This is a genomic window from Massilia sp. Se16.2.3, from assembly GCF_014171595.1.
Taxonomy (GTDB): Bacteria; Pseudomonadota; Gammaproteobacteria; order Burkholderiales; family Burkholderiaceae_D; genus Telluria.
On sequence record NZ_CP050451.1, the window covers coordinates 4,382,091 to 4,438,290 of the forward strand.

The following is a 56,200-nucleotide window of genomic DNA, read 5'->3' on the forward strand; positions in this document are numbered from 1 at the left end:
AGGTCGGGCAGGCTCAGTTTCCAGATCCCGAGGATGGGATGGCTGGCCGCCGGCGCGGGCGGGGCGGCCAGCGCGGGCTGGAGGACGGCAATCAGGGACAGCAGCAATCCGGCAAGCACACGCATGGCGACTCCTTTGTCGACGACGGTTGAACGACCTTCCCTGTACTGCCCGGCCAAACCAGGGCCAGGGCCGCGCCTTGACGCGCGGCCGGGAGCGGTCAGGAATTACCCGACGATCCCTTCGGCTTGGCGGGACGACGGCTGCGCACAGCCGGCTTGCGTGCCGGACGCGCGGGTGCGCCGCGGCCGGCTTTCGCACGCGTGGCGTTCTCGCCGGGCGCCACGTTGCCGTTGACGTCGTCCGGCAAGGCGTGTTCGTCTTCCTCGTCCGCATCATCCATCGCCATCGCCGCCACCGGCGCTGCGACCTCGGCCACGGGCACCTCGGCCGCCGGGGCCTCGTCCGCAGGGGCATCGGCCGGAGCAAGGTCGGCCGGCGCGGCATCCGCCGCCGGTGCTTTTCCTGCCCGCCGCCTTGCGTGGCGCACGGCGCTTTTCCTTCTTGGCCGGCTCGGCAGAAGCCGTCTCCGGCAGCGGTGCTGCCTCTTCGGCAACCGGCACCTCCGCCTCGTCGGCCACTGGTGTGGGCCACGACTGGGCAATGTCGAACGCGGCCTCTTCGACGATGGGCTCGAGCACTTCCTGATCGTCCGACGCCTGGACGGCCTCGTCCGGCGTCACCGCCACGAAGGGCACCTCGCCGCGCGTGTTCTTGCGGCCACGGCCGCCACGGCTGCGGCCCTTGGCCTTGTTCTCTTCCCTGGCTTCGACCGGTGGCGCGGCATCCTCGCCAGGAGCTCCCGGCAAGTCGGCCACGCTATCGGCGCTGGCCATCCCTTCCAGCGCCGGCATGGCCGGCGCACTGCTGCTGCGGAACACATAGGTGCCCGACTTCTCGTCGCGGCCGAATTCGAACAGGCCGCGCGCCTGCGCTTCCTCCAGCAGGTTGCCGAAGGTGCGGAAGCCGAAGTACACCTCGGAGAATTCCGGACGGCGGCGCTTGAGGGTGTCCTTCAGCAGCGAAGCCCAGATCTTGCCGGTGTCGCCACGCTCGGAGACCAGCGCGTCGAAGGTCTCGGCGACCATTTCCAGGGCTTGCGTCTTGCGCGCGTCGAGTTCTTCCTTGCGGCGGTCGTCGCCCGGACGCTTGCTTGGCTGCGCCTTGCGTTCATCGCGTTTCGCAGCCGCGCGGCGCACTTCGCGCACCAGGTCGTCGTAGAAGATGAATTCGTCGCAGTTCGCCACCAGCAGGTCGGAGGTTGACTGCTTGACGCCCACGCCGATCACCTGCTTGTTGTTTTCGCGCAGCTTGGAGACCAGCGGCGAAAAGTCGGAATCACCGCTGATGATGACGAAGGTGTTGACGTGCGACTTCGTGTAGCAGAGGTCGAGCGCGTCGACCACGAGGCGGATGTCGGCCGAGTTCTTGCCGGACTGGCGCACATGCGGGATTTCGATCAGCTCGAAGTTCGCTTCGTGCATGGTCGACTTGAAGCCCTTGTAGCGATCCCAGTCGCAATAGGCTTTCTTGACCGTGATGCTGCCCTTGAGCAGGAGCCGCTCGAGCACGGGTTTGATGTCGAACTTTTCGTAATTCGCATCGCGCACGCCCAGTGCGACGTTTTCGAAGTCGCAGAAGACCGCCATGCTGATGTTTTCGGATGAAGCCATGTTTGTTATTTTCTAATTAAGAAGGACGGTTACCCGCCGGATTATACGCACAACGTGAAGCGCTCCCGCGCATGTCCCATCAAGCGTGCCGCCGCGTGCGCCGTGCGCTACGCCCGGCGTGCTGTAAAACTTGCCATGCCCAAAAAAATTTTCCAATCGTAACGTGCATACGTCGCTCGACGGTATACACTTGACCCGCACCGGGTAATCTTTCCGCACCGCAATCAAGATTACCACCGGGTGCGAAATCAGTACCGCAACCTTCACCTGCGAGCCTGCATGACCCCATCGAAGCGCCTTGTCGTCCGTTTACGCCACACCTGCCCACGCTGCCCGCCGCGTGCCGGCGCGGTGGCCTGATCCGTTTCCCCAGCATCCCGGACCCATGCAATCCTGCCTCGACGAGCTCGCCGCTCCCGTCACATCGCCCACGCGCCTGCCTGGCGCAGTGCAGCGCGCGCTGCCGCTGCTGCTGACGGCCCTGCCCCAGGCCGCCGCCATCCTCTCGCAAACCACCGGGGCACGCGCGCCTGGCAGATGCTGGTGCTGGCGCTGCCTGCCTGGTTCTGGCTGTGGTGGCCGCTGGGCACCCCGCGCCGGCGCAGCGTGCAGGGCCTGCTCTGCTTCGCCCGGGGCTGGGCTTCGTGCTCGACGGCGCCGTGCGCGGCTTCCTGCTCGCCGCCTACGACGCCCTGCCGAACAGTTCGATGGTCCTCTCCGCCGTCGCCAACACCACAGGCGAGGAATCGCGCGAATTCGTCAATATGTACTGGCGCGACCTGCTGGCCTGGGGCGCGTTCGGGCTGTTGTGGAGCGCAGCGCTGGGGCTGGGACAGGTGCTCTGGTGGCGCTCGCCGCCGAAGTTGCCCGGGCCGCGCGGCTGGACCATCGTGCTCGCCATCCTGCTGTTCGCGCTGGTGGTGGGCAGCCTGGTCAGCAAACCCCGGCGCCGCCACCATCCGCTGCTGTTCTGGCCGCAATGGGCCCGGGACGTGGGCGACCTGCGCCAGCAATGGGCCAGCCTCGGCCGCCAGCGCAGCGAACTGCTGGCCGGCGCCGCCGCGATCAAGCCCGTGCTGTCGGCCGACGGTCCCGACACGCTGGTGCTCGTCATCAGCGAGAGCATGAACCGCAGTAACCTCAGCAGCTATGGCTACCCGCGCCCGACCTCGCCCGCCCTGTTCGAGCGCCAGCGCGTGCTGGGCGGGCAGATGCAGGTGTTCCGCCATGCCTGGTCGGTCAACGCCTCGACGGTGCCGGCCCTGCGCAACCTGTTCTATTTCGGCGCGCCGGAAGCGCAGGAGCGCGTGCACCTGCTGGCGCTGGCACGGGCCGCCGGCTACCGCACCTTCTGGATCAGCAACCACAACGACCTCGCCATCGAGCAGGAGCATGCGCGCCTGGCCGACCAGGTGAGCATCCTGAACAACATGCCGGGCCGCGGCTCGCGCCCTCGACGAACAGGTGCTGCCGGTGGCACGCGCGGCGCTGGCCGATCCGGCGCCGCGCAAGTTGATCGTGCTGCACATGCTGGGCTTGCATCCGCACTACCGCATGCGCCACCCGGCCGGCCTCGAGCCCTTCGCGGGTGCCAGCGACGGCGTCGACGCGCGCCTGCGCGCAGCCGGGCGTCCGGCCTGGCTGCGCGAACTGCGCAACGACTACGATTCGGCGGTGCGCTACCACGACAGCACCGTGGCGGCCACGCTCGACCTGTCGCGCCAGGCTTCCGGCAAGCAGGTCTGGGTCTACCTGTCCGACCACGGCCAGGAAGTGGGCCATACGATCGACCGCGCCGGCCACAGCGCGACCACGCCGGACGGCTACCGCATCCCGCTGATGCTGTGGAGTTCGTTCGACCGGGCGGCGCCGGCGCAAGGGCTGAGCGCCCCGGTACGCGGCGACTGGCTCGGCTACAGCCTGACCCGCCTGCTCGGCATCGACTGGCGCGGCGCCGAACCGAAACGCGACGTGCTCGACCGCCGCTACCGCTGGCAGGCGCCGAGTTTGCCCCTGAAAATCGACTTCAAGAATTCCTGACACCGCGGCTTCAAAGGCGTTCCAGCGTGGCGGCATCTGGCTCGCCATCGAAGAAGGTGTCGAGGCAGCCCTGGAACACGGCTTCGTCGGGCGCGACGTCGGCGAACAGGGTCATCGAGGAATGGAATTTGCGGTCGTCCGGGCTGTCGAAGATCTCGCCGATGGCGCGGTCGTCGTGGATGGCGACCAGCCTGGCGCACTCGCGCAGGCGCGGCCCCAGCACGGGATGCGCCAGGTAGGCGGCGGCTTCGTCGCTCGAGGCGATCGCATAGCGGCGCGCCATCTCGCTGCTGCCCAGGCCCTGGATCTGCGGGAACACGAACCACATCCAGTGGCTGCGCTTCCTGCCCGTGCGCAGCTCGGCGAGGACGGTGGAATACACGGGGTCCTGGGCGGCGACGAAGCGGTCCAGGTCGAAATCTTGGTTCATGACGATTCTCCCAGTCGAGCGTTCGTAGCGTCCATGCTACGCCTTTCGCACTCTTTGCTAAAGTGGCACCACGATGACACCCGAACACCTGCTCCTGCTTCTCACGCGCGAGATGCCGTACGGTAAATACGAGGGCCGCAAGATCGCCGACCTGCCCGGCCACTACCTCGGCTGGTTCGCGCGCGAAGGCTTTCCGCGCGGCGAACTGGGCGAACTGCTGTCGCTCATGTACGAGCTCGACCACAACGACCTGCGCGGCCTGCTCGACCCGCTGCGTGGACGCTAGCCGCGGCACCCAGCCCTGCGTTGCCAGTCAGCAACGGAAATGACGAATTTGAGTATATTTCCAAGAGGCTGCCCGGCTGGCGCGCCCGGCACCATGCGGGTTGGCTATAATGTTGCCGCAGTCAACCATTGCACTATTCCCGAATCCGTCAGCGCATGCACACAACAGCGGGCCCGGCGCCCACCGTCCTCATCGTCGAGGACGACGAACACATCTCGCAAGTCCTGCGCTTCATGCTCGAGCGCCAGGGCTACCAGGTCGTGCACATGGCCGACGGCCGGGCCGCGTCTGCCCATATTGCGCAGGCCGAGCCGCCGGCGCTGGTGCTGCTCGACGTGATGCTGCCGTATGTCGACGGGTTCGAAATCGTGGCCCTGATCCGCGCCCAGCCGCTCTGGCGCGATATCCCCGTGCTGATGCTCACCGCAAAGAACACCGAGCGCGACACCGTGCGCGCGCTCGACGCCGGCGCCAGCGACTTCGTCATCAAGCCGTTCCAGCCCCGGGGAGCTGCTGGCGCGCGTGCGCCGCTACCTGCGGCCGGGGGCCTAGCCCGCCTGGACCGGCATTGACGCCGTCCTCCGATGCCTTCATCGCTGCCGCCATCTGGACCGGCCTGGGGGCGCTGCTGCTCACGATCCTGCTTGCCCTGCAGATCGTCGGCATGCGCATCGTGCTGCGCCGCAGCGAACGCAACGAGGCGCGCGTGCTGGCGCGCTGGCGCCCGCTGCTCAACGCCGCCATCGTCGGCGAGGCACCCCTCTCCCTGCCGCCGCTGCACCCCGCCGAGCGCCTGCCTTTCCTGCGCCTCTGGGCGCACCTGCAGGGGTTCGCTGCGCGGCGAGGCCAGCGATGCGCTCAACGAGGTCGCGCGCCGCCTCGGCATCGACGCCCACGCGCGGGTGCTGCTCGAACGCGGCACGCGCACGGCGCGCCTGCTGGCCGCGCTCGTGCTCGGCCACATGCGCGACAAGGACGCCTGGCCGGCGCTGCTGCGCATGGCCGGCCAGGCCGACAACACCGTCGCCCTGACCGCGCTATGGGCGCTGGTGCGCATCGATCCGCGCGCCGCCGCCGACTACATGGTGCCCTTGTTCATCCAGCGCGAGGACTGGGCGCTGTCGCTGGCGGCCGGCATCCTGCAGCAGGCCATCGCCCCGGCCACCGTCGCGCTGGCGCGCATCCTTCCCGACCTCGAACCGGCGCGCCTGCCGCGCGCGCTGCGCATCGCCGAGGCCCTGCACGTGACCCTGCCGGCCGGCGTGCTGCGTACCGCGCTCCTGAGCGAAGCGATGCCGGTGGTGATCGCCGGCCTGCGCAGCGTGCGTACGCCGGAGACGATCGCGGAAGTGCGCGCGCTGCTGGCGCATGCCGACTGGCAGGTGCGCGTCCAGGCTGCGCGCGCGCTGGGCCGGGTTGGCGGGCGCGCCGATGCCGACCGCCTGCTGGCCCTGCTCGCCGACCGCGAATGGTGGGTACGCTACCGCGCGGCCCAGGCGCTGCTGGAGCTGCCCGCCCTGTCGCGCGCCGAACTCGAAAGCCTGCGCGCTTCCCTGACCGACCGCTTCGCCGCCGACATGCTGTCGCAGGCGATGGCAGAAAGCGGGATGACATGAACACGGGCAACCTCCTCGTCGCTTTCATCACCTGGTTCGTGCTGTGCTTTTTCATCGCACTGAACGGGGGCTATCTGCTGCTGAACCTGTTCTCGCTGCGCACCTTGCGCCGGCGCGGCCAGGAGCAGTTCCTCGACAACCTGCCGCGCGCCTATTCCGGCCTGGAGCCGCCGGTCAGCATCCTGGTGCCCGCGTACAACGAGGAAGCGACGATCGCCGCCTCGATCCGCTCGATGCTGCAGCTGACCTATGCCGAGTTCGAGATCGTCGTCATCAACGACGGCTCGAAAGACGCCACCCTCGACGTATTGAAGCGCGAATTCGCGCTGCTACCCTTCCCCGAGGCCTACCGGCGCCAGATCGCCACCAAGGAAGTGCGCCAGATCTACCGCTCGACGCGCTACCCGAACGTGCGCGTCATCGACAAGTTCAACGGCGGCAAGGCCGACTCGCTCAACGCCGGCATCAACGCCTCGCGCTACCCGCTGTTCTGCGGCGTCGACGCCGATTCGATCCTGCAGCGCGACAGCCTCTCGAAGGTCACCGAGCCTTTCCTGCGCGACCCGACCATGGTCGCCACCGGCGGCACCGTGCGCGTGGCGAACGGCTGCGAAGTATCGGGCGGCTTCCTCACCCGCGTGGGCCTGCCGACGAACGCCTTAGCCCTGTTCCAGGTCGTCGAATACCTGCGCGCCTTCCTGTTCGGCCGGCTCGGCTGGTCGTCGCTGAACGGCATGCTGATCATTTCCGGCGCCTTCGGCGTCTTCCGCAAGGACGCGGTGGTGCTGGCCGGCGGCTACCGCCCCGACACCATCGGCGAAGACATGGAGCTCGTCGTGCGCATGCACCGCACGCTGCGCGAGAAGCGCCAGCCCTACCGCATCGAATTCGTGCCCGACCCGGTGTGCTGGACCGAGGCCCCGGAGGACATGGCGACGCTGAAGAACCAGCGCGTGCGCTGGCAGCGCGGCCTGGCCGAAAGCCTGAACGCCAACTGGGGGCTGATGTTCTCGCGTAACGGCGGCGTGGCCGGCTGGCTCGCCTTTCCCTTCATGCTCTTCTTCGAGTGGCTGGGACCGGTGATCGAACTGGGCGGCTACATCTTCATGACTTACGCCTTCCTCACCGGCCTGGTCTCCTGGGTGGCTTTCGGGGCGTTCCTGTTCGTCGCCCTGGGACTGGGCATCCTGCTGTCGGCCTCGGGCCTGCTGCTGGAAGAGATGTCCTTCCACCTCTACCCGCGCGGCAAGCAGCTGCTGATGCTGGGCCTGATCGTGATCCTCGAGAACTTCGGCTACCGTCAGCTCAATACCTGGTGGCGCCTGATCGGCCTGTGGCGCTGGCTGCGCGGGAAAGAGTCGACCTGGGGCGCGATGAAACGCAAGGGCAACTGGGCGGCAGAGAACGCGCCGGCGCCGGCCACCGCTGCGCCGCCGGCCCCATCCGATGACCCCCTGCCGGCCGACAAAGGGCGCGACGCGCCATGAAACGGCTGCTGCCCGCGCTGCTCTTCCTGATGTCTTCCTGCGCCCACGCCGCCCACCTCTACCGGTGCCCGCCCGATGCCGCGCCGGCCGAAGGCGTGCGCGCCAGGCTGCCTGGCGGCGACGTCCGGTGGTGGCCACCGCCTCCCCCGCTTGCCGCGGCCTTGCGCTCGGCGTCGAGGCTGCCCAGGTTGCCGCGCTCTACCCGCTGCCGCCGCAGGAGCGCCCGGCGCGCACCATCCTGCTGTATGGCCCACATGGCAAGCTGCCCTTCGCGCCGTCCAGCCACGAACTGCCCCAGCCCGACCCGCCGGGCGCGACGCCGCCGCGGCGGCCGCAGCCGATGGGCGCCAACCTGCTGGCCGACGCCCGCATCCGTCCCTTCGGCGTCGAGGAACGCGTCCGCGTGGAGCAGGCCGATGGCCGCCTGCGCCTGCAGTGCGCGGCCGGCACGCGCGCCGCCGGGGTGCTGGTCGATGGCCCCTGGACCCTGTCGCGCGCGAACGTGCTTCTGGTGGCCAGCTATGCCGCAACGGGCGTCTTTTTCCGTCCAGGCGGCGGACGCCGCGTCGGCCGCGCGCGAAGCCTCGCATCCCCCGGGCGAACTGGCCCCCTCCAAGGCATCGCGGCGCGCACAGCTGGCCTTGCCGGCGGCGCTCGACCGCGCCAGCTGGCGCCAGTTCGTGATTCTCTGCCCGCAGGAGGAAGCAACCCCGGTGCTCGACACGCTGGCGCTCGAAGCCCAGCCGGCCGCGGCGGTCGCGTCGCGTTCGTCCCGGATCTGGGAGCGCGCCGCCTGGCGCGACGATGCCGAGGGCCTGCTGGCCTGGGCCGGGCGCGAAAAGATCAAGGAATTGTTCATCGTCGTTACCCTCGACGGCGCGCAGGTACGCGAGCCTGCGCGCCTGGCCGCATTCGTCCGCCGCGCCGGGCGCGCAGGCATCGCGGTGACGGCCGTCGAAGGCGACCCGCACATGGTGCTGCCCAACCATCGCGCCGCCACCGTCGACCGCGCCCGCGCTTACGCCGCCTACAACCGCGCCGTCGCGCCGGACGAACGGCTGCGCGCGATGCAGTTCGATATCGAACCCTACCTGCTCGACGACGACGTGCTGGCACCGCGGGACCGCGACCACGTCTACCTCGACACGGCACGCGCGCTGCATGAGGCCGCGGCGGGCACGCCGCTCGAATTCGTGGTGCCCTTCTGGTGGTCGGACAAGACCGAGCTGCTGGACGGCCTGGCCAGCGCGGCGGACGCGATCGCGGTGATGGACTACCGTACCGATCCGGAACAGATTGTCCGCTTCGCCGTCCCCTTCCTCGACTGGGGTGCCCGGTACGGCAAGCGCGTGCGCATTGCGCTGGAAGCGGGCAAGGTGGGGGCCGAAGTGCAGCGCCGCTACGTGCGCGCCGATGATGGCGAAGCGGGCGAACTGCTGCTGGCCGAGCTGGACGGAGCGCGCGCGCTGGTGCTGCTGCGCGCGCCGGTGAAGGAGGCCACCCTGCCCCGGTATCGCCTGAGCGGCGAGCGCACGCTCGATGGCAGCGCAACGAGCTTTTACGGCCAGCGCGACGCCCTGCGCAAGCTGCTGCCTGGCCTCGAGCGCGATTTTTCGGCCTGGCCCGGCTTTGCCGGAATCGCCCTGCACGGCTGGCGCTAATCCGGCTTCGGCGCTTGCGGGCAAATAGCAGCGCAACGCGAGCGCTAAAGAGGATATATTCCAGGAATGTACGCAATAATGACGCTCGCGGCGGCCGCTTGCCCGTCGCCCTGGCTCATTTTCTTCATTCGACGTCCTGTATCCGGGGGATTGATGCGGCACGGCATTCACCCTCGGATATCTGGCTCGCGATAATCCGGTATCGTTGCAGAATAAAAAAACCGCGGCAATATGCCGCGGTTTTTTATTCGGCGATATGGCTATCAGCCGCCGCTACCACCAGTGGTTCCGCCGGTGCCACCAGTCAAGATGTTTTCACTAGCGTCCTTGCGCACGCTTTCGAGCAGGGTCGCGATCGGGGCGCCATTGGCACCGACCACCTTGGCCGTCTTCAGGGCTTCCAGCACCGCATCCTGGGCATTGCCAGGATTGGTGGCGCTCTTCGGCACCAGCGTGGCCGACAGGAAGTCATTCGGTACGGACACGCCGCCGGCAGCCGTCGAGACGAGCTGGACCACGCGGTTGGCGGTGGCGGTCATCATGGTGGCGTTACCGACGATGACGCGCACATTGGCGTTCTGCGCCAGCTGGGTTGGCGTGGCAGCAACGCCGGCGCCCGACGAGGTGGAAATATAGGCAACGAACATCTCGGTCAGCGGAGTGATGTTGGCCTTGGCGCCATCGCCGGCGGCGATCGAGCGCAGGGTCACGCCGTTTTGGGTGAGCGACAGGATGCACGGACCTTCACCCGGTACCGCCACCTTGACGGTATAGGAGCCGTCGGTGCCGGTGACGGCGGTGGCAGTACCGGTCTTGCAGGTCGCGGTCACAGTGGCACCCGCGATGGCGGCGCCGGTAGCGGCGGTCCCGCTCATCGTGATCGCATAGCTGACCGTCGGCGGCGGCACGACCACAACCGGAGGAGGTGGCACAACCACCACCGGTGGCGGCGCGCTATCGCCACCGCCGCCACCACAGGCTGCCAGGGCAGAGACCATGCCGGCCATCAGCACCAGTTTGCAAGCGGCGCTCAATTGAAAGCTCTTGTTCATCCAATACATCCTTTTTGTGTTGTTATACTTAATTAACGAAGTCGTGCGCGCTGCACTCCGGCAAAAACCGGCTTTCGAACAAATGCGTGGTACCGCCCAGCCAGCCAATCAGCGACAACACTATATAGCAGTGCATTTCTGACAGCAACTTTCCAATTGCCTGGCAATAGACAAGCGATCAATTCTCACCCAAATGTCACCTGCCTCTTTGCCGGCCCAAATGCGCGGAACCGGCGAGGCTATTATTTAAAACTCCTGATTCATCAAGTCCGTATATTCCAGGAATGCATTTCGCATCCGCGGCATCTGGCGCACGATATATTCGCGCCCGATTCGGCCCTGATTGAAATAGTTCGCCCGCGTGCCATATACCATCGGTAATTCTTCCACCACACCCATGTTGATGCAGTTGCACTCCCCGCGGCGTGCGTATTTGGTTTCCACCCGGGCCATGTAACTGCCCGTGCCTTCCACGTGGGTCCAGCCCGGCTTCATGCCCTTGCGCGGCGTCAGCGGCATGGCCAGGCCGAAGCCGATGCGCATTTCGACGTCGCTCTTCTTGAGATAGGCCTGGGCCTGGACATCGCCGAACCAGCGGCTCACCTGCAGGAAGGGCCCTTTGTCCTCCCCACGGTAGCGCTGGTAGCCGGCCTCGACCGACGCATTCAAGGGGGCGTAGTTCCACATGTATGAGACCAGACCCGCTTCGATGTGGTCCGAGCGGTAGCGGAATTGTTCGCGCAGGTGGCTGTATTGCACGCGCACCTGATCGCCAGTACCCGGCACGAACCAGGTCGACTCATTCTGCACGCCGTCGAGGTCGTACATGTACTTGCCGGCCGAGGTGACGTTGACGATGCTGTCGGTCAGCCAGATCGCCTGGCTCAGCACGGCGGTGCGCAGGCCGTTGCGTTGCTGGGCCCACCCCAGGAAACCATGCGCCACGTCGTCGGACTCGGCCACCGTCTGCACATAGTTGGTGTAGACCTCGGCGCCCGTCCATGCCGGCACGATGGTCTGGACACTCGCGGCAAGGCTGTAGTCGAGCAGGCCCTTCTCGGTGCCGACGAAATGCACGGTGCGCGGTTCGACCCGGATGCGGGAATAGCCGCGTGGCCCTTCTTCCACGTCGAGCCACTGGACGCCCCTGCCCGCCTTCGGGCGGAACTGGAAGGACAGCGCCGATTGCGCTTCACGCCACTGGCCGTTCCCCAGGAAACGCAGGTAGCTCGCCCTCTCCACGGACGTCCCGTACAAGGCCAGTCCCGCCCTTTTGGTCACGACGGACACCGTGCGAATGTCGGCCGGCGCCAGCCTGACAGCCGCGCCCAGGGCGACGCCGATGGCATCGACTTCATTCTGGTTATAGCGATGGTTCTCGTATTCGACCACCATCTCGGCGCCACGCTTGCCGATGCGCACGCGCTCCAGGCCAGCCGCCACGAGTGCGTCACGGATACGCGCCATGGCATCGCCGGCAAGCGCGGGCGGCGCCACCGGTGGCAAGACTGGCTGCTTCGATGCGTACGCCGCGTTCGCGTCCATGCCGGCACGGCGCGGCGGCGCGGCCAGCACCGGCCCGGGCGCGGCGGCCGCCGCCGCGGGCGCAGGCTCGGGCGCTGCGCCGGCCTGGGGATAGGCCTGGGCTACGGCAACCGCCGACGGCGCCGGGCGTGCCGGGACATCCCATATCCTGCCGTTCTCGCCGACGGGAATCACCAGGTTGATACCGAAGGCCGAGCGTGCGTAAGGCTTGCCCGCCGGTGTGGAGGTGGCGAAAGCGCGCTGGGCGGTGGCGACGAAGCGCGCATTCGCCAGCACGGGAACAGCCGGACTTTCGTAACGCAGTCCGACATTGTTGGCCGCGCCGTTACGCTCGAGGATCACCGATGCGCCGCTGCGCCACAGCGGCACTTCGGCACTGGCAAAATAATTGCCCAGGTAATCCTCGCCTCGGGCCACGCCGGCAATCCAGCGCACAGGACCGAGGCGGTCGCTCGCCACCAGGTAGGTCGACTTGAAATAGGCCGCACCGCCACTGACGTCGTTGACGCCGAGGGCAATGTCCGGCTGCCAGCGGAAGAAGCGCGGCAGCATGAACTTGACGTTAGCGGACAGGTCGCGTGCGCCGCGCTTGCCGGACTCGACTGGGCTCATTTCCGCAAGGCGGGCTGAAATCTCGAGGTGCGGCAGCAGGCCCAGTGCGAACTGATAGTTTTCCGCGTCGCCGAACTGGGCGAAATTGGGGCCCAGGTAATTGTTCACGCCGAACACCATGGCGCCGTCAGGCAGCGTGCGCCCGTCGGGAAGGTTCAGGGTGCCTGACGAGCCGGATGTCGCCAGCGAGGTCCCTCCCGTGGACAGCCATGCTTGAGGCGGGGTCGCAGGCTGGGCGGCCGCAGTGGCGGTGATGAGCGGCGAAGCAAGTACCGCACAGTAGAGATTACGTCGGGATGTTTTCAATTCGATCAACTTGGCAAAGTATCTAACTAACGAAACCGTAGTGGGCACGCGGACAGCCGAACCGGACGTGATGTTTCCGTACAACAACTGTCAAATTCGAACGGTGCGTGCGACATCAAACGGCTGAGTTCATGTAATATCGAAACTGTGTGCACGCGTGAGAATGTGTGTACATGTTGCAATATTATTTCTAACAGTAACTATCAATTCACAGCAGGAAATCATGGACAAGATCGGACGGCTGCGCTGCATGGCACAGGAAGCCCTTCAGGAATACCAGGCCGCGGTCAGCGCGGGTGGGGAGCCTTCCTTTCCGCAATGGGCCGACGACTTGATGGCCGTCTGTGAAATGGCCGAGTCTGCTACCAGCCCGACGCCGCGCCTGACCCGAGCTGCTGAACACTACAGCCTGCGCCTGAGTTGACACGCCTGCCAGGGCGTCTTGCCGCCACCGCGTCCCTATCCGCTTCTCCTGCACCATCCTGCATTCAGCTGTTGGCAACCAGGTCCGCCTCCTCGCCCTGCCGCAGCTGTTCCAGGTGCACCCAGTCGACAATCTCGTCCGCAGGCCGGTAGCCCGCGACCAGCCCGTGCAGGATCAGCCTGATCTGGGCGACGTTGTTCGCCGCCAGCGCCGCTTCCAGCGTCGCCATCTTCGTCATCAACTGGTCCCAGGCAATTGCATCTTCACGCGCACGCATCACGCGCGGGTGGGCGGTGCCGGTCGGGTTATCGCCAATGAGCAGCTCTTCATAGAGTTTTTCGCCTGGCCGCAGCGCCGTAATGACGATCTCGATATCGCCCTCGGGCTGGTCTTCGTTCCTGAGCGACAGTCCCGACAACTCGACCATGCGCCGCGCCAGGTCGATGATGCGCACCGGCGTTCCCATGTCGAGCACGAAGACGTCCCCGCCCTCGGCCATCGCACCAGCCTGGATGACCAGCTGTGCCGCTTCAGGAATGGTCATGAAGTAGCGCGTGATGTCGGCATGGGTCAGCGTGATTGGCCCGCCGCAGCGGATCTGCTCGCGAAACAGCGGCACCACCGAGCCGCTCGAGCCGAGCACGTTACCGAAGCGCACCATCGAAAAGCGTGTCGCGCTGCCACGCAGCGCCATTCCCTGCAGCACCAGCTCGGCAAGCCGCTTGCTCGCTCCCATGACGTTGGTCGGCCGCACCGCCTTGTCGGTACTGATCAGCACGAAATCACGCACGCCGTATTCCGCCGCGGCCTTGACCGTGACGAGGGTGCCGAGCACGTTGTTGCGCACGCCTTCGGCGGGGTTGTGTTCCACCAGCGGCACGTGCTTGTACGCGGCCGCGTGATAGATCGTGTCGGGCCGCCAGGTGCGCATGATCTCGCGCATGCGCGCGTCGTCGCGCACCGACGCCAGCATCGGCAACACGCGCACGCCGCTGCCAGCCGCGATTGCCTGCAGTTCCTGATGGATGGTGTACAAGGCGAATTCGCTCAGTTCGACGAGGATCAGCGTGAGCGGCTCGAGCTTCAGGATCTGGCGGCACAACTCGCTGCCGATGGAGCCGCCCGCGCCCGTGACCAGCACGATCTTGTTGCGGATATTCCGGTGCAGCAGGTCGTCGTCGGGCGGCACCGGATCGCGGCCCAGCAAGTCTTCGATATCGAGCTCGTGCAGATCGCGCACGCGCACCTTCCCCTGCGCCAGGTCAGCCAGGCCAGGCAGGGTACGCACGTGCAGCGGCAGCTTCATGTCCTGGATGACGCGCATGATCTCGGCGCGCCGGGAGCGGCCCACTGCCGGCAGTGCCAGCAGCAGATCGGTGACGCCTCGTTGCTTCACCAGCGCCGGCAAACCCGCCACCGCGTGCACGCGCAGGCCGTCGATCGTCCCGCCCTGCAGGTTGCGTGCGTCGTCGATGAAGCCACGCACCACCATTTCCTGGCCGCTCGCAAGCGAATTGGCAAGCTGACGCCCCGCCGAGCCGGCGCCATAGATCATCACCTGGGGTAGCGCGCGCCGTCCGGGATTGCGCACGTAGCGCGCACCCAGCAGGTAGCGTACCGACAGGCGGCTGGCGCCGACCGTCACGAACAGCATCAGGGGAATGGCCAGTCCAATGCTGCGAGGCACCCCTGGAATGCCGATAAAAGTGAACAACAGCAGGAAGAACAAGCAGATCGCCGTGCTGGCCTTCACAAGCGCCATCAGTGCGTCGGCACCCGAAAACCGGAAGATCGCACGGTACATGCCCGAGATAACGTAGATCGGCACGGACAGGCCCACGGCAGCGATCAGGACACGCACCTGCGGCTCGGTAGGGAAGGTCCACTCCTCCAACCTGAGGCCGAAGGCAATCCAGACACACCCGACGCACAAACTTACATCCACCAGCAGTGCAAGCCCTCGCTTGACCGAGCGTGGCAGCGCAAGCAATCGATCTACAAACTTACTCATCATCACTTTCAGGGAGGCTTGCGCCTCTTCTATTTATTGCACCTGCCAGCCAGCACAGGTGTTTACCGGTATGTCGGCTGGGTTCGCACGCAGCCGGGTTTTGCTAGAGCGGAGCCGCCTTGCCGGCAGCGGCCGTGAACACCTCGTGGATCGCCGTGCAGGTGCGGTCGATCTCCTGGCCGGTGAGCGTCGGGTGGACCAGGAACATCAGGCTGGTTTCGCCCAATTCCTTTGCCACCGGCAAGCGCTCGACAGGACGGAAACCGGTATCGTCAAAGGCTTTTTCGAGATAGACCTCGGAGCACGAGCCTTGGTAACAAGGCACGCCCAGCTTATTGATGGCCTCGACGATGCGGTCGCGGCTCCAGCCGGGGGCCAGCTTCTCGGGACGCACGTACACGTAGCACTTGTAGTGCGCGTGCGTGAGGTCGTCCGGCAGCTGCGGCACGCGCACGACCTGGTGCATGCGGCAGGTGTTCCAGACCGTGCGGGCGTGCGTCGTGCGCGCCACAGTCCAGGCGGACATTCGCTGCAATTGAATGCGGCCAATCACAGCCTGCATTTCGAGCATGCGCCAGTTGGTCCCGAAGCTTTCGTGCAGCCAGCGGAAACCGGGCGCATGTTCGCGCTCGTACACCGCTTCATAGCTCTTGCCATGGTCCTTGAAGGCCCACATCTGGCGCCAGAGCGCTTCGCTATTGGTCGTGACCATGCCGCCCTCGCCGCCGGTGGTCATGATCTTGTCCTGGCAAAAACTCCAGGCGCCGACATGACCAATGGAACCGAGCATGCGGCCTTTGTACATCGCACCATGGGCCTGCGCGCAATCCTCGATGACCTGGAAGCCGTGCTCCGCGGCCAGGGCCATGATCGGATCCATGTCGCAGGGCCAGCCCGCCAGGTGGACGCAAATGACCGCCTTGGTATTGGGCGTGATGACCTTGGCGATCGTGGCGGCCGACAGGTTGCCGCTGTCGGCTTCCACATCGGCGAACACCGGTGTCGCGCCCGCGTTGGCGACGCAGGAAATGCTGGCGATGAAGGTGCGCGGGGTGACCACGACTTCGTCGCCCGGACCGATGTTCATCGCTGTCAGGGCGACGTCCAGCGCCAGCGTTCCATTGGCGACCGCAACGGCGTGCGCCGTGCCGCACCAAGCGGCGAATTCCTTTTCGAACTGGCGGGTTTCAAGGCCGGTCCAGTAGTTGACTTTGTTCGACAGCAGGACTTGATGGACTGCGGAAGCTTCCTCGTCCGTGAAGCTGGGCCAAGGGGAAAACTGAGTATTGAGCATGTGAACCTGATCTATCTTTTCTGAGCTGTACTGCGTCAATCAAAACGCCATGGCACCAATCGGCCTGGCTGGATTACCAACTACGGTTACCCCATCAGGCACGGGATTCACCACGACCGCCCCGGCCCCGACCATTGCACCTGCGCCGATACGGATGCCCTGGCGCACTGCCGCGCCCACGCCGATCCAGCTGGCGGCGCCCACGTGGACATTTCCGGACAAATGCGCGCCCGGGCTGATATGCACCGCCGTGCCGAGCATGCAGTCGTGGTCGACCGTTGCGCCTGTGTTGACGATTCCGGCGTCGCCAATGCGGGAATCGATGTTCACCACCGCCCCAGCCATGACGACACACCCTGCACCAAGAACCGCATGTGGGCTGACCCAGGCGCGCGGATGAATGATGGTCGCGCACCGTCCTCCCGCGGACAGCAGAACGTCATGCTTTTCCATCCTGACCGTGCAGTTTCCGATCGCGACGATCGCGCCATCGAATTCGCCAATGCGCGCGAGCAGCTGTGCTGTATCGCCGGCCACCTCCCACGGGCCGATCCGCGTCAAGCCAGGCCAGGCATCGTCGAAGAAAACAATTCTTTCCCAGCCGGCCGCAACGGCCGTGTCGGCCACGACCTTGCCGTGACCGCTTGCTCCAAGTATCGCCAGTTGCATGGTCGTTCTTCCCCTAGTCCGCGCCGCCGGTGAAGCGCGGCATGCTGGCATCGCCTGCCGCACTGATTCCTTCGCGGATCAGCACCTTCTTCACGGTGAGCCAGAGGATTTTCATGTCGAGCCAGATCGAGCGGTTATCCACGTACCAGACGTCAAGCCTGAACTTTTCATTCCAGCTCAGGGCGTTGCGACCGTTGACTTGCGCCCAGCCGGTGATGCCTGGCCTTACCTCGTGGCGACGGGCCTGGTCCTGCGTGTACAGATCGAGGTACTCGACCAGCAAGGGCCGCGGCCCGACCAGGCTCATCTCGCCTTTGAGCACGTTCCACAATTCGGGAAGTTCGTCGATGCTGCTCGAGCGGAGAAAGCGCCCGAATCGCGTCAGCCGCACGGAATCGGGCAGAAGCTCGCCTGCTTCGTCACGCGCATCGGTCATCGTGCGGAATTTCACCATCTCGAATACCTTGCCATCGATGCCCGGGCGCTTCTGCCGGAACAGCACCGGCGAGCCCAATTTCCGGCGCAGAACCAGCGCAAACAGCGCCAGCGGCACCGCCAGGACGAGCAAGGCAGTCGCGGCAACCAGTAAGTCAAACAGCCGTTTCAATTCATTTCTCCGTCACGCAATCAGTATAAAAAGACCTCATCCGCTCCCAGTGAGCCGTCCTTTCGAAACGCTCCTGTACGACGCTGCGCGCCCGCTGCCCCATCTGCGACAGGACCTGAGGTTCGACACCCATCGCCTCCTTCATGCAGCTTGCCAGGGCGTCGGCAGAGCGAGGCGGCACAAGCCATCCGTTACTTTCAGGCGAAATCACTTCATTGCAGCCGCTGATATCCGACGCGATCGAAGGAACACCCATCGCACCGGCCTGCAGGACCACATTCGGAAAGCCTTCCCGATAACTCGGCAGGACCAGGACGTCGGCAGCGGCCAAGGCCGGACGCACATCGTTCTGGTATCCGAGGCGATGGATACGCCGGTGCGTCGATATCGCCGCAAGCGCACCCGTTTCTGCAGGCGCCGACAGGTCGACCGCACCGACGATGAGCAGGTGCGCGGACTCCGGCAGCGTACCGAATGCCTCGACGAGCTCCGCAATACCCTTGTCCCGATTGAGGCGCCCAATGAAGCAGAATACGAAGGCGCCGTCGCCGATGCCCAGGTCGCGTCGTAACACGTGCGCCTGGCCCGTGACCGCGCCGGCCTCGGGGGAAAAGAACTGCGTGTCGACCCCCGCAATGTTGCCGTGTCCGATCACCTCCAGCCGCTTGCCGGTGATGCGCGATCCCGTGAGATCCCTGCGCACGCCCTCCCCTTCAGGCACCACGCGCGTGGCACACATGCAGATCAATTTGTCGAGTGCGATGTACAACAATCGCTGCATGCCAACCGCGGTCGGGAAAAGCAGTCCGGTAAAGGTGTGCACGCGCACCGGAACGCGGCAAACCCAGGCGGCAAGCATCGTGATCAAGCCGGCTTTGGGCGTGTACGAGTGAATGACGTCCGGCCGCAGCTTGCGGATATGCGCGATCATCGCCAGCAAGGCCTTCATATCGGCCACCGGATCGATACGCCGCACCATGGGCACTTCGGCGACCGGCACGCATTCGCGCTCGCGAATCGCGTCGACCGTATCGCCAGCGCTCGTCGCCAGCGACACGTCGAAATACGCCGACAGGAAACGGGGCTGGAGACCGAGGATCGAATGCAGGGTTTCGGGGACGGTGGTCGTGATCAGCAGTTTTTTTACATTGCTGCTTGTTTTTTCGACTCGCGAAGTGTCACCTGAGGCACGTTTAACCACAAACAGGTCGCGAAAAACCCTGAGCAATATGGCCGTACGTGCATGAGTTATATGTTTCACTCACCCTACCTTTAAGCAATTGCCGGCAGCAGGAAGGACCCCATTGCAAGCGTAAGAAAGATAGGCAGAATTACCTTGGAGAAGCGGCGAAAGCGTCCTGAGGAAAACAAGATCAATCCGAGTATGACAGACATAAAAATCCAGGCCGGGTACAAGTAGCGATCCGAATAGCCGACGTAGCCGAAAGCGACAAACGGAACCATCAATACCAGATAAACTTTCAAGTTTTCTCGAATGAATATCCGCAAATTGGATTCACTAACCAACCGTGACAGTGCATACATGACTCCAAAAGCACACCAAGTAAAAAGAAGAAAGTCCAGTCGAATCCCCCCTTGGTATTCAGATTCCGCGCCATATGTCAGCATGGCGTTTAGAAACGACAGACCCAACTGTTCGGCCAAAAATACCACTATTATTTGAGTTACGCCCGAGATATACAACACGGAACCCGCGAACACGAATATTACCAAACGCCGGAAACTCAACGCCAGCAAAAAGCATGGCAGCACATACAAGCCGCTGCTGAAGTGAAAGGCGCACGCCAATGCCGAGCTAATCGCAAACCAAGTCCATTGTTTTCGCAAAAATCCTAGCGTCGCCATATATAGAAGAACCGACGCAATACCTTGGCGCAAAATATTGATATGTGAAGAAAGAAAGAAAGGCGAACATAAAAGCGCGCTAGCAATCGAATAGAAAAGGACGCTTCGATCCTGCTTCGATAATGTACTACCTTGTGTGAGTTGGGTGACATACGCCATGTAAAGAGCCCACAAGGTCAACGATATCGCCGAAAAATAGAACTCCGTCCCGAAGCCAAGGCCGGCGATCATAAGCGTGAGATATTGGAAGCCGGGCTCAAATCCTTCGTGAAGACACATGCAACCGCCGATGACACGGTATAGCTCAGCATAATTCTCAGTATCAGTACCCACATCTAAACTGCGCGCACCAATTATTTTTGCGGCCAGTACCAAAATTGACAGAAGAAGTAATGGCATCCGGATTGGCCATAGTATGCTACGCATAGAATTTCCGGAAACGATTACGGATACCAGAGACAGCTATCCGTCTTAACAACTTCAAGCACGAAAATGTAACTGCGAGCGACAATTCGATTGCCGATATATATTTCTGCTTGCGCAAACGCTTCAGCGTCTCTAACTCAGCAGCCTGCATGCTCAACAAGTTACCGCTCAAGCCTGCTTCTCCGAAAGGGGCAGCGAATCTGCTTCCTAACGGTTGGTGGATCAGGGCTGCCTCGAATCCAGAAAACAGCAGCGTCAACCAGAGCAAGTAGTCTTCCGAACGACGCTTCTCAGCATCGAAGCGCACGGGCAAGTCCTTCTTCAACATAACTGAAGACGTTGCAAAACAGTTTCGCAATAAGAGTTTTCTTGCACCGATTAATTCGATACCCTTTTTTTCAGATAATTCTGAAGCTGTTCGCTGAACCTGCGTCATCACGGACACGAGATGGCCCGAAAAGGCGACGTTCGGAATCTGCTCCATCAAGTTAAATTGAACTTCGATCTTCTTCGGATGCCAACAATCATCTGCGTCAAGAAATGCCACATATTTTGTTGCGACCTCGCTCCAGCCGTAATTTCTGGCAACTGAAGCACCACCGTTGACCGGGTTCTGTAAAACTTTTACCGACGAATGAGCGAGCGAAATTGCCGTTATCACATCGTAGGTCTGATCAGTACTTCGGTCATCGATCAAGATGATTTGCTCAGGCAATACCGTCTGTTCTAACACAGAGGTGACTGCGCGACCAATTGTGTCTACGCAGTTATAGCATGGGATCACGACCGTTATCGAAACTGTATTTTTCATCATTTGTTCGTCGCAATCCACGGAGCAGCTGTAAAGTTCCGTTGTGCCTGCAACCGGTATTCTGAGACAGCCATACTCGGTAGATTTCCTGTTGAGCTGAGATGCTCCAATGCGTTACAAATGTCTGTAGCGTTACTTTCAGCATTGAGCCTTAAGCTCACGGACTGCCCGATGTCATCGAGAAAGTCGCTGCATTTCCGGTGATACTCAAGCAGAACAAAAGGCACGCCGCTTAGATAGGCGGCTATTGCACCATGAAGCCGCACACTCACGAACCATGCACACGCTGCAATTTCCCGAAGCGATGCCTCAACACCTTGTCTATTGTTGTAACTGATAACACAATCAACCTTGGCCTCAACCAGGCGCATCTTTAACATTGATGCCAGCTTATCGTCGCCGTCGTTTGCATGGTTATTCAGACTAAAAATCTTAACGGAACAACCTATCTTCTTAGCAGTTCTAACTATCTCACTGATGAGCCGGTCGTTTACTTGAGATCGCACCGATCCAGGAAATTCACACAGCGAAACTCCCAAGACCTTGCATTCACTTCTAGCGAGAAAAATACTTCTTTCAAATCGATCAGCAGCAACGGCGCCAGCGAGATCGGCGGCAAGGACAGTGGTACTCAGCCCCATTTCGATTCCTGCCTCGTAAGACACACGGTCGCGCACGCTCAGAAATTCAAAGGCGGACAGGAAGGTCTTCATTCGGCGCTCTGCGATGAGAGAATCGAACGGTCCGATCGACACCCCCACTGCAGCAAGTCGGATCCCACCAATTTTCAACGCATGCTTGTAGAGGCGAAAGACTCCAGAGTCAGAGTTAACAAAAAGCGATCCTCCTCCGAAGACAACCATCTGGTTATGAATGATCTCTTTCAACACAACCGCAGCGCGTACCAGGCCGCCGGTTTTGGTCTTTGCACAATATAGCTCTGGCGGAAGGATCCGGGGTAATGCTGAGGGAGCGTCGAAGTCGAGCTGCGGTCCAATTACACGGGCACTAGTTCCTGGCCAATACCGCCTTGCACCGTCAACGCAGGCGTATGCGAACAAGTCGTCCCCGAAATTCTGCATGCCATAATAGCCAGCAAACGCTACCGAAAGTGGTTTGGTCATGTTACTTCTCCACATCGTATTTCGTTTATTTGTTTGCCCGTCGTTGGACCTTTACTCAGCAACTGGGATTTCAGCGCGCGGTGGATAAACGCAATCAGTATCACGTACTCGCCAAGAATAGTTGCGGCGACGCCTGCAACTGCTCCGTACTTACTAGCGAACGCTGCCGTGGTTATGGCCACAACAACGGCGGCAGCTGTGAAACAGGCCGCTCGATCTCTCATCTGACCCCTGTCCAGAAATGCCGCGCCAAAAGCGGTCGACAGGTACCTTGCGGGGACACACAGTGCAAGAAGAAGCATTAAAGACGCGGACTCGAGATAAGAATTACCAAATAACAAGGGCATGATCAATGGGCAAATAAAACCCACAAGAGCGCCCACTACGATTCCAAAGATCAACATCAGCTTGATCCCGTTTCGATAAAGGGTCACCAATGTTTGCATATCAAAATGGCGGAGCCGGTGAAATTTTGGTATCAAAAACTTTTGGTAGATTACGGTTGGAAGAAGATATGCAGCCGAGAGTACAGTAACGGACGCGGCAAACACACCCGCCTGGTGCGAACCCGATAATTGAGAAATTATGACGATCGCCGCTTGGAAATAAACCATGTAGATAAAGGGCTCGACACCATAAGGCCACGCAACATGCGCAACGGATAAAATCCTTCGCCAGATGGGCATGGCACTTCCGGCATAGTCTTTTTCGACATTCGAACGCACGGAGGCTGCAAGCTTCGAGATCGGCTTGCAACTCATAGCAACCAGCATTACCGCCACCAAAGAGTAGGCAATAGCAAAATGCATTGCGTTGACTGATGGTGCTAGCAGAATAACTACCCCAACTGCGACGAGCCTCGCGAGATGAGGGAGCGAATTCCAAACCGAAAGTTCAGTATGACGCTCAGCCAATATCAATCTCAAACTAACCAGGTCGTTTGTAGCAGACGCAACAACGATCGACCCCAACACGAGAGAAACAACCAATGAGTAGCCGCCGGCCGACAACGCCGTTGCAGCCAACACAAGAATCGTGCAGCTCACTGCTGTACTTGCGATGACGAAACTGAGGCTATCCGCTAACTTATTCGCTAAGTAACTCGGACCTTGACCAGAGACTTTAACGAGGTAGGTATGCTGGCCGAATCCAGCAAGCGGCGATATCGCAGTGACCAAGGCGAGAGCAGATGCAAACACTCCAAACTCAGCAGGCGTCAGCGCACGCGCTATCATCACTTGCGAGGAAAAGCTCGCCAATGCGCCCAGAATGGCGCCTAGCCACAAGATGACCACGGCCGCTATTGCTCTACGATTCAACAGCAGGGCAGAAAACGGCCGAGCAAAATATTTCATCACTTCTTAATACTTATAGTTGGCGTATCGATATTTACCATGGCGCATCCTGGTACCGAACCGTCGCTCAGAATGGCGCAAGTCATTGAATATCCAGCTCGATACCTTTGCGCCGACAAGCGCGACGCGTTTTTGCGTTTCTTCGATTTCCCCTACCGAGGTCACTTTGCTGCGGACAATATTGATGACCGTGCCCGCGTAAGGCGCAATGATTAAAGCATCAGTTACGGCCAATATTGGGGCAGTATCAACAACAATGAAATCATAACTATCCTCGACCGCAGCAAATACGGATGCAAGATTCGCGTGCTCAAGCAGTTCTGCAGGACGCAAGGGTAAGATTCCTGTCGAGATAAAGTCAAGATTACCCAGAACTTCGCGATGCACGGCACTTTCCAATGGGATCCTGTTAGAAAGAACGTCGGAAAGACCATTCTGACGCTCCAGACCAAAATACCTTTGCAAATATCCTCGTCGAATGTCAGCGTCAATAAGTAATACTCGTTTTCCGGTAGAGGCCAGGACCGCCGCTAAATTGACGGAGACAAAAGATTTGCCAACCCCTGGTGTGGGACCGGAAATCATCACCACCTTATTGTGAGCAGACAACATCAAAAACTGAAGAGACGTTCTGAAGCTTCGTAAACTTTCAATCGCGAGTTCAGTCGCGTCCTCTTCAGCGAGTACCGGTAGTTTGCGCGCGCTAGCCTTGATTTGTAGGCTCGTGGAGCTTTGCTGCGCGCTATGAGGGATCGCGGCGCTAACGGTCAAACCAAGATGCTGTTCGAGCTCGTGCGGATCCTCAATGCCACCGAATAGGAGTTTCCTCGCCAGAGCATACATAACGCCAAGCATCACTCCCGCGATCGCAGCGCCAGCAATAATATACGACTTCCTAGGTCGGATCGGTTCGCGGGGAATTACTGCCTCGTCCAGTACCCGCGCATTTCCAACCTTACTCGCTTTAACCAACTTCAGCTGTTGGGCGCTGTTCAGCAGAGCAGTATACAGATCCGTATTGACCTTGATGTCTCTCGTTAGCCGAACGACATCCTGCTCAATCGCTGGCATTTTTCGAATCTTCGAATTGACGGCCTCGATTTCACGGCTCAACGAGCCAATCTGCTCCTCCACTCCTCGAACAATTGGATTTGCTGGCTGATAGTGCACAAGCAATTCTTCCCGCTTCTGCCTCAATTCGCTTAGTTTGACTTGATTCGCGACTGACTGCTGAAGGATGGATTTCGCTTCTTCCGATAGGTCCACCGTACCACGGCTGTTTCTTAGCTCGTTATATTTCGTTTCTGCCGACTCTAAACTCTCCTTCATACGAGGGAGTTGAGCCTCTAGAAAAGTCAGCGATTTTTGCGCCTCCTCGGACTTGCGATCAATATTTTGGCTTGTATACTCCATACCGATCTCATTCAACGTCCGCACAATAAGCTTTTGATCGACACCGTCCAAGGCGATCCCGATGATTCCGGACTGCTTTCCGCGCTCTGCGATCGAAAGTGAACGCTGCAGAGTCTCCACGGTTTCTAGCATTGGGGCACGCGATATGACGAACTGAGCGCCTGGCTGCGCAACTAGTGACGCCACAGTCAATTCGATTTGGCCAAATTCGGTCTTTGCGGACAAGGGCGCGCCAACGACGCCGATGATGGCGAGACCTCGCTTGCTCGATTCCAGCTTGTATCGGTTCACAGTCATCGCTGTGATCAGGAAGTCTTCCCCTTCCAGCGATTCAGGGACCTTGAATGCCGTTACTGTTGCGGACTCTCCGCCCCATGTATAGCCATCCAGACCTAAAAATCCAGGCTTACTAGGTGTTTCACTTCCGCGTGCAATCCAGTCACCCAACAGCGGTACGCGCTTCGGCTGCAGCGAGAGGTAGAGCTGAGCGTTTTCGACCGCGCGGCCAACAACCGTGCGTGATCGAAGGATTTCGATCTCCGCTGTTGCAGCTGACTTCATATCAAAAGCCCCAGCCAGATCCCCGAACATATTAGCTGGCGATCCTGCACTATCCTCGACCTGAATCAGCATATTCGCCTGGTATATTGGCGTCGCTACGAAGGTATAAAAGATAGCGAGTGCAACTACCAATGCGGCAACGACGATTATGCGCCCACGGTTGTCGATGATTGCATCAATATACGAAGCAATATCCAGTGCAGCATCATCACGTGTGCTCTCTGGATTTTTCAAGATAGTTGTTGAGGCTGATTGATTCATAGAGTTTTTCACCAGTGAGTAAGCAGAGCCGTCAGATCAACTCATTTTCTTAATATTTTTCGCCCATACGTCCGCGCCGATTTTGATCAGCTGCAGTGCGTGCCTGAAGCTTTCAATCCCTTCACGATATGGGTCGGGCACATCGATCTCCTGCTGCTCGCAAATCCGGAAAACCTTACCTCTCGCAGACGTGAATCGAGATTCGATCCAACGTTTCTGCTCTTTATCCATCACAAGAATTAAATCCGCTTGGGACACGTCCAGGACGCTAATTTGCCTAGCGACATGACCGCGTATGTCAATCAGCTCCTCACTCATCAACTGCACCGCATTTGGATCTGCAGATCGCCCTTCGAGAGCACCTACACCTGATGACGTGACGCGGGAACCGGGCAACTTTGCTTGTAGATAAGCCTCCGCCATCGGACTCCGGCAAATATTGCCAATACAAACCACCAGAATATTGTTCATCGGTTGATCTGCCCCACGGAGCTCGCCGCCGTCGCCGCGGTTGGCAGGATCAGGTTGACGATGCGGTTGTAGCGCGCCAGGCCGGCGGCGTCGACATACACCACGTCGCGCGGGTCGAGCTCGAAGCCTTCTGCCATGGCCAGCGCCACCGGCGAACTGGCGTCGAGGTTGTAGACCACTGGTTCGGACAGGTTGGCGCCACGGATCACGTACACCTGGCGTGCGGCGCTGCTCAGCTGGTTCAGGCCGCCGGCCTCACCCAGGGCTGCCGCCAGCGTCAGCTTGCCGTTATGCATGGTCAATGCGGCCGGGCGGTTCACTTCCCCCAGCACATACACCTTGTTCTCGTCGCGGCTGGGCACGCGTACCACGTCGCCCGAGGCCAGCATCAGACGTGTCATGTCCGCGCCCTGGCGCACGAGTTCCGGCACATTGACCGGATAGGACACGCCCTTGCGTGCCACGATCACCTGGCTCTGGTCGGCGGTCGGCAGGAAGCCACCGGCACGGCTCACGCCTTCGAACAGGGTCATCGGCACGTCGTCGATTGCCTGGCTGCCCGGGATCTTGACGTCGCCGTCGATATAGACCCGCTTGCTGCGGTAGGACAGCACGCGCAGCGTCAGGTCGGGGTTCTTGATCGACTCGATCAGGCGCTTCGACAGCAGGCTGCGTGCTTCCAGCTCGGTCATGCCGGCCACCTTGATCGGGCCGACGAAGGGAAACTGGATGATGCCCTGGCTATCGACGACAAAGGCTGCCGGCGACTGGGCGCCAGAGCTCGACAGCGCTTGGGCGCCCGTTGCGGCGATATTGAGTTCAGGGTGGTTCCACACCAGGACCGATAGCAGGTCGCCCGGCCCGATCACGTAGGGGCGGGCATCGGCGAACAGGGCTTGCACGCGCTGGTCGGCATTCTGCTGCCTGGCCGCGCGCTCGCTCTGGATCAGCTCTGGGGTGATCAGCTTGATGACGGGATCGGGCATCGGTGCGGAATGCGTGCTCGGCACGCGGTCCACGTCGATGCGCATGCCTGGCTCCATATTGGCGCAGGCAGAGACGAAAATGGGAAGTACGGCGGCGAAGCCAAGCAGCTTCATCGCCCGAAACAGGGTGACAGACATTGTTTTTCCGGTGACGCTAGGGCTAACAGAATGGAAGATATGCTGGTCTTTTTCTATGTACTACTTTCACCAGCGAACCATTGCAGAGCAAGCGACAGGAAAAGATGACTGAACCAACAAGCCGGTTATTGTACACATGCAAATTTCCACAGTCCAAGCTTTGTTGGCTATGGTTCATTCATTGCATTTCGAAAAATGGCATGCCGAGATGCTTCTGACAGGGCGCCGTGTCACATTTCAACGAATAGTGTGAAATTCCACTTTCGCGGCCGGATAGCCCTGTGATTCGTGAAAAGGCCGGTTCAATACGCTCTCCCGGCATGCAATTTGTGAAATCAGAGATATTAACGCACGGAAACAATCACACAATGTAACGGCCAGATAATTCAAAAACAATTCAATGTGTCGCATTTTTTCCAAAAACTTGGGGCGTATTCCCTCATATTAAGGAGGGAATGCGCCCCAATATTGCGGGTCCGATGGTTCCACACCGGCAGTCCCGTGTACGAGGTTGTAACGGGCGCCGCCCTCCCGCTCTTAATTAGTCCGTTTCGGCAGCCGCGTCCTTGTAGTTCTTCTCGAAGTTGAGCGCGAGCTTGTCCAGCAGCTTGGCGTTCAGTGCGTTGCCAAAATAGGTGTCGCGCGCATCGCGCACCTGTTGCGCGTGGCGGTCGAAGGACGGTCTGTCCTTTTCCAGAAAGGCGATGGTGGCCAATACGAAGGCGTTCCAGCGCAAGGACTTCTGCTGAAGTCCTCGGTATCGAGCAGCGACAGTTTCGCGTACCTGATCGCCTGCGGCCTGTCGTCCTGTAGCGCCCGTTGCTGGGCCACGTGCCAGACCAGGGAATTGCGATTGTCCTTGTTCTTTTCCATATAAGCGAGGATCAGGTCGGCCGCCTCCTTGGCGCAACCGGCGTTCGCCAGCGGCCGCATGCCCTTGCCGAGGGTCTGGTCGAACTCTTCGTAGGACAAGCTGAGCTCAGTTGCGAGGTGACGCTGGTATTCGGCCTCGCAGTCGACCGCGTGCGACGGCATATGAAACAGCGCGAGCAAGACCGCGAACAGGCAGGTGACGATCCTGGTTTTCATGACATCCTTGTTGATTGAATGGCGTGCGGCACACGGCGGCACATTCGCCCATCGCTCCTGCCGATCGCTTGTGAGCCTCACGCTTGCGCGCGCGGAAGGTCGACCAGGAAGGTCGTGCCTGCGCCTGGCGCGGTCTCGAAGCTGATCGTGCCGCCATGTTCTTCCACCAGGCTCTTGCTGATCGACAGGCCGAGCCCGGTCCCGCCCTTCTGGCGCGTATCGGCACCATCGGCCTGGGCGAAGCGCTGGAAGACGCGCGGCCGGAAGGCCTCGGGAATGCCCGGCCCCTGGTCGCGCACGGCCAGCCGCGCGCAGTTGCCGTGCGGCGCCAGCGACAGCGTGACGGTGGCGCCGCGCGGCGTGAACTTGATCGCGTTCGACAGCAGGTTGGTCAGCACCTGCACCAGGCGGTCGCGGTCGATCGCGGCGGCGAGCGTGCGCGCGCCGTCGTCGCCTTCGAGCCGCAGGGCCACGCCCATCTGGTCGGCATAGGCGCGCATGCTGTCGAGCGCCTGGCGCGCCACCGGCAACAGCGGCTGGGCGTGGCGTTCGAAGTGCATGCCGCCCGCTTCGATCTTCTGCAGGTCGAGCACGTCGTTCACCAGGCGCACCAGGCGTTCGCAGCTCTCGTTGGCGATCTGCACCAGGCTGGCAATATCCGGCGGCAGCTCGCCGGCGATGCCGTCGGAGAGCATCGACAGCGAGGCCCGGATCGAGGTCAGCGGCGTGCGCAGTTCGTGAGAGACGGTGGCCACGAACTCGCTTTTCATGCGCTCGACCTTCTTGCGTTCGGAGATATCGCGCAGGAAGACAGCGAGGAAGGCGCCCTCGCCGCTGCTGACCAGGCCGGCCGTCATCTCGATCGGAAACTCGACGCCATAGCGGTTGATGACGATGCGTTCGACGTGCTGGTCGAACAGCGGGCTGGAACCGGTGCTGCGCACGGCGTCGATGGCCTTGTGGGCGCTGGGGCGGAAACGCTCGGGGATGAGCAGCTCGGCCATCGGCCAGCCGAGCACCTCGCTGCGCTCCCAGCCGAACATCTGCTCGGCCGCGCTGTTCCAGTCGGTGACGAGGCCGCGCAGGTCGACGCCGACGAAGGCGTCCTGGGCGGCTTCGACGATGGCGTTGATGCGCTGTTCGCTTGCGCGCACCGAGGCCAGCGCACGCTCGAGTTCGCGGGTGCGCGCCTCGACGCGCGCCTCCAGCGTCGCATTCACGTTCTTCAGTTCATGGCGGCGCTGGGCCAGGTCGGTCAGCAGGGCGTTCAGGGTGTCCGACAGCGTCGCCACCTCGACATAGCTGCCGCGGCCCGAGGCCATGCGCAGGCTTTCGCCGCTGCGGATGCGCTCGGCCTCGCCCACCAGGCGCCCGAGTGGACGGGTGATGTAGCGCGCCAGCACCACGCCGACGATCGAGAACAGGACCGCGAGCAGGATGCCGCTGACCAGGGCACGCTGGCGCAGCGCGCGTGCCGGCGTATAGGCTTCTTGCTGGGTCTGGCGCACCAGCACCGTCCAGCCCAGGCCGGGATAGGAATCGAAACCCTTGCTGCGCCCGAAACCGACGAGGTAGGAGGTACCGTCCGGCCAGCGCTCGACCAGGTGCCCGGTTTCCGGTGCTGCGCCAGGCGCAGGCTGGGCAGGTCAAGGTCTTGCCCTGCAGCCCTGGCGGGCCCAGCAGCACGGTGCCGTTGCTGCCGATGATCAGGGCATCGACGTGGCCACGCTTGGCCAGCGGCGCGATCACCGAGCGCTCGACGGCGCGCGCCCATTGCCGGGACAGGTGCACGCCGAGCACGCCGGCGGTGCGGCCGTCGGCATCCTGGTAGGGAAAGGCGACATCGACGAAGCGACGCGGCTCGTTGCCCGGCGCGGCAGCAGCTTGGCCAGCAGCACCGCCTCGTGCACGTCGCCGACATTCACGCCCTGCAGCGCATTGCGGTACCGGGGACGCTGCGCGACGTTGGCGCCCTCCAGCAACCCGCGGCCGGCAACCTGCACCCGCCCGTCGAGCCCGGCCATGCCGATCCAGTCGTAGAAACCGTAGGATTGCTGGATGCTGTCGAGCACGGCGCGGCGCGAGGCCAGATCGGCATTCCCGGGCGCCAGGTCGCGCCGCTGCGCCAGCAGGCGCACCTCGCGGTAGCGTTCGTACATGCCGCGGTCGAGCTTATCGGCGGCCTGCACGGCCAGGTCGCGCAGGCCGTTGCCGATGCTGGCCTCGACTTCGCGGGTGGCCGCCACGTCGATCACCTCGACCAGCAGCACGGTCAGGAAGATCGACAGCAGCGAAAACGCCAGGGCCAGCCAGGTACCGAGACTGTGGCGGGGCTTGCCCTGCGGCGCCGTCTCGGGGGCGGTGCGCCCATCCTGCGGCGGAGCGACTTCGTGCGGTATGTGGTTCATGGAAGCTGGCTGGTGGCAATGCGACAAGCGTAGCACGGGGCGCTCGCCTCCTCAATTGCCGAGGTGAATCAGTCCTCTGCAGCACCTGGCGCGGCAGGCGCGCTCCCGCGATCAAGGCGCGTTCCTGCGCGGCGCATGGCCGGCCGGTTTTCCCGACGCACACGGCCAAGGCCGATTTCCCGTATACTTACGCGTTACAACCATCCGCACGCCACCACAGCATGTCCGACACCACGCCCGCCACCGCTCCCCTGCTCGACTACGTCACTTCCTGCGCGCTGCCCACGCCCTGGGCCCAGTTCACGCTGCACGCCTTCGTCGAGCATGGGCCGGGCTATGGCCCGGCCGGCAAGGAGCACCTGGCGATGGCGCTGGGCGACATCGGCAACGGCGAGCCGGTATTGGCACGCGTGCATTCGGAATGCCTGACCGGCGACGTGCTGTTCTCGCAGCGCTGCGATTGCGGCGCCCAGCTCGAGGGCGCGCTCAAGCGCATCGCCGCCGAGGGCCGCGGCGTCCTGCTTTACCTGCGCCAGGAGGGCCGCGGCATCGGCCTGGTGAACAAGATCCGCGCCTACCGCCTGCAGGAAGCCGGCGCCGACACGGTCGAAGCCAACCTGCAGCTGGGCTTCCACGCCGATGCCCGCAACTACGAGCTGTGCCGCCCGATGCTGGAACAGTTCGGCATCAGGCAGGTCAAGCTGATGACCAACAACCCGCGCAAGATCGACGCCCTCACCCGCCTGGGCATTGCCGTGACCGAGCGCGTGCCGCTGCTGGTGAACCGCAACGCCTTCAACAACGGCTACCTGAACACCAAGCAGGCCAAGCTGGGCCACATGATGACGGCGCAGCTGGATGCCGTTGCCGAAGATGGCGAACTGTAACGTTCTGCAGACAAACTAGGGTGGTGGCAAGATGGTAGTCATCTACTGCCATCCGCTGACGATCAACGTGGGCATGGCGGCCCGGGCAAGGACGGGCCGCGTGCTCCTTCGCCGCCATGAAACGAGCCGTTCCGTCCCTGCCGCCTGAGCTTCCCTTCTGCCTGCGGCTGTCCTGGCCGCGTTGCCTGGCGCATGCCGCGCTGTGGCGCCTGGCGCGATTCTTCCTGCGGTGCTTGCCGTTCCGCCCCAGGCGGTTCCCGGCCCCCTGCCTCGCGCTTTGCCTGTCGCTCCCTCTTGTTGCAGCGGCCGCCGCGCCGCCCGCCGGCAAACCGGCCGCGGGGCTGGAGCGCACTTCGGCACCGTCGCCGGGCAGGACAAGGCGGCCACGCCGCCCGTCCCGCCGCTGGTGACGCCGCCCGCGGCGCCGCCGGCCACCACCCCGTCGGCGCCCGGCCCCGGCGAAACCGACGAGACCACCACCCTGCCGCCGCCCTCATCGAGCGCCCAGCAGCTGTATTCGTCGGCCCAGGCCGACCTGCTGCAAATCCGCATGCTGCTGAGAAACGGGCGTACCCAGTCGACAGTGGGTTCGGGGTTTCTGGTCGGCACCAGCAATCTCGTCATCACCAACTACCACGTGGTGTCGCAGATGGCGCTCGATCCGGGCGTGTATGTCGGCGAATACGTCGACACCGACGGCAGGCATGGTCCGGTCGAACTGATGGCGGTCGACGTGCTGCACGACCTGGCGGTGCTGCGCGTGAACCGCAACGGCAGCGGCTTTTTCATCGTGCCCGACAAACCCGTCAAGCTCACCCAGGGCCAGGATTTGTATTCGCTCGGCAACCCGCTCGACCTCGGCTTCGCGATATCCGAAGGGGCCTATAACGGCGTGGTCAGCCGCAGCTTCTACGACCAGCTCATCTTCAGCGGCCCGATCAATTCCGGCATGAGCGGCGGGCCCAGCGTGACCGCCGGCGGCACGGTGGCCGGCATCAACGTCTCGAAGCGGCGCGACGGCGAGGCGGTCAGCTTCCTGGTGCCGGTCAAGTATGCGCAGGAACTGCTGCGCCGGGTCGTCGGGGGAGGCCCGCCGCCGAAGGACTTCAATCCCCTGATTGCCCAGCAACTGCTGGCGCACCAGCGCGCCATGGTGGGGAGGCTGCTCGATACCCCGCTCTCGATCAAGAACATGGGGCCGTACCGGGTGCCCGTGCGCGAGTCGGGCCAGGTACGCTGCTGGGGCCGTTCGAACGTGAAGGCCGAGGCCAGCTATAGCTCGGACACGATGAGCTGCGCGATGGAATCGGCGATCTATGTATCGGACACCCAACAGACGGGGCACGTGTCGATGACGCACCAGTACCTGCGCTCGGCCACCCTGCATCCACTGCGCTTCGCCGCGCTGGCCAGCAGCGAATTCGGCCTCGACCGCCTGGGCAGCACGCGCGACACCCGGCTCACCGGACCACTGTGCCGGGAGCGTTTCGTGCGCACGAACACGCTGCCCCTGCGCGCCGTGACCTGCGTGCGCGCCTACCGCAAGTTCCCGGCCTGTACAACTTCACGCTGCTGACCGCCAGCACCGACAACCCCCAGGCCAGCCTGCAGAGCCGCCTGGACGTGGCCGGCGTGTCCTTCGACAACGGCATGCGCGTCACGCGTGCTTTCCTCAGCGCGCTCGGGCGCAGCGGGAAACTATGACGGGCCCCTGGTTCATCGAAACCCTTGCGCGCAACGGCGACGTGCTGCACCGTCACCGGGTCGACCGCCTGCCGATCCGGATCGGCCGCGGCTACGACAACGACTACATCCTCGACGATGCCTACGCGGCACCGCGCCACGCGATGGTGGAACTGGGCGAGGATGGCGGCCTGGTGCTGCGCGACCTCGGCACCCGCAACGGCGTCGTGCATGGGAGGACGCGGCGCACATCGCTGCCGGTCGACGGCAACACCGTGGTCCGGCTCGGCCATACCAGCCTGCGCATCCGCGCCGCCGATTTTCCCGTGCCTGCCGAACTGCTCGACCGTACCATGCACGGCTGGGAGGGCGCCCTGCCCGGCCTGGCCGGCACGGTGCTGGTGGCGCTGGTGGCCTTGTTCACGATGTGGCTGGCCGACACCCAGGCCTATCGTCCCTTCCGCTACCTGCTGGCCCTGGCCTATGGCATGGGCGCGGCGCTGGTGTGGAGCGGCCTGTGGGCCTTCGGCAACCGCCTGTTCGGCCGCCATGCGCGCCTCGGGCGGCATTTGTTCATATTCGGCTGCGGCATCGCCGCGCTCATGCTGTTCCGGCTGCTATCGAGCGCGCTCGGCTATGCCTGGTCGATCGAGGTGTTCACGCGCTATGGTTCGCACGTGGCGATCCTGCTGGTGGCCGGGATGGTGTACTTCCACCTGACCACCGTCAAACCCGAGCCGCGGCGCCGCTTTGCGGTGATGTGCGCCGCGCTCGCCGTGCTCGGTTCCGGACTGGTGTTGATCAGCAATGAACAGCGCAATGGCCGCCTTGCCGACGAACTCTACATGTCGGTGCTGCTGCCGCCGGACATGCGGGCCACCCCCGACGGCAGCGTCGACGAATTCATGGCCGACGTGGCGGCCATGAAAGCCGAGCTGGACCGGGAGCGCCAGGATGGGGACGAGAGCGGCACCGACGGGAGGGAGGGTGCTGCAAACTAGGCCGGGACGCCCCCCCCCTCCGGTGGCTGCTCAAGCGTTATGCGATGCCCTGCCGGCCTGGCTGCTTTCGCCGCGCGAGCTCAAGCCGCCTGGCGACTGGCCGGAGTTTGCGCCCTGCGAACCGACGCCGATGCCGCCGTTGCCCTGCGACTGGGCGTGACCGTTGCCGTTGCCGTTGCCGTTGCCGCCGGCCTGCGCGTGCCCGTTGCCGCGGCCGGTGAACGGATCGACGAACTGCTGGACGATTTCCTGCTGCTTGCGCAGGCCGCGCTCGGCCTCTTCACTGGTGGTACGTGCAACCTCGTCGGCCAGCGCACGGGCCGTGCGGGCCGTGTTCTGGGCGTGCTGCTCGGTCACGCGCGCCAGTTCGACCTGGGCATCGGCGGCCAGGCGCGAGATGTGCTGCTGGTAGGCGCGCAGCTTCTCGCTGGCGGGCTGGGCGCGCGACGCGGCTGCGCTGAGCAGCTCGGTCTGGCGGTCGGCGGTGAGGAGCTGCTGGCTTGCCAGCGTCGTTTCCTCGAGCATCGTCTGGGCCAGCTTGATGTTCAGGTCGCACATCTGCTGGAAGGATTGGAACAGGGACTTCGACATGTCGTTCACGAAAGCCGTTTGCGCGTCCAGGTGGGTGCGCACTGCCGGGTTAACCGATTGGGAAAATGGATACATGCGTGCCTCGTTCATGGGAAAAGGTTGTAAGTGTGTCCCGGCAGGGCAAGGCAAACTGCGCACCGCCGCCGCCGGGGAATTCGCCCGGAAACGGTAGAGCCCGGTAGCGGCAAGCTGGCGGGTTCAAGCGTTTTCGCGCGAAGCCTCAAGGCTAGGGGAGCACGGCCATAAACGTTTGCGCTAGATCAAAAGTGCGAGCCCAGCGGCCCAGCTTGCCCCGCGGCATCACCCTCCCGCCATCGGCTTCCGCTCGCTCATGTTTCCGTCAGAATCATGCACGCAGGATTGCCCGGCGCGGCACGGACGCCCCCTGTCAGGCGGCATGGCGCTCGATCCAGGCGGCAAAGCTGTCGACGAAGCTCTGCAGGAAGCCGCGCAGCGACTCGTCGGCCAGCCGCTCGCCATCGAACTTGGCCGCGATGCCGCCGAGATAGGCTTCCGGCGCGGGCATGGCCGGCATGTTCAGGAAGGGCAGCGTCTGGCGCAGGTGGTGGTTGGCACCGAAGCCGCCCAGCGCCCCGGGCGACTGGCTGACGATGGCGCAGGGCTTGCCGGTCCAGGCAGCCTTGCCGTAGGGACGCGAACCGACATCGATCGCGTTCTTCAGCGCCGCCGGGATCGACCGGTTGTACTCGGGCGTGACGAACAGGATGGCGTCGGCCGCGCGGATACGGTCGCGGAAAGCGGTAAAGGCCGGCGGCGGCGAGGCGGTCTCGTCGTCCTCGTTATACAGCGGCAGGTCGCGGATCTCGACGATCTCCATCTCGAGCCCTGCCGGCGCCATCTCCATCATGGCCCTGGCGAGCTTCCTGCTGAACGACTCCTTGCGCAGGCTGCCTACGACGATTGCGATTTTTCTCGTTGCCATGGGAATTCCTTTCCTTGTGCGATCGGGAAGTGTCCATACTAACGAGTGCGGCAGGCATGGCGCGCGCGGCTCCCGCTCAGATGCGCCCGCGCCGGAAGGCTGCCAGGAACTTGCGCGCCTGCGCCGCGCTCAATACCTGTACCGCGTCGCCATGCCGGGCGTAGAGGAAAGGCGTGCCGCCGAGGCGGTCGGTGAGCTTGGCGCGGAGCAGGAAGCGGGTACCGGGCGGATATTGTTCGGGGTCGCTCAGGGGGCGCGCGCACTGCACCCGCATCGTCGGCGCGAAGGCCTGCCCGGGCATCGGCGCGATGCGCAAGCGCCCGCTGCGCGGGTCCGGCACCGAGTGCACGGCCACCTCTCGGTAGGCCCGGGGGTCGCGCGCCACCTCAGGCCTTCGCCGCCGGCGCCACGCCGCGCGGCACCGGCGCCTCGCGGATCGGCAGGTTGATCGCGGCGGCGGCCAGCGCCAGGGCGATGTCGGCGTACCACATCCAGCTGTAGTCGCCAAAGCGCACGAAGGACAGGCCGCCCAGCCAGGCGCCGAAGAAGCCGCCAACCTGGTGCGACAGCAGCGTCAGGCCGAACAGCGTGGCCAGGTAGCGCGTACCGAACAGCTTGCCCACCAGGCCGGCGGTGGGCGGCACCGTGGCCAGCCAGGTAAAGCCGAGCGCCGCGGCCAGCACGTAGAAGGTGAGCGCCGTCTTCGGCGCCAGCAGATACAGGGCGATGATCACGGCGCGGGCAAAGTACATCAGCGCCAGCAGGTTCTTCATCCGGTAGCGCGTCGATAGCGCTCCGGCGGCAAGGCTGCCGGCAATGTTGAACAGGCCGATGAGGCCCAGCGCGGTGCCGGCCACGCCCACCGGCAGGCCGCACAGTGCCACTTCGCCTGGCAGGTGGGTGACCAGGAAGGCAATGTGGAAGCCGCAGGTGAAAAAGCCCGCATGCAGGAACAGGTAGCTGCGGTCGCGCAGCGCCTCGCGCAATTGCTGGGTCAGGCCGATGCCAGCAATCGGCGCGGCGCCCGCGGCGGCGACGCTTCCCGCGGCCGCCCTCCGCCCTTTCATCAGCCAGGCCAGCGGGATGGTCAGCAAGGTGGTGGCGGCCATCGTGAACATGGCGACGATCCAGCCCGGCCCCGCGATGAGGAACTGCATCAGCGGCGAAAACACGAACTGGCCGAACGAGCCGCCGGCATTGATGAAGCCGGACGCGAAGGGACGACGGCTTGGGGGCAGGCGCTGGGCGGTGGCACCGATCAGGATCGAGAAACTCCCCGCCCCGCCCCTGCCGCCGAGAGCACGCCCATGGTGAGCAGCAAGCCCCATTCGGAACTGACGAAAGGCGTGGCCGCCAGGCCGCCGGCCAGCAGCAGCGCCCCGAGCACGATCACGCGCGCCGGGCCGTATTTGTCGGCGATCGCGCCGAAGACGGGCTGCGAGGCGCCCCACATGAACTGGCCGACCGCCAGCGCGAAGCTGATGGTGGCCACGCCCAGGCCGGTCGCGCTGTTGAGCGGCGAGAGAAACAGGCCCGTGGTCAGGCGCGCGCCCATCGTGATCATCAGGATCGCGCTGGCGGACAGGATCAGGAGCCAGGCGGCGCGCGGAGACATGTCGGTGTGGGTGGTCATGGTCGTGGAGGTGAGCGCCGCGCGCCGGCGGGCGCGGATCGAAATGAGGATTCTAGCAACGATGTGGCAAGCATGCTGGCGGCCCCCGACACCACCGCGTGCTACTACTGCCAGTTCGGACGTGGCGAATGGACGCTCGAAGAAGCCGAACTGGACGATCCCAGGCATGGAGCGGCCGTTGTGGACGGCTGGGATGGCCTCGTTCGCCTCATCGGGCGCGTTCGACAGTTCTTCGATCATCCATGGAGCGAACAATGAGCGACACAAAAGCGAAAGGCCCGGCATCCTGTTTTCCGTCCATCGAGCAGAAGTATGGCCATCCCATCGCATACTGGCTCGCGCTGCTGCGGCAGAGGGGCGAGCAGAAGCATATGCAGCTGCTCGCATGGCTGAAAAGCGAGCACGGGATGGGCCATGGGCATGCGAACGCCCTGGTAGCGCACCACATGGGGCTGGCATCGGCGCATGGCGCTGCCAACACCTGGCACGCACTCCACAATTGCCGGGCCGCGGAAGCGAGTGTGGTAGCCCAGCCACCAAAGAGACGACGCGACCAACGTCCGGGCCGCCGCCCCTCGCGAAAGGTGCTTTTCCCCCGCAAATCTGGCATTATTGCTGCAAATAAACATCGGGGCGCTCCGCCCACCTTGCCATGCTCAAACTTGAAGTCGCTTCTTACGACAACGCAGCGCCGGCGGCGCCGTTGGCCGCGCTCTTCGGCCGCGAGCGCCTGACGCTCGGGCGTGGTGAGGACAATTTCTTCGTCCTGCCCGATGCGCGCCATGAAGTCGCACGCACCCAGGCGGCGCTCTGGCATGACGGTACGCGCCACCGCATCGTCAACCTGAGCGACGCCATGCCGCTGTCCGTGAACGGCGAGGAACTGGCGCGTGGCCAGGATGCGCCCATCGGTCCCGGCGACCAGATCAGGATCGGGGTGTACCTGATCGGGGCGCACGCCGCGCCGATTGCCTCGAACGAATTGCAGGCGCTGAAAGAGGCCTTCCTGCGCGGCGCCGGCATCGCGCCCGACGCCATTTCGGCCGAGCTGACGCCGCAGATGATGGAAACCATCGGCAAGCTGATGGCTACCTCGATCCAGGGCACGATCGACCTGCTGGCCCTGCGCTCGCTGGTCAGGCAGGAAGTGAAGGCGGACGTGACGATGGTTGTCGTGCGCAACAATAATCCGCTCAAGTTTTTCAGCGACAGCCAGACCGTGCTGACGCAGATGCTGCGCAAGAAGATGCCCGGCTTTATGGAGCCGCTCGAATCGCTGGAAGACGCCTACCTCGACTTGCGGGCGCACCAGATGGGCGTCGTCGCCGGCGTGCGCACCGGCATGCAGGCGATGCTGGCGCGCCTGAAGCCGACCCATATCGACAGTGGCCTCGGCGCCCCCTCGCTGCTCGACAAACTGCTGCCATGGCGGCGCGAAGCCGGCATGTGGCAGGCCTATGCCGGGCAGCATGCGGCCGTGGCCGGCGAATCCCAGGACCAGTTGTTCGGTCCGGCGTTCCTCGAGGCCTACGAGGCCGAAATCGAGCGCGTGAACGCTCATCCCGGTGCCCATCTCACCGTCAACCGCGCACCCGCGTCACGCGCCAACGCACATGTCGTCCCCGCCAAATAAACCAGTCCAGCTCGAGTACGCAGCGATCAGCGAGATCGGCATGCGCTCGTCCAACCAGGATCACATCGGCCTGGCCCAGCGCGACGGCTTGCGCTGCTTCGTCGTCGCCGACGGCGCCGGCGGCCATCACGGCGGCGAGATCGCCTCGCGCGTGGTGGTCGACGCGCTGCTGGCCAGGTTCGACGCCGAAGCGTCCTTTGGTCCCCCGCGCCCTGCTCTCCTATGTGGAACACGCCTCCCGGCAGCTGGCGCTGGCGCGCCGTGGCAAGCCTGAACTGGCCGACATGAGCACCACGGTGGCGGCGCTGCTGGTCGACGGAGCCAATGCGCGTGCCGTGTGGGCGCACACGGGCGACACCCGGCTCTACCTGTTTCGCGGCGGGCGCGTGCATGCCGTCACGCGCGACCACAGCCTGACCCAGCAACTGATCGACGCCGGCTATGCGCGGGCCGACCAGCTGCGCGTCCACCCGCAACGCAACATCCTGCTCGCCGCCGTCGGCACCGAGGGCGAAAGCGCCGCCAGCGCGACCGAAACGGCGGTCGACCTCGTGGACGGCGACGCCTTCCTGGTCTGCACCGACGGCCTGTGGGAATGGGTGCTCGAGCACGAGATGGAGCAGGCACTTGCCGCGGCAAGCGACAGCCAGGCCTGGCTGGCGGCGCTATGCGCCATCGCCGACAATGCAGCGGTCCGGTCGGGCGGCAAACGCGACAATTACTCAGCGTACGCGATCCGCGTGCGATGACAGGAACTCATTACATGAACGCAGACACGCGCAGCACAGCCGCGCGGCACATCAACGCCGGATCGGAAAACTGCCTCCCGATCGGCACCCGCCTGTCCGACTTCGAGATCACGGGCGTGCTGGGCGAAGGCGGCTTCGGCATCGTCTATGTGGCCTATGACCACGCGCTGCAGCGCACCGTCGCGATCAAGGAATACATGCCGGGCGCGCTGACGATGCGCGCCGCCGGCGACGCTGTCTCCCTGCGCTCGGAGCGCCACCAGGAGACCTTCCGGCTCGGCCTGAAAAGCTTCATCAACGAGGCGCGCATCCTGGCCCAGTTCGACCACCCCGCACTGGTGAAGGTCTACCGCTTCTGGGAGCAGAACAACACGGCCTATACGGCGATGAAGTTCTACGATGGCCGCACGGTCAAGGACATCGTCACGAACAGCCCGGAGCTGGTCGACGAAGCCTGGTGCCGGCGGGTGACGGAGCAGATCCTGGGCGCGCTCGACATGCTCTACACGATGCGCATCCTGCACCGCGACATCTCGCCCGACAACATCATCGTGCAGGAAAACGGCGACGCCGTGCTGCTCGACTTCGGCTCGGCGCGCCAGATCATCGGCGACGCGACGCGCGGGCTGACCGTCATCCTCAAGCCAGGCTACGCGCCAGTCGAACAGTATGCGGGCGACGCCTCGCTCGAACAGGGCCCCTACACGGACCTGTACGCGCTGTCGGCGGTGCTGTATTTCGCGATCACGAAGACGCCGCCGGCGACCTCGATCGGCCGCATGATCAACGATCCGATCGTGCCCCTGGGGGTGCAGGCGCCGGCGGGCTATGGCGCGGCGCTGCTGGCCGCCATCGACAAGGGCCTGGCGGTGATGGCGCAGGACCGTCCGCAGACGATCGACGCCTTCCGCGCGCTGCTGGGCATTGCATCGGGCGGACCGCTGGCTCCGCGAGGTACGAGCGCCCCGCCGCCGAGCCCGGCCCCGGCCCCGGCCCCGGCCGCCACCCAGGCCGAGGCGCCAGCCACGCCGGAGAGCGCGCCGGCTACCAGCGACAAGGCGACGCCAGCTCGGCGGCTGAGCGACCAGGTCGCGCCAGCGGCGACACCGGAGACGGCGCCAGTCCAGGCCGTACCGAATTTCACTCCCGCGCCCGACCGGCGCCGCCTGTTCCCCGGGCGCCGGCGCGGCGGGCCTGCTGGCCATCGGTGCCGCGGGCCTGTATGCGCTGGTGGAATCCTCGCGCGGGGATACGTTCGTGCTGGCGCAACCGCAGCCCCGCCCGCCCGTGGCGGCGCCCGCTCCTGACCCGGCCACGCCGGCCGCGGCCGCAGCGCCCCTGGCGGACGCGGAGGCGGCCCCGGACAGCGCAGCACCGACGCCGGGCGCTGCCCACGGCTCGGCGGTCGCTGGCGTGGCAAGTCCGATGCCGGTCGACGGCGTGGCAGCTGCAAGCGCGCCTGCGGCCGCGATCCCCGGCGGGAATGGCGGCGCCGCTGCGAACACACCAGCGGCGACGGCCTCGCCCGCAGTCGCCGGCTCGGCTCCGGTCACGACCGTGTTGAACACGGAACTGGCGATGTTGGAGGACACGTCCCCGAGCGCGGCGCAGAAGGCGGACGCCAGGCGTCCGGCCGCGCCGGTGAGCGCGAGCTACAAACTGCGCATCAAGCCCTGGGGCACCCTGTACGTCGACGGCAAACCGCGTGGCGTCTCGCCGCCGCTGAAACAGATCGTGCTCACGCCGGGCAAGCACACGATCCGCGTCGTCAATCCGGGCTTCCCCGAGTACGTGACGACGATCCAGGTCGGCAAGAACAAGTCCGGGGCCATCGAGCACGATTTCGCTGCCCACTGATGGCCGGCGCCTGGCCAGGCGCCCCGTCGTTCACCAGGGCTTGAAGTACACGACCTCGAATACCGGCCCGGTCTTTTCCTGGCCAAGGGCATTCCTGTACGTGGTAATGGCCGAATAGCGGCCTACGAGATCGAAGCCGCCTTCGATGCGCGCGTTGGCAAAGTACGCTTCCTGCAAGGCCTTCGGTACCAGCACCTTGAAATAGTCCGTGCTCTCGGGGACGTTCAGCTGGCGGCCGATGCCGCGCAGGTTGTACACGGCAAGGTTCATCTGGTCGACCTGCGACATCGTCGGCACGGCAAAGAACACCGGCCTGGCGTCGGCATGCTTGATGCGTCCGTGCAGGTAGTACAGCGCGCCGTCGGGCCTGAGCTTGGGCGAGCTGACGATGCCGTCGCCCGGACGGGCGCCATGCACGATCGCCGCTTCCTCGAGGTTATCCGGCTTGACGCGGCCCGACTTCAGGTCGGCATGCCTTTGCGCGATGGCCTGTTGCTTTTCCAGTTCCGCCGTCCGTGCGCGCTCGGCCTGCGCGATGCGCTCGCGCTCGGCCTCCTGCTGTCCCTGTTTGCGGCTGTCGAACGCGGCGGCGAAGTCCGCTTCACAGGTGTCGAAACAACTGGCGCGCAGGGTGCCCGCCTCTTGCCGGACAGCGGCGCAGAACGACGCGATCGTGTCTTCCGGCTCGATGCGGGTGCGCTCCAGCGCCGACTTCATCACGCCCTTGGCGACGTAGGCGTGTCCTTCGCTGCACTGGTTCGATTTGTCGAAGGTATTGGCGAGCCATTTTCCCACTGGGGATGCCTGCGCGCCGAATTCGAGTGGGGATGCCTGCGCGCCGGAAGGGAGCGACGCCGCTGCCAATGCAAGCATGACGGCCGATGTGGTGATGGATTTCATGGTGAGCTTTCGATGATCGTGAAACGCGCCGTGGCGCGCTGCCGGCAGCCGGCTTACTGCGGCGCCGGCGCCGGATACAGGGCAAAGTGCTTCGGCAGCGTGTCGATGCTGCCGGCACGGTCGAACACGCCCAGGTCGCCCGACGCGGTGACCTGGTAGTAGTCGCCATGGGCGCTGCCGATGACGGCATAGCGCCCGTTCGAGCGCGCCCGCAGCAGCTCGCCACGGTCGCCGCTGGCGCAATAGGCGCTGCGGTCCACCTTGTACACCTTGCCGCCCACGCGTTCGAGACTGGTGGTGAGGTTGAAGCCGAAGGTCACCCAGGTGCCGATGATCTCGCGCTGGCGCACCGGCGGCAGCTTCGTCCCGTCGGTCGATCCGATCCCCGGCTCTTTCGCGTCCACGCAGGCATAACGGTCGCCGCGCTCGTCCTTGAGAAGGCGCCGGTTCAGGTCGATCTTGCGCTCGCCATCTTCTTCCATGCGCGCGATCCAGTTGCCGCTCTCCCCCGCCGTCACGCCTGCGGGATACAGGAACAGCTTCGAGCGTGTCATGCGATACGAGCGGCAGGTCTCGCCTATCCTGCCGGCGAGGTGTTCGAGCGCCGCCGTCACCTGGCTTTCGGTCGGGCGCAAGGCCGGGTCCTGCAGCGTGAAGGAGGCATTGACCCAGGACTGGTCCGCCGTATCGCGCGAGAGGTACTCCGATACCGTCACCCCGCCGAGGCCCGGTACCTCGACGGTGAGCTGGGGGTGCAGGGAGTCGGCACAGGTCGGGGTCGCCGCCACCTGGCGCGGCACCGCGTCTTCGCCATCGACAGAGGCGACAAAGCGGCAGCGCCCTTCCGGCTCGACGCTGCACGAGAAGGTCGTCAGGCCAAGCTTCCTGTCGGCGCCGCCCCGGTCTTCCATCACATCGGCGTGACAGTTGCGCGTCGCCTCGTCGGTTGCGCCCTCGTCGCAGTAACGCGGTTCATAGCGGGTCGCGCGGGTTTGCAGGCCGGCGACGTGGGTGACCAGGTTCGCGCGGGCCGTCTCATCGGCGGTCTTCGGCGGCGGCGCGGGCCGGTCGCAGCCCAGCAATGCTGCGCCAAGGAGGAGTGCTGCGACAAATTTCAGGGCTGGCATCGGTATCGTGGAATGATGCATTCCCGGACGCGGGATGGCCAGGATGATGCGGGAGCAGCATCATACTCGATAGTTTCTCTTGCAAAACTATCGAATTCTCGTGGCAACGATTTTTAGTCGCTGAAACGCCTGGGCGGATTCGGCATCTGGAACCGCGCCGAAGCTCGGCCTGGCGGCCGATGGGTGCCAACCGACTTGATCCGGTTGTACGTTTCATGCGCGTTGTGGCCGGACCGGCCGTGGCAATCCGACTGTCCGGCCAGACTGGAACCTATTCAGGCATGCTCGTCGTGTCGGCGGCAGGCCTGGCGCGCTCGAGCGCAGCGGCCACCACGGCAAGCGTGGGGCAGCTCTCGGCATTGCGGACGATGCTCGTTAGATCAGGATAGAGATCCTGGGCCTGTGCAAAAGCGCTTCCGCCCGTTTCGATATCCTCGGGAGCCTGCGCCCATTTCCGGTACAGGGCGGCAGCGAGCCAATAACGGCCAGCGCCGTAGTCCATGATGTCGAGTGCCTGGCGCCCGTGAATGATGGCGCCTTCGAAATCGGCTTTCCAACACAGCAGGAATTGCGCGTAATCGCCGTGGGTCCAAGCCATATGCGGACGGAATGCAATGCGCTTCCTGTACATCGCATCAGCCTCGTCGAGATTTCCGATGTTGAGGTAATACGTGGTCATGCCCACCAGTGCGGCGCTCATGGCCTTGGTGTTGCGTGTCCCGCTAGCGAGCACGCGCCGATAGCGTACCGCTGCGTCTTCATACTTTTCTTCGTCATTGAGCAAGTCGGCCCAGTTGTTCTCCAGCCATGGATCAGTGGTACCTAGTTTTTCCGCCTTTGCCAGTGCAGCTAGCGCGTCCTGGTGTCGCCCCATCAGCTTGTAGAGATGCCCGTATAGCACGAACGCTTCGGCATAATGGGGACGAATGCTGATTGCTTTCTGCAGTGCCGCGTCGGCTGCCTCCAGTGCACCCGGCTTGAAACGCAGTGAATGCAAGTGGCCTTCCAGCATGAAATACCTTGCCATCTCCCGGTATGCGGGAGCATAGCGAGGATATACCCTCAGTACCTCTTCCAGTTCCTTCCGCACCGCTACCAGCGCTTCGCCATCGCCGTGATATTCGTCGATCAGGTTCACAGCGCGGTCGAACTTCGCGGCATAGGATCGCTTCAATGGAGCGGGTTCGGCAGCCGTTGCGCTTGCGAGCACACAGGCGAACAGCGCCGCAGCGGCGAGACATTTCTTCATATAGATCCAGGTAAAATCCTGCAGGTTATCAGTAGTTTCTGCCAATATGGTAACCTAAAGTAGACTACAGTTAACCATCACTACAGTTGCGCCGGTTCGTTGAAGGCGGGCAGCAGCCTTGCCAGCGCTGATAGCGGATACAAGCTCACCTTCAAGCGCGCTAGCGCCCCGTCCGCCCTGGCATGCCATCTGGTGTACTCTTGCGTAGTCCTTCGATTCCACCGTCTCCCGGTGCCGCCCATGTCCAGCCATTTGATCACCGACCTTGCCGCGCTCGAGTCACTGTTCGGCCCGGTCGCTCCCCCATCCATCGCCAAGGAAACCGACCGTCTGCATCCGGTGTATGCGCGCTGGATCGAACAGGCGCGCTTTGCCCTGCTGTCAACCAGCGGGCCGCAAGGCCTGGACGTGTCGCCCCGGGGCGACGCGGGTCACCTGGTGCGCATCGTCGACGAACACACCCTGCTGCTGCCCGAGCGGCGCGGCAACAACCGCATCGACAGCCTGCGCAACCTGATTGCGGACCCACGCATCGGCTTGCTCTTCCTGATCCCGGGTGTAGGGGAAACCCTGCGGGTGCGCGGCCAAGCGGAAATCAGCGTCGCGCCGGACCTGCTTGATTCGTTCGCGGTGGAGGGCAAGCGGCCGATCTGCGTGCTGCGCGTCGCCGTCGAGAAGGTATTCTTCCAGTGCGCGCGCGCGATCCTGCGCTCGCGGCTCTGGCACGTGGACGAGCACGACAGGTCGAAGGTTCCGACGCCTGGCAAGATGCTGGCGGAACTGACTGCAGGCTTCGACGGCGACAGCTACGACCGTGCCTTGCCGCAGCGCCAGCGTGACTCCCTCTATTGACACCCAGCCGCCGGGCTGCGCCTGGAGGTGGGAAGAATCATGTTCCGCGGAAGCGGATCGGAACGAAAGGATGGTCATGCGCCTGCCGCAACGAGCAGCACTGCTTGCCGTGGTCCTGGGGGGCAGTCCTGTCGGGGCGTGGCCCGCGCCGGCGCCCGAGCCTGTAGTTGCTCCCGCCAAGCGCAATGTGTGCAAACCCTGTGTCATGCCGAGCCTGCCTTCTCCCCTGCCCCGGCGAGGAGCCGTGCTGTCGTACGGCGCGGTCAACAGCCAGGTGTCGACCTGGTACGCGGTCGACCTGGATCGCGGAGAAGCAACGCGCATGCTGGCTCGCCTCGACCGCAGCATGGGCAAGCACGGCGTGCTCGAGCGCGTCACGGGGCGCTTGTCCGCCGCGCAATCGTCGGCGCTGTCGCAACTGACCGCCCGCATCTGGGCGAGCAGCAACCCGCTGCCGACGCAGATGGCGACCGATGTCGTCTGGGATCTGTGGCTGCTGGACGGCGGTGATGTGCGACGGGAGTTCGGTCCGGGCCGGCCCGCTGGCATGGCCCAGGATCTTGCCCGGACCATGCAGGAAGTGGTCGGGCTGTAGAACGCGGCTGTCCAGGAAAACGTTCCGGACTAGCAGACTCATGTAGCGTGGGCGCGAGAGCCCAGCCTACGCAAGCCGGGGTCGCAAGGCTTCGGAAGAATGGATGGCGCAGCGCCAGCTACGCGGCCTTGATCAACAAAGCCACGGCCTCGGCCGCCATGCCCTCTTCCCGCCCCAGGTAACCCAGCTTCTCGTTGGTCTTGGCCTTGACATTCACCTGCTGCGGCGACACGCCCAGGTCTTCGGCGATGCGCGAGACCATTTGCGGGATGTGCGGCGCCATCTTCGGCTGCTGGGCAATGATGGTGGCGTCGACGTTGCCGATGGTGTAGCCGGTGGCGAGCACGCGGTTGGCCGCCTCGCGCAGCAGCACGCGCGAATCGGCGCCTGCGAACATGGGGTCGGTGTCGGGGAAATGCTTGCCGATGTCGCCCGGGGCGGCCGCGCCCAGCAGCGCGTCGATGATCGCGTGCAGCAGGACGTCGGCGTCCGAGTGGCCGAACAGGCCGAGCCGGTGCGGGATGGTCACGCCGCCGACGATCAGCTTGCGGCCCTCGACCAGCCGGTGGCAGTCATAGCCGGTGCCGATGCGAAACGGCGGGGTCGGGTTGTAGGATGCGAGTGCCATGATCGGTTACAGTAATTCGGGTTGGGCGGTCGCCAGGTACATTTCGGCGATGCGCACATCGCCCGGCAAGGTCACCTTCATGTTGCGCGGATGGCCTTCGACCAGTTGCGGCGACAGGCCGAGCGCCTCCACGGCGGAGGCGTCGTCGGTGACCTGGCGCGGGTCGCGCGCCGCATTGCTCACAAAGTCAAGGGCGTCGCGCAGCAGCTTGTAGCGGAACATCTGCGGCGTCTGCGCCAGCCACATCCCTTCGCGCGAGACGGTGCCGACTTCGCCGGCGATGCTGCGCTTGACGGTGTCGACCACCGGCAGCGCGAGCAGGCCGCCGACCGGGTGTTCGCCCGTGTTGGTGATCAGCTTCTCGATCAGCGCTTCGTCCAGTCCCGGGCGCGCGGCGTCGTGCACCAGCACCCAGTCGTTCTCGCGCAGGGTGCCAGCCAGGGCCGCGAGGGCGTTGCGGACAGTCTCCATGCGGGTGGCGCCGCCGCAGCGCAGCACGGTCACGCCATGGCTGGGCACGACACTGTCGATGACCGGGTCGTCGGCGCTGACGACGACATAAGTATGGGCGATGAGTTCGCTGAAGAGGAAGGCGTCGATGGCGTGGCGCAGCATCGGCTTGCCGCCGATTTTCAAATATTGCTTCGGCCCGCTCGCAGCCATGCGTGCTCCGACGCCGGCTGCGGGAATGAGGGCGAAATACCGTGGTGCTTGAGGATTCATGTTTTTGTGCGTGTGCTCTTGTTCGGTTTTGCCGGTCTGATAAGAGACTGTACCTCACCTGCGCAAACTTTGCCGAGACGCGCGTATTCAATCGGGGTATCGATTGCCGCCTGTAAACGCTCGACTTTGCCCATTTCCGTCTTGATGAAGGGCATCCAGGTGCTGTCGATTTCGCGCTGCAACAAATCGCGGGCGCGGCCGGCGGGTGCGTACAGCGGCTTGCCCCCGAAGCGGCGGGTCAGCGCGTCGCCGACCGTCTTTTCAGCGCTGGGCAGGAAGCGCAGGTAGGTGTCGAGGTGGCGCATCTCGTGCGCCAGGATTTCGCGGTAGGCGCAGCTGCCCGGCGCGAACTCGCGCCCGACGTAGATGACGATCTGGGGGTAGACCAGCTTGACATCGAGCTGGGGCATGACGCATTCGTAGCCGCTCAGCGGGTCGCGCAGCATGCGCCCGCGGATGCCGATGTTCACGCGCGACTCGGTGCGCGTCAGGCCCAGCACATAGCTGCCGGGCGCACGGTCGCCCTTCAGGCGGGAAAGGCCATGGAAGGAATAGCTGTTGTCGACGCGGTAGCCGTTTTGCTGCGAGGACAGTGCGGCCACGCCGGTGCCGATGCTGTCCTCGCAGCGCGCCTGGAAGGCGGTGCGTGCCTGTGCGCCCGTGGCCGCCATCATGCAGGCCAGCGCGCAGGCCGACACCCGCACGGCTTTCATTCTCAGGCGGGCGACCAGGTCCCGCCCGTGATCTTGTCGAGCCAGAAGGCGCCGATGATGGTTTTCACGTCGGTAATCTCGCCGCGCTTGACCATGTCCAGCAGCTCGGGGACGGTGACGGTGAAGGTTTCGAGGAATTCGCCCTCGTCGAGCTTGGGCGTGCCCGCCGTCAGGCCGCGCGCGAGGAAGATTTCCAGGTGCTCGTCCGAGTAGGCAATCGCGTTGTGGATGGTGCAGACGAAATCCCAGCGGCTGGCGCTGTAGCCGGTTTCTTCTTCCAGCTCGCGTTTGGCGCAGGCGAGGTGTTCCTCGCCCGGATCGATCTTCCCGGCCGGGAACTCGATGAAGACGCGGTCGTTCGGATAGCGGAACTGGCGCTCGAGCAGCACGCGGCCGTCGTCGAAGAGCGGCAGGATCACGACGGCACCCGGATGGCGGATGTATTCGCGGTGGGTGATTTTGCCGTCAGGCAGCTGGATGCGGTCGCGCGAGACTTTCAAGAACTTGCCGTCATAGGCAACCTCGCCGTCCAGGCGGATTTCCTTCAGATTCGAATCCATTCGACTCCTGGGTAAAGCGTTGATCGGAACAATCAGTGGCGCTTACGCAGGTATTGGAAAACGAAGCCCGGAAACGCCAGCACGACGAACAGGCAGCTTGTCACCGCATAGAACTCCCAGCGCTGGGCAAACACGTTGCCGATGCGGGATTCGAGCAGCCAGGCCAGTGCGCCGACGAGGAAGTATAGAACAAGGAGCTCGAGCAGGCGCGCGAGGAAAGGTTTCGTGCGCTCCTGCCCGGTCTGCGCTGGCTTCAGGTGAATGAAGCCGAACACGCGCTCGCTTGCGAACGGCAGGTTCGCCGCCGCGAGCGCGACGGCGATGACCAGCCAGCTGGCAAGCGAGAGATCCACCGCTTACGAAGCCAGCGTCAGCTTGATCGCCTGCAGGCAGGCGCCGAGCAGCGCGCCCGGGACCAGGCCCAGCACGACGATCATGATGCCGTTGATCGACAGCGCCACGCGCATGTCGGTCGGCGCATGGATCGGGCTCGTATCCGCCGCTTCGTCGAACCACATCGTCTTGACGACGCGCAGGTAGTAGAAGGCGCCGATCAGCGAGAACAGCACGGCCACCACGGCCAGCCAGACCATGCCGGTGTTGGCGACGGCCTGCAGCACGGCCCACTTGGCCATGAAGCCCATCATCGGCGGCACGCCTGCCAGCGAGAACATCAATACCGTCATCACGACCGCGAACCACGGTGCGCGGCGGCCCAGGCCCTTGAAGTCGGCGATCTGCTCGGCTTCGAAGCCCGAACGCGCCAGCATCATGATCATGCCGAAGCTGCCCAGGGTGGTGAGCACGTAGGTGATCGACGCGTACATGGCCGACGAATACGCCGCCGGCATGTTGCTGGTGTCGGTGCCGACCACGCCGGCCATCATGCCCAGCAGGACAAAGCCCATCTGGGCGATGGTCGAATAGGCCAGCATGCGCTTGAGGTTGGTCTGGGCGATCGCGGTCAGGTTGCCGATCGCCAGCGACAGCACGGCCAGCACCATCAGCATCTGCTGCCAGTCCTTGGCCATGCCGGGCATCGCTTCGACCAGCAGGCGCATGACGATGGCGAAGGCCGCCAGCTTCGGCGCGCCACCCAGCAGCAGGGTCACGGCCGTCGGCGAACCCTGGTAGACGTCCGGCGCCCACATGTGGAAGGGTGCGGCACCCAGCTTGAAGGCGATACCGGCGACGAGGAAGACCAGGCCGAAGGTGAGGATGGTGTCGTTCGCGCCAAGGGTGGCCGCGCGGGCGGCGATCTCCGGGATGTTCAGCGCGCCGGTGGCGCCGTAGATCATCGAGATACCGTAGAGCATGAAGCCCGAAGCCAGCGAACCGAGGATGAAGTACTTCATCGCCGCTTCGGTCGAGACCGCGTGGTCGCGGCGCAGGGCTACCAGGGCATACAGCGAGAGCGACATCAGTTCCAGGCCCAGGTAGACCGACAGCGTGCTGTTACCCGAGATCATGATCATCTGGCCGAGCGTGGCCAGCAGTGCGATCACATAGAACTCGCCGCCCAGGTTACCGGACAGCATGCCCCGCTCACCGGCGTACTGGCGCGAATACACCAGCGTCAGGCCGACGGCCAGGTAGGTGAACAGCTTGAGCAGGTTCGACATCGGGTCCGACACGTACATGCCATTGAAGGTGTACACGGTCGCGCCCGAGGTGAAGTCGGCCATGGTGATGACCGCGCAGCCGACCAGGGTCAGCAGCGACAGGTAATAGGTGACGTTGCGGCGCGCCCCCTTCAGGTACATGTCGATCAACAGGATCGCGGAAGTCGCGATCAGCAGGAAGATTTCGGCGTACACCGGCACCAGGTTGGTGTCGACGGCCGGTAGCAAAGTGTTGTTCATGGCGTCTATTTCAAATTATTGAGGCAGCTGCGGCAGCTTGCTGACGGACACGTGTTGCAGCAGGTCGGCCACCGAGGTCTGCAGCGTCTCGGCGATTGGCGCCGGGTACAGGCCCATGTACAGGGTGGCAATCGCCAGCACGGCCAGGATCGCGAACTCGCGGCGGTTCAGGTCGACCAGTTCGGCAACGTGCTTGTTACCGATCGGACCGAACACGACACGCTTGACCATCCACAGCGAGTAGGCGGCGCCCAGGATCAGGGCGGTACCGGCTGCCAGGCCGGTCCAGAAGTTGAACTGCACGGCGCCCAGGATGACCATGAACTCGCCGATGAAGCCGGAAGTGGCCGGCAGGCCGGCATTGGCCATCGAGAACAGCACGGCAAAGGCGGCGAACTTCGGCATCGTGTTGACGACGCCGCCGTAGTCGGCGATTTCACGCGAGTGCATGCGGTCGTACAGCACGCCGATGCAGAGGAACATCGCGCCCGACACGAAGCCGTGCGAGATCGACTGCATCAGGCCGCCCTGCACGCCCATCTCGTTGAAGATGAAGAAACCCAGGGTAACAAAACCCATGTGGGCGATCGACGAATAGGCCACCAGCTTCTTCATGTCCTTCTGGACCAGGGCCACGAGGCCGATGTAGATCACGGCGATCAAGGAGAGCACGATGACGACCGGCGCCAGGTAGTGCGAGGCGTCCGGGGCGATCGGCAGCGAGAACCGCAGGAAACCGTAGGCACCGAGTTTCAGCATGATCGCGGCCAGCACGACGGAGCCGCCGGTCGGCGCTTCCACGTGGGCATCCGGCAGCCAGGTGTGCACCGGCCACATCGGCACTTTCACGGCGAAGGCCATGAAGAAGGCGATGAAGATCAGGATCTGTTCCTTCATGCCCAGCGGCTGGACGTGCCATTGCTGGATGTCGAAGGTGCCCGACACGTTGTACAGGTAGATGATCGCGATCAGGGTCAGCAGCGAGCCGAAGAACGTGTACAGGAAGAACTTGAATGCCGCATACACGCGGTTCGGGCCACCGAAGACGCCGATGATGATGAACATCGGGATCAGGGTCGCTTCGAAGAAGAAGTAGAACAGCACGCCGTCGAGCGCGGCGAACACGCCGATCATCAGGCCCGACAGCAGCAGGAAGGAACCCATGTACTGCGCGACGCGGTCCTGGATGACTTCCCAGGCGGCCAGCACGACGATGACCGTAATAAAAGCGGTCAGCGGCACGAACCACAGCGACAGGCCATCGACGCCGAGGCGGTAGAAGATGTTGAAACGCTCGATCCACGGCGCGGTTTCGGCGAACTGCATGCCGTGGGCCGCGCTGTCGAAGTTCATGATCAGCGGAATCGTCGGCAGCAGGCTGACGACGGCGCCAAACAGCGACAGCATGCGGACAAAACCCGCATTCCTGTCGCGGCCGACGGCGAGCACGAGCACGCCGAAGAGGATCGGGAGCCAGATCGCCAGGCTCAGGTAAGGAATAGTTGACTGCATCATTTGTCTTTTTCTTTGCCTGTGATTAGCGCCAGAACGGGAAGAAGTACAGCAGGGTCGCCATGACGCCCACGATCATCACGAACGCGTAGTGATAGATGTAACCGGTCTGGAAAGTACGGGTCAGCAGCGAGAACCAGCCGACCACCTTGGCGCTGCCGTTGACCAGCAGGCCGTCGATCAGCGCACGGTCGCCCACCTTCCACAGGCCGCCACCGAGGGCGCGCGCGCCGCCGGCGAACACCGCCTGGTTGAACTTGTCCATGTAGTACTTGTTGTCCAGCAGGGTGTGCAGGAACTTGAAGTGGCGGTAGAACCAGGCCGGAATCGACGGTTTCAGCATGTAGCAGACGTAGGCGCAGATCACGCCGAGCGCTGCCAGGCCGAACGGCAGGGTCAGGAAGCCGTGGGCACCCATGCCGGCCGCGTTATGCAGGTGGTGGAATTCTTCGCGCAGCGCTTCCATCGCCGTGTGGTTTTCGCCGACGAAGATCACGTTCTTGAAGAACTCGCCATGCAGCATCGGCTCGATGGTGAAGTAGCCGATCAGCACCGACGGGATCGCCAGCAGAACCAGCGGCAGGGTCACGACCCATGGCGACTCGTGCGGCTTCTGGCCAGGTGCCAGGCCGTGGTGGTGGTCACCATGCGAGTCTTCCTCGTGGTGCGCGTCCGAGTCATGGGCAGCCAGCGGGTCGTCGTGCTCGTGGCCGGCAGCGACGGCCTGCTTGTGGTCATCGTGCGGGTGCGCATCGTGGGCGTGGGCCTGGCCGAAACGCTCTTTCCCGTGGAAGACCAGGAAATACATGCGGAAGGAGTAGAAGGCGGTGATGAACACGCCGGCCACGACCGCGAAGTAGGCAAAGCTTGACCCCGGCAGGTTCGACGCGTGCACCGCTTCGATGATCGAATCCTTCGAGTAGAAGCCCGAGAAGAACGGCGTGCCGATCAGGGCCAGCGAGCCGGCCAGCGAGGTCAGCCAGGTGATCTTCATGTACTTGCGCAGGCCGCCCATGTTGCGCATGTCCTGGTCGTGGTGCATGCCGATGATGACGGAACCGGCGCCCAGGAACAGCAGTGCCTTGAAGAACGCGTGGGTCATCAGGTGGAAGACGGCGACCGAATAGGCCGAGGCGCCCAGCGCGACGGTCATGTAGCCCAGCTGCGACAGGGTCGAGTAAGCGACGACGCGCTTGATGTCGTTCTGGATGATGCCGAGGAAGCCCATGAACAGCGCGGTAATCGCACCGATGACCATGACGAAGGACAGCGCGGTGTCCGACAGTTCGAACAGCGGCGACATGCGCGACACCATGAAGATGCCGGCGGTAACCATGGTCGCGGCGTGGATCAGTGCCGAGATCGGGGTCGGGCCTTCCATCGAGTCAGGCAGCCAGACGTGCAGCGGGAACTGCGCCGACTTGCCCATCGCGCCGATGAACAGGCAGATGCAGGCGGCGGTCAGCAGCGGCCAGCCGATGCCCGGCACCGTCATGCCGACCAGCTTGTCAGCTTGCGCAAAGGTTTCGCCGTAGTGCATGGTGCCGGATGCGGCCAGCAGCAGGCCGATGCCGAGGATGAAGCCGAAGTCGCCGACGCGGTTGACCAGGAAGGCCTTCATGTTGGCGAAGATCGCGGTCGGACGGGTGTACCAGAAGCCGATCAGGAGATACGACACCAGGCCCACCGCCTCCCAGCCGAAGAACAGCTGCAGGAAGTTGTTCGACATGACCAGCATCAGCATCGAGAAGGTGAACAGCGAGATGTACGAGAAGAAGCGGTTGTAGCCTTCGTCCTCGGCCATGTAGCCGATCGTGTAGATGTGGACCATCAGCGACACCGAGGTGACCACGCACATCATCATCGCCGACAGCGCATCGATCTGGAAGCCGACGGCCAGTTTCACCGTGCCGACCTGCATCCAGGTATAGATGTCTTCGTTGAAGGTGGCGCCGTCCAGGACCTTCATCAGGGTCATGATCGAGATGACCATGGCGATCGCCACGCCGAGAATGGTCGCGGTATGCGACACCTTGCGGCCGACGACGTTACCCAGGAACTTGGTACCGAGCAGGCCGGCAATCGCCGAGCCTGCCAGCGGCGCCAGGGGCACCGCCAGTAAGAGTGAGGAAGAGAGCTGCTCCGCCATAATAATCTTTAACCCTTTTTATTTATAGCCGAGACCATCAACCCTTGAGGGTATCGAGGTCTTCCACGTTGATCGTGTCCAGATTACGGAACAGAACCACCAGGATCGCCAGGCCGATCGCCGATTCGGCGGCCGCGACGGTCAGGATGAAGAACACGAAGATCTGCCCTGCCGCGTCGCCCAGGTAATGCGAGAAGGCGATGAAGTTCAGGTTCACTGCCAGCAGCATCAGTTCGATGGCCATCAGCAGGATGATGATGTTCTTCCGGTTCAGGAAGATACCGACGATCGAGATCGCGAAGAGGATCGCGCCCAGGACCAGGTAGTGTGCGAGCGATAAAGTCATGGGGTCTCCTTCGTGTCCTGCAGGCTTGATGCGCTGTTGGCGTCATGGCCGGCTGCGCTCACCGCTGCCATCTTGACGATGCGCAGGCGGTCGTTACGCTTCACGCGCACGGCGGCGCCCGGATCGATCGCCTTGCTGTCCTTACGCTTGCGCAAGGTCAGTGCAACGGCGGCGATGATGGCCACCAGCAGGATCACGGCGGCGATTTCGAAGCCGTAGATGTACCTGGTGTAGATCAGGCGGCCGAGTTCGCGCGTACCGCCGATGTTCAGCGCGGCCGCTTCCGGCGTCTGGGCGAAGTTGCCGTAGCCATTCCACAGCACCAGGGCCATTTCGATGACGACGATGGCGCCGATCAGGAGGGCCATCGGCAGGTAGCCGAGGAAGCCTTCGCGCATGCGGTCGACGTTAATGTCGAGCATCATGACGACGAAGAGGAACAGCACCATGACGGCGCCGACATAGACCAGCACCAGCACGATGGCGAGGAACTCGGCCTTCAGCAGCAGCCAGATGCCGGCCGCGTTGAAGAACGCGAGCACCAGGAACAGCGCGGCGTGGACCGGGTTCTTGGCGGTGATGACGCGCAGCGCGGACAGCACCATGATGGCCGCGAAGACGTAGAACAATCCAGTTGTAAATTCCATGACTGACAGGGACCTTTTCTTGTTATTGCCGATTACCGGTACTTCGCATCGGCCGCACGGGCGGCGGCGATGTCGGCTTCGTAGCGGTCGCCCACGGCCAGCAGCATCTCTTTCGTGTAGTAGAGATCGCCACGCTTTTCGCCGTGGTATTCCAGCACGTGGGTCTCGACGATCGAGTCGACCGGGCACGACTCTTCGCAGAAGCCGCAGAAGATGCACTTGGTCAGGTCGATGTCATAGCGCGTGGTGCGGCGGGTGCCGTCCTCGCGCTGCGCCGACTCGATCGTGATGGCCATGGCCGGGCACACCGCTTCGCACAGCTTGCAGGCGATGCAGCGCTCTTCCCCGTTCGGGTAGCGGCGCAGCGCGTGCAGGCCGCGGAAACGGTTGGAGATCGGCGTCTTCTCTTCCGGATACTGCACCGTGATCTTGCGCGACAGCGCATAGCGGCCCGTCAGCGCCAGCCCCTTGAACAGCTCGGTCAGCATCAGGCTGCCGAGGATTTCCTTGATTCGGTTCATTGAATGCGCTTCCTTACTTCCAAATATTCCAGGACGTCTGCATGACGCCAGCGACGAGCACCAGCCAGACCAGGGTCACCGGGATGAAGACTTTCCAGCCCAGGCGCATGATCTGGTCATAGCGGTAACGCGGGAAGGTGCCGCGGACCCAGATCAT

57 protein-coding genes and 4 pseudogenes (2 of these 61 only partly in view) are annotated in these 56,200 nt (G+C 63.7%); 20 read left to right on the plus strand and 41 right to left on the minus strand.

From position 1 onward, the window contains the following. The 3 genes and pseudogenes from G4G31_RS19950 to G4G31_RS19960 form a co-directional block, all read right to left on the minus strand. Positions 1-125 carry the 5' end (the start) of a hypothetical protein gene (locus tag G4G31_RS19950; protein WP_229425137.1) on the minus strand. Its footprint begins 307 nt before the window's first position, so the window shows 125 of its 432 coding nt (coding positions 1-125); its start codon is at positions 123-125; its stop codon lies beyond the left edge, outside the window. A 95-nt stretch (positions 126-220) separates the two neighbouring features. Further along, a pseudogene (locus tag G4G31_RS19955) lies at positions 221-1,709 on the minus strand (NYN domain-containing protein). A gap of 706 nt (positions 1,710-2,415) precedes the next feature. Further along, positions 2,416-2,859 (minus strand): hypothetical protein, encoded by a 444-nt coding sequence (locus tag G4G31_RS19960; RefSeq protein WP_182989068.1) that lies wholly within the window; start codon positions 2,857-2,859, stop codon positions 2,416-2,418. Here G4G31_RS19960 and G4G31_RS29465 point away from each other — a divergent pair. Together G4G31_RS29465 and G4G31_RS19965 are read left to right on the plus strand one after the other, a co-directional pair. Continuing rightward, positions 2,858-3,043, plus strand: a pseudogene (locus G4G31_RS29465) (sulfatase); the annotation flags it as partial. The gene G4G31_RS19960 and the pseudogene G4G31_RS29465 overlap by 2 nt on opposite strands. Positions 3,044-3,206: 163 nt before the next feature. Then, positions 3,207-3,773: a sulfatase-like hydrolase/transferase gene (locus tag G4G31_RS19965; RefSeq protein WP_182989069.1), complete on the plus strand. Its 567-nt coding sequence runs from the start codon at positions 3,207-3,209 to the stop codon at positions 3,771-3,773. Between the two features lie 10 nt (positions 3,774-3,783). Here the strand turns inward: G4G31_RS19965 and G4G31_RS19970 are convergent, their stop codons facing one another. Continuing rightward, complete coding sequence (locus G4G31_RS19970; protein WP_182989070.1) at positions 3,784-4,203, minus strand: DUF1810 domain-containing protein; 420 nt, start codon at positions 4,201-4,203, stop codon at positions 3,784-3,786. A gap of 73 nt (positions 4,204-4,276) precedes the next feature. Here G4G31_RS19970 and G4G31_RS19975 point away from each other — a divergent pair, with 73 nt between their 5' ends. The 4 genes from G4G31_RS19975 (at position 4,277) to G4G31_RS19990 (ending at position 7,592) form a co-directional block, all read left to right on the plus strand. Beyond that, the gene (locus tag G4G31_RS19975; RefSeq protein ID WP_182989071.1) at positions 4,277-4,489 is read left to right on the plus strand and encodes a DUF3820 family protein; all 213 of its coding nucleotides are present in this window, start codon (positions 4,277-4,279) and stop codon (positions 4,487-4,489) included. 155 nt (positions 4,490-4,644) lie between these two features. Then, the gene (locus G4G31_RS19980) at positions 4,645-5,061 is read left to right on the plus strand and encodes a response regulator (RefSeq protein ID WP_229425139.1); all 417 of its coding nucleotides are present in this window, start codon (positions 4,645-4,647) and stop codon (positions 5,059-5,061) included. Positions 5,062-5,391: 330 nt separating this feature from the next. After that, positions 5,392-6,105, plus strand: coding sequence for a HEAT repeat domain-containing protein (locus tag G4G31_RS19985; protein ID WP_182989072.1), 714 nt, complete (start codon positions 5,392-5,394; stop codon positions 6,103-6,105). Beyond that, positions 6,102-7,592 (plus strand): glycosyltransferase family 2 protein, encoded by a 1,491-nt coding sequence (locus G4G31_RS19990; protein WP_182989073.1) that lies wholly within the window; start codon positions 6,102-6,104, stop codon positions 7,590-7,592. Before G4G31_RS19985 ends, G4G31_RS19990 begins: the two co-directional genes overlap by 4 nt. A gap of 58 nt (positions 7,593-7,650) precedes the next feature. Here the strand turns inward: G4G31_RS19990 and G4G31_RS19995 are convergent, their stop codons facing one another. Beyond that, a complete protein-coding gene (locus G4G31_RS19995) occupies positions 7,651-7,848 on the minus strand; it encodes a hypothetical protein (protein WP_182989074.1) in 198 nt (65 codons plus the stop codon). 265 nt (positions 7,849-8,113) lie between these two features. On the opposite strand from G4G31_RS19995, the gene G4G31_RS20000 reads away from it, so the two are divergent. Next, on the plus strand, positions 8,114-9,253 hold the full coding sequence (locus tag G4G31_RS20000) for a hypothetical protein (RefSeq protein ID WP_182989075.1): 1,140 nt from the start codon (positions 8,114-8,116) through the stop codon (positions 9,251-9,253). Between the two features lie 263 nt (positions 9,254-9,516). Here the strand turns inward: G4G31_RS20000 and G4G31_RS20005 are convergent, their stop codons facing one another. Both G4G31_RS20005 and G4G31_RS20010 read right to left on the minus strand, forming a co-directional pair. Continuing rightward, positions 9,517-10,305, minus strand: a complete 789-nt coding sequence (locus tag G4G31_RS20005; protein WP_182989076.1) for a hypothetical protein — start codon at positions 10,303-10,305, stop codon at positions 9,517-9,519. A 246-nt stretch (positions 10,306-10,551) separates the two neighbouring features. After that, complete coding sequence (locus tag G4G31_RS20010) at positions 10,552-12,852, minus strand: YjbH domain-containing protein (RefSeq protein ID WP_183107600.1); 2,301 nt, start codon at positions 12,850-12,852, stop codon at positions 10,552-10,554. Positions 12,853-12,991: 139 nt separating this feature from the next. On the opposite strand from G4G31_RS20010, the gene G4G31_RS20015 reads away from it, so the two are divergent. Further along, on the plus strand, positions 12,992-13,192 hold the full coding sequence (locus G4G31_RS20015; RefSeq protein WP_182989078.1) for a hypothetical protein: 201 nt from the start codon (positions 12,992-12,994) through the stop codon (positions 13,190-13,192). A gap of 64 nt (positions 13,193-13,256) precedes the next feature. Here G4G31_RS20015 and G4G31_RS20020 read toward each other — a convergent pair whose 3' ends face one another. From G4G31_RS20020 to G4G31_RS20080, 13 genes are all read right to left on the minus strand, one after another. Next, a complete protein-coding gene (locus G4G31_RS20020; RefSeq protein WP_182989079.1) occupies positions 13,257-15,206 on the minus strand; it encodes a nucleoside-diphosphate sugar epimerase/dehydratase in 1,950 nt (649 codons plus the stop codon). A 100-nt stretch (positions 15,207-15,306) separates the two neighbouring features. Then, entirely contained in the window at positions 15,307-16,497 is a 1,191-nt protein-coding gene (locus G4G31_RS20025; RefSeq protein WP_182989080.1) for a DegT/DnrJ/EryC1/StrS aminotransferase family protein, read from the minus strand. A gap of 39 nt (positions 16,498-16,536) precedes the next feature. Then, positions 16,537-17,166, minus strand: coding sequence for an acetyltransferase (locus tag G4G31_RS20030; protein ID WP_182989081.1), 630 nt, complete (start codon positions 17,164-17,166; stop codon positions 16,537-16,539). 13 nt (positions 17,167-17,179) lie between these two features. Next, positions 17,180-17,773 carry a sugar transferase gene (locus tag G4G31_RS20035; protein ID WP_182989082.1) on the minus strand — a complete coding sequence of 198 codons (594 nt, stop codon included), beginning with the start codon at positions 17,771-17,773 and terminating at the stop codon, positions 17,180-17,182. Between the two features lies 1 nt (position 17,774). Next, entirely contained in the window at positions 17,775-18,974 is a 1,200-nt protein-coding gene (locus tag G4G31_RS20040; protein WP_182991856.1) for a glycosyltransferase family 4 protein, read from the minus strand. A gap of 71 nt (positions 18,975-19,045) precedes the next feature. Continuing rightward, positions 19,046-20,038 carry an EpsG family protein gene (locus G4G31_RS20045; protein WP_182989083.1) on the minus strand — a complete coding sequence of 331 codons (993 nt, stop codon included), beginning with the start codon at positions 20,036-20,038 and terminating at the stop codon, positions 19,046-19,048. A 19-nt stretch (positions 20,039-20,057) separates the two neighbouring features. Next, entirely contained in the window at positions 20,058-20,876 is an 819-nt protein-coding gene (locus G4G31_RS20050) for a glycosyltransferase family 2 protein (protein ID WP_182989084.1), read from the minus strand. Next, complete coding sequence (locus tag G4G31_RS20055; RefSeq protein ID WP_182989085.1) at positions 20,876-22,000, minus strand: polysaccharide pyruvyl transferase family protein; 1,125 nt, start codon at positions 21,998-22,000, stop codon at positions 20,876-20,878. The genes G4G31_RS20050 and G4G31_RS20055 overlap by 1 nt, the downstream gene beginning before the upstream one ends. Next, entirely contained in the window at positions 21,997-23,355 is a 1,359-nt protein-coding gene (locus G4G31_RS20060) for an oligosaccharide flippase family protein (RefSeq protein WP_182989086.1), read from the minus strand. The genes G4G31_RS20055 and G4G31_RS20060 overlap by 4 nt, the downstream gene beginning before the upstream one ends. A 6-nt stretch (positions 23,356-23,361) precedes the next feature. Then, on the minus strand, positions 23,362-25,590 hold the full coding sequence (locus tag G4G31_RS20065) for a polysaccharide biosynthesis tyrosine autokinase (protein WP_182989087.1): 2,229 nt from the start codon (positions 25,588-25,590) through the stop codon (positions 23,362-23,364). Between the two features lie 36 nt (positions 25,591-25,626). Further along, complete coding sequence (locus G4G31_RS20070) at positions 25,627-26,061, minus strand: low molecular weight protein-tyrosine-phosphatase (RefSeq protein WP_182989088.1); 435 nt, start codon at positions 26,059-26,061, stop codon at positions 25,627-25,629. Next, positions 26,058-27,092, minus strand: coding sequence for a polysaccharide biosynthesis/export family protein (locus tag G4G31_RS20075; protein ID WP_229425140.1), 1,035 nt, complete (start codon positions 27,090-27,092; stop codon positions 26,058-26,060). The genes G4G31_RS20070 and G4G31_RS20075 overlap by 4 nt, the downstream gene beginning before the upstream one ends. 634 nt (positions 27,093-27,726) lie before the next feature. Further along, entirely contained in the window at positions 27,727-27,921 is a 195-nt protein-coding gene (locus tag G4G31_RS20080) for a hypothetical protein (RefSeq protein WP_182989090.1), read from the minus strand. Positions 27,922-28,004: 83 nt separating this feature from the next. Between G4G31_RS20080 and G4G31_RS20085 the strand changes: the two genes are divergently transcribed. Beyond that, a complete protein-coding gene (locus tag G4G31_RS20085) occupies positions 28,005-28,292 on the plus strand; it encodes a hypothetical protein (RefSeq protein WP_182989091.1) in 288 nt (95 codons plus the stop codon). A 59-nt stretch (positions 28,293-28,351) separates the two neighbouring features. Here the strand turns inward: G4G31_RS20085 and G4G31_RS26960 are convergent, their stop codons facing one another. Continuing rightward, a complete protein-coding gene (locus tag G4G31_RS26960; protein WP_229425141.1) occupies positions 28,352-29,788 on the minus strand; it encodes an ATP-binding protein in 1,437 nt (478 codons plus the stop codon). 231 nt (positions 29,789-30,019) lie between these two features. Further along, positions 30,020-30,682 carry a hypothetical protein gene (locus G4G31_RS26965; RefSeq protein WP_229425142.1) on the minus strand — a complete coding sequence of 221 codons (663 nt, stop codon included), beginning with the start codon at positions 30,680-30,682 and terminating at the stop codon, positions 30,020-30,022. Between the two features lie 221 nt (positions 30,683-30,903). Here G4G31_RS26965 and ribA point away from each other — a divergent pair, with 221 nt between their 5' ends. The 3 genes from ribA (at position 30,904) to G4G31_RS20105 (ending at position 34,253) form a co-directional block, all read left to right on the plus strand. Beyond that, positions 30,904-31,569, plus strand: coding sequence for a GTP cyclohydrolase II (gene ribA, locus G4G31_RS20095; RefSeq protein ID WP_182989092.1), 666 nt, complete (start codon positions 30,904-30,906; stop codon positions 31,567-31,569). A gap of 277 nt (positions 31,570-31,846) precedes the next feature. Further along, positions 31,847-33,145, plus strand: coding sequence for a serine protease (locus tag G4G31_RS20100; protein ID WP_308621777.1), 1,299 nt, complete (start codon positions 31,847-31,849; stop codon positions 33,143-33,145). 124 nt (positions 33,146-33,269) lie between these two features. Further along, positions 33,270-34,253 carry an FHA domain-containing protein gene (locus G4G31_RS20105; RefSeq protein WP_182989093.1) on the plus strand — a complete coding sequence of 328 codons (984 nt, stop codon included), beginning with the start codon at positions 33,270-33,272 and terminating at the stop codon, positions 34,251-34,253. A 30-nt stretch (positions 34,254-34,283) separates the two neighbouring features. Here G4G31_RS20105 and G4G31_RS20110 read toward each other — a convergent pair whose 3' ends face one another. The 4 genes and pseudogenes from G4G31_RS20110 to G4G31_RS20125 form a co-directional block, all read right to left on the minus strand. Next, on the minus strand, positions 34,284-34,934 hold the full coding sequence (locus G4G31_RS20110) for a phasin family protein (protein WP_229425143.1): 651 nt from the start codon (positions 34,932-34,934) through the stop codon (positions 34,284-34,286). Between the two features lie 298 nt (positions 34,935-35,232). After that, a complete protein-coding gene (locus G4G31_RS20115; RefSeq protein ID WP_182989094.1) occupies positions 35,233-35,787 on the minus strand; it encodes an NADPH-dependent FMN reductase in 555 nt (184 codons plus the stop codon). A 76-nt stretch (positions 35,788-35,863) separates the two neighbouring features. Beyond that, positions 35,864-36,172 carry a hypothetical protein gene (locus G4G31_RS20120; RefSeq protein WP_182989095.1) on the minus strand — a complete coding sequence of 103 codons (309 nt, stop codon included), beginning with the start codon at positions 36,170-36,172 and terminating at the stop codon, positions 35,864-35,866. A 1-nt stretch (position 36,173) separates the two neighbouring features. Then, positions 36,174-37,420 (minus strand): annotated as a pseudogene (locus G4G31_RS20125) (MFS transporter). Positions 37,421-37,674: 254 nt separating this feature from the next. Between G4G31_RS20125 and G4G31_RS26970 the strand changes: the two are divergent. From G4G31_RS26970 to G4G31_RS20155, 6 genes and pseudogenes are all read left to right on the plus strand, one after another. Next, positions 37,675-37,863 (plus strand): annotated as a pseudogene (locus tag G4G31_RS26970) (DUF4287 domain-containing protein); the annotation flags it as partial. A gap of 209 nt (positions 37,864-38,072) precedes the next feature. Continuing rightward, a complete protein-coding gene (gene tagH / locus G4G31_RS20135) occupies positions 38,073-39,053 on the plus strand; it encodes a type VI secretion system-associated FHA domain protein TagH (RefSeq protein ID WP_229425144.1) in 981 nt (326 codons plus the stop codon). Then, a complete protein-coding gene (locus G4G31_RS27755) occupies positions 39,034-39,327 on the plus strand; it encodes a protein phosphatase 2C domain-containing protein (RefSeq protein WP_182989097.1) in 294 nt (97 codons plus the stop codon). Before tagH ends, G4G31_RS27755 begins: the two co-directional genes overlap by 20 nt. Next, complete coding sequence (locus G4G31_RS20145) at positions 39,278-39,802, plus strand: PP2C family serine/threonine-protein phosphatase (protein ID WP_182989098.1); 525 nt, start codon at positions 39,278-39,280, stop codon at positions 39,800-39,802. Before G4G31_RS27755 ends, G4G31_RS20145 begins: the two co-directional genes overlap by 50 nt. Before the next feature lie 14 nt (positions 39,803-39,816). Then, entirely contained in the window at positions 39,817-41,109 is a 1,293-nt protein-coding gene (locus tag G4G31_RS20150; protein ID WP_182989099.1) for a serine/threonine-protein kinase, read from the plus strand. Then, positions 41,090-41,659, plus strand: a complete 570-nt coding sequence (locus G4G31_RS20155) for a PEGA domain-containing protein (protein WP_182989100.1) — start codon at positions 41,090-41,092, stop codon at positions 41,657-41,659. Before G4G31_RS20150 ends, G4G31_RS20155 begins: the two co-directional genes overlap by 20 nt. 30 nt (positions 41,660-41,689) lie before the next feature. Here G4G31_RS20155 and G4G31_RS20160 read toward each other — a convergent pair whose 3' ends face one another. From G4G31_RS20160 to G4G31_RS20170, 3 genes are all read right to left on the minus strand, one after another. Then, positions 41,690-42,559 (minus strand): hypothetical protein, encoded by an 870-nt coding sequence (locus G4G31_RS20160; protein WP_182989101.1) that lies wholly within the window; start codon positions 42,557-42,559, stop codon positions 41,690-41,692. 53 nt (positions 42,560-42,612) lie between these two features. Further along, positions 42,613-43,686: a hypothetical protein gene (locus G4G31_RS20165; protein ID WP_182989102.1), complete on the minus strand. Its 1,074-nt coding sequence runs from the start codon at positions 43,684-43,686 to the stop codon at positions 42,613-42,615. Between the two features lie 271 nt (positions 43,687-43,957). Next, positions 43,958-44,980: a tetratricopeptide repeat protein gene (locus G4G31_RS20170; RefSeq protein WP_182989103.1), complete on the minus strand. Its 1,023-nt coding sequence runs from the start codon at positions 44,978-44,980 to the stop codon at positions 43,958-43,960. 195 nt (positions 44,981-45,175) lie between these two features. Here G4G31_RS20170 and G4G31_RS20175 point away from each other — a divergent pair, with 195 nt between their 5' ends. Both G4G31_RS20175 and G4G31_RS20180 read left to right on the plus strand, forming a co-directional pair. Beyond that, positions 45,176-45,787 (plus strand): pyridoxamine 5'-phosphate oxidase family protein, encoded by a 612-nt coding sequence (locus G4G31_RS20175; RefSeq protein ID WP_182989104.1) that lies wholly within the window; start codon positions 45,176-45,178, stop codon positions 45,785-45,787. A 244-nt stretch (positions 45,788-46,031) separates the two neighbouring features. Next, positions 46,032-46,382 (plus strand): hypothetical protein, encoded by a 351-nt coding sequence (locus G4G31_RS20180; RefSeq protein ID WP_182989105.1) that lies wholly within the window; start codon positions 46,032-46,034, stop codon positions 46,380-46,382. A gap of 118 nt (positions 46,383-46,500) precedes the next feature. Here G4G31_RS20180 and ispF read toward each other — a convergent pair whose 3' ends face one another. The 12 genes in view from ispF to nuoH are tightly spaced (at most 56 nt apart) and all read right to left on the minus strand, a layout consistent with a single transcriptional unit that may run on beyond the window. After that, positions 46,501-47,010, minus strand: a complete 510-nt coding sequence (gene ispF, locus G4G31_RS20185; protein WP_182989106.1) for a 2-C-methyl-D-erythritol 2,4-cyclodiphosphate synthase — start codon at positions 47,008-47,010, stop codon at positions 46,501-46,503. A 6-nt stretch (positions 47,011-47,016) separates the two neighbouring features. Beyond that, positions 47,017-47,673, minus strand: coding sequence for a 2-C-methyl-D-erythritol 4-phosphate cytidylyltransferase (ispD, locus tag G4G31_RS20190; protein WP_229425145.1), 657 nt, complete (start codon positions 47,671-47,673; stop codon positions 47,017-47,019). 56 nt (positions 47,674-47,729) lie between these two features. Beyond that, positions 47,730-48,446: a hypothetical protein gene (locus G4G31_RS20195; RefSeq protein ID WP_229425146.1), complete on the minus strand. Its 717-nt coding sequence runs from the start codon at positions 48,444-48,446 to the stop codon at positions 47,730-47,732. Between the two features lie 2 nt (positions 48,447-48,448). Then, positions 48,449-49,006, minus strand: coding sequence for an NUDIX domain-containing protein (locus G4G31_RS20200; RefSeq protein WP_182989108.1), 558 nt, complete (start codon positions 49,004-49,006; stop codon positions 48,449-48,451). Between the two features lie 32 nt (positions 49,007-49,038). Then, positions 49,039-49,359, minus strand: a complete 321-nt coding sequence (locus G4G31_RS20205; protein WP_182989109.1) for a DUF2818 family protein — start codon at positions 49,357-49,359, stop codon at positions 49,039-49,041. Positions 49,360-49,362: 3 nt separating this feature from the next. Next, positions 49,363-50,868: an NADH-quinone oxidoreductase subunit NuoN gene (nuoN, locus tag G4G31_RS20210; protein ID WP_182989110.1), complete on the minus strand. Its 1,506-nt coding sequence runs from the start codon at positions 50,866-50,868 to the stop codon at positions 49,363-49,365. Between the two features lie 15 nt (positions 50,869-50,883). Then, complete coding sequence (locus tag G4G31_RS20215; protein WP_182989111.1) at positions 50,884-52,383, minus strand: NADH-quinone oxidoreductase subunit M; 1,500 nt, start codon at positions 52,381-52,383, stop codon at positions 50,884-50,886. A 22-nt stretch (positions 52,384-52,405) separates the two neighbouring features. Further along, on the minus strand, positions 52,406-54,529 hold the full coding sequence (gene nuoL, locus G4G31_RS20220) for an NADH-quinone oxidoreductase subunit L (RefSeq protein ID WP_182989112.1): 2,124 nt from the start codon (positions 54,527-54,529) through the stop codon (positions 52,406-52,408). Between the two features lie 37 nt (positions 54,530-54,566). After that, on the minus strand, positions 54,567-54,875 hold the full coding sequence (gene nuoK / locus G4G31_RS20225; RefSeq protein WP_182989113.1) for an NADH-quinone oxidoreductase subunit NuoK: 309 nt from the start codon (positions 54,873-54,875) through the stop codon (positions 54,567-54,569). After that, positions 54,872-55,522 carry an NADH-quinone oxidoreductase subunit J gene (locus tag G4G31_RS20230; protein ID WP_182989114.1) on the minus strand — a complete coding sequence of 217 codons (651 nt, stop codon included), beginning with the start codon at positions 55,520-55,522 and terminating at the stop codon, positions 54,872-54,874. The genes nuoK and G4G31_RS20230 overlap by 4 nt, the downstream gene beginning before the upstream one ends. A gap of 32 nt (positions 55,523-55,554) precedes the next feature. Beyond that, positions 55,555-56,043, minus strand: coding sequence for an NADH-quinone oxidoreductase subunit NuoI (nuoI, locus tag G4G31_RS20235; RefSeq protein ID WP_182989115.1), 489 nt, complete (start codon positions 56,041-56,043; stop codon positions 55,555-55,557). A gap of 13 nt (positions 56,044-56,056) precedes the next feature. Then, positions 56,057-56,200: the final stretch of an NADH-quinone oxidoreductase subunit NuoH gene (gene nuoH, locus G4G31_RS20240; RefSeq protein WP_182989116.1), read on the minus strand. The gene runs 942 nt beyond the window's last position; 144 of the gene's 1,086 nt are visible here — the last part of the coding sequence; its start codon lies beyond the right edge, outside the window; the stop codon is at positions 56,057-56,059.

What these genes read in the sequence shown, in the direction of transcription:
- G4G31_RS19960 (WP_182989068.1), bottom strand. Translation starts at nt 2,859, where the DNA reads ATGCTCTCGCTGATGACGAGCACCAGCGTGTCGGGACCGTCGGCCGAC.
- G4G31_RS19970 (WP_182989070.1), bottom strand. Translation starts at nt 4,203, where the DNA reads ATGAACCAAGATTTCGACCTGGACCGCTTCGTCGCCGCCCAGGACCCC.
- G4G31_RS19975 (WP_182989071.1), top strand. Translation starts at nt 4,277, where the DNA reads ATGACACCCGAACACCTGCTCCTGCTTCTCACGCGCGAGATGCCGTAC.
- G4G31_RS19980 (WP_229425139.1), top strand. Translation starts at nt 4,645, where the DNA reads ATGCACACAACAGCGGGCCCGGCGCCCACCGTCCTCATCGTCGAGGAC.
- G4G31_RS19990 (WP_182989073.1), top strand. Translation starts at nt 6,102, where the DNA reads ATGAACACGGGCAACCTCCTCGTCGCTTTCATCACCTGGTTCGTGCTG.
- G4G31_RS19995 (WP_182989074.1), bottom strand. Translation starts at nt 7,848, where the DNA reads ATGTGGGCCATACAGCAGGATGGTGCGCGCCGGGCGCTCCTGCGGCGG.
- G4G31_RS20000 (WP_182989075.1), top strand. Translation starts at nt 8,114, where the DNA reads ATGCCGCAACGGGCGTCTTTTTCCGTCCAGGCGGCGGACGCCGCGTCG.
- G4G31_RS20005 (WP_182989076.1), bottom strand. Translation starts at nt 10,305, where the DNA reads ATGAACAAGAGCTTTCAATTGAGCGCCGCTTGCAAACTGGTGCTGATG.
- G4G31_RS20015 (WP_182989078.1), top strand. Translation starts at nt 12,992, where the DNA reads ATGGACAAGATCGGACGGCTGCGCTGCATGGCACAGGAAGCCCTTCAG.
- G4G31_RS20020 (WP_182989079.1), bottom strand. Translation starts at nt 15,206, where the DNA reads ATGATGAGTAAGTTTGTAGATCGATTGCTTGCGCTGCCACGCTCGGTC.
- G4G31_RS20025 (WP_182989080.1), bottom strand. Translation starts at nt 16,497, where the DNA reads ATGCTCAATACTCAGTTTTCCCCTTGGCCCAGCTTCACGGACGAGGAA.
- G4G31_RS20030 (WP_182989081.1), bottom strand. Translation starts at nt 17,166, where the DNA reads ATGCAACTGGCGATACTTGGAGCAAGCGGTCACGGCAAGGTCGTGGCC.
- G4G31_RS20045 (WP_182989083.1), bottom strand. Translation starts at nt 20,038, where the DNA reads ATGCCATTACTTCTTCTGTCAATTTTGGTACTGGCCGCAAAAATAATT.
- G4G31_RS20050 (WP_182989084.1), bottom strand. Translation starts at nt 20,876, where the DNA reads ATGAAAAATACAGTTTCGATAACGGTCGTGATCCCATGCTATAACTGC.
- G4G31_RS20055 (WP_182989085.1), bottom strand. Translation starts at nt 22,000, where the DNA reads ATGACCAAACCACTTTCGGTAGCGTTTGCTGGCTATTATGGCATGCAG.
- G4G31_RS20060 (WP_182989086.1), bottom strand. Translation starts at nt 23,355, where the DNA reads ATGAAATATTTTGCTCGGCCGTTTTCTGCCCTGCTGTTGAATCGTAGA.
- G4G31_RS20065 (WP_182989087.1), bottom strand. Translation starts at nt 25,590, where the DNA reads ATGAATCAATCAGCCTCAACAACTATCTTGAAAAATCCAGAGAGCACA.
- G4G31_RS20070 (WP_182989088.1), bottom strand. Translation starts at nt 26,061, where the DNA reads ATGAACAATATTCTGGTGGTTTGTATTGGCAATATTTGCCGGAGTCCG.
- G4G31_RS20075 (WP_229425140.1), bottom strand. Translation starts at nt 27,092, where the DNA reads ATGCGCATCGACGTGGACCGCGTGCCGAGCACGCATTCCGCACCGATG.
- G4G31_RS26965 (WP_229425142.1), bottom strand. Translation starts at nt 30,682, where the DNA reads ATGAACCACATACCGCACGAAGTCGCTCCGCCGCAGGATGGGCGCACC.
- ribA (WP_182989092.1), top strand. Translation starts at nt 30,904, where the DNA reads ATGTCCGACACCACGCCCGCCACCGCTCCCCTGCTCGACTACGTCACT.
- G4G31_RS20105 (WP_182989093.1), top strand. Translation starts at nt 33,270, where the DNA reads ATGACGGGCCCCTGGTTCATCGAAACCCTTGCGCGCAACGGCGACGTG.
- G4G31_RS20110 (WP_229425143.1), bottom strand. Translation starts at nt 34,934, where the DNA reads ATGAACGAGGCACGCATGTATCCATTTTCCCAATCGGTTAACCCGGCA.
- G4G31_RS20115 (WP_182989094.1), bottom strand. Translation starts at nt 35,787, where the DNA reads ATGGCAACGAGAAAAATCGCAATCGTCGTAGGCAGCCTGCGCAAGGAG.
- tagH (WP_229425144.1), top strand. Translation starts at nt 38,073, where the DNA reads ATGCTCAAACTTGAAGTCGCTTCTTACGACAACGCAGCGCCGGCGGCG.
- G4G31_RS27755 (WP_182989097.1), top strand. Translation starts at nt 39,034, where the DNA reads ATGTCGTCCCCGCCAAATAAACCAGTCCAGCTCGAGTACGCAGCGATC.
- G4G31_RS20150 (WP_182989099.1), top strand. Translation starts at nt 39,817, where the DNA reads ATGAACGCAGACACGCGCAGCACAGCCGCGCGGCACATCAACGCCGGA.
- G4G31_RS20160 (WP_182989101.1), bottom strand. Translation starts at nt 42,559, where the DNA reads ATGAAATCCATCACCACATCGGCCGTCATGCTTGCATTGGCAGCGGCG.
- G4G31_RS20165 (WP_182989102.1), bottom strand. Translation starts at nt 43,686, where the DNA reads ATGCCAGCCCTGAAATTTGTCGCAGCACTCCTCCTTGGCGCAGCATTG.
- G4G31_RS20175 (WP_182989104.1), top strand. Translation starts at nt 45,176, where the DNA reads ATGTCCAGCCATTTGATCACCGACCTTGCCGCGCTCGAGTCACTGTTC.
- ispF (WP_182989106.1), bottom strand. Translation starts at nt 47,010, where the DNA reads ATGGCACTCGCATCCTACAACCCGACCCCGCCGTTTCGCATCGGCACC.
- ispD (WP_229425145.1), bottom strand. Translation starts at nt 47,673, where the DNA reads ATGGCTGCGAGCGGGCCGAAGCAATATTTGAAAATCGGCGGCAAGCCG.
- G4G31_RS20195 (WP_229425146.1), bottom strand. Translation starts at nt 48,446, where the DNA reads ATGAAAGCCGTGCGGGTGTCGGCCTGCGCGCTGGCCTGCATGATGGCG.
- G4G31_RS20200 (WP_182989108.1), bottom strand. Translation starts at nt 49,006, where the DNA reads ATGGATTCGAATCTGAAGGAAATCCGCCTGGACGGCGAGGTTGCCTAT.
- nuoN (WP_182989110.1), bottom strand. Translation starts at nt 50,868, where the DNA reads ATGAACAACACTTTGCTACCGGCCGTCGACACCAACCTGGTGCCGGTG.
- G4G31_RS20215 (WP_182989111.1), bottom strand. Translation starts at nt 52,383, where the DNA reads ATGATGCAGTCAACTATTCCTTACCTGAGCCTGGCGATCTGGCTCCCG.
- nuoL (WP_182989112.1), bottom strand. Translation starts at nt 54,529, where the DNA reads ATGGCGGAGCAGCTCTCTTCCTCACTCTTACTGGCGGTGCCCCTGGCG.
- nuoK (WP_182989113.1), bottom strand. Translation starts at nt 54,875, where the DNA reads ATGACTTTATCGCTCGCACACTACCTGGTCCTGGGCGCGATCCTCTTC.
- G4G31_RS20230 (WP_182989114.1), bottom strand. Translation starts at nt 55,522, where the DNA reads ATGGAATTTACAACTGGATTGTTCTACGTCTTCGCGGCCATCATGGTG.
- nuoI (WP_182989115.1), bottom strand. Translation starts at nt 56,043, where the DNA reads ATGAACCGAATCAAGGAAATCCTCGGCAGCCTGATGCTGACCGAGCTG.